This window comes from Rhizorhabdus argentea, from assembly GCF_037861105.1.
Taxonomy (GTDB): domain Bacteria; phylum Pseudomonadota; class Alphaproteobacteria; order Sphingomonadales; family Sphingomonadaceae; genus Rhizorhabdus; species Rhizorhabdus argentea.
The window spans coordinates 1-49,257 of record NZ_JBANFK010000026.1; the positions used below are offsets into that span (position 1 = coordinate 1).

Annotated in this window: 48 protein-coding genes, 1 tRNA gene and 1 pseudogene; 16 read left to right on the forward strand and 34 right to left on the reverse strand. The window is 60.8% G+C overall.

Annotated features, from left to right (window positions below; all coding sequences use genetic code 11):
• Positions 1–745: 745 nt before the first annotated feature.
• Entirely contained in the window at positions 746–1,000 is a 255-nt protein-coding gene (locus tag AAC645_RS17715) for a hypothetical protein (protein WP_340317910.1), read from the reverse strand.
• Between the two features lie 888 nt (positions 1,001–1,888).
• Between AAC645_RS17715 and AAC645_RS17720 the strand changes: the two genes are divergently transcribed.
• Positions 1,889–2,800: a hypothetical protein gene (locus AAC645_RS17720; protein ID WP_340317911.1), complete on the forward strand. Its 912-nt coding sequence runs from the start codon at positions 1,889–1,891 to the stop codon at positions 2,798–2,800.
• Between the two features lie 28 nt (positions 2,801–2,828).
• Here AAC645_RS17720 and AAC645_RS17725 read toward each other — a convergent pair whose 3' ends face one another.
• Together AAC645_RS17725 and AAC645_RS17730 are read right to left on the reverse strand one after the other, a co-directional pair.
• The gene (locus tag AAC645_RS17725) at positions 2,829–4,064 is read right to left on the reverse strand and encodes a glycosyltransferase (RefSeq protein WP_340317912.1); all 1,236 of its coding nucleotides are present in this window, start codon (positions 4,062–4,064) and stop codon (positions 2,829–2,831) included.
• 45 nt (positions 4,065–4,109) lie between these two features.
• Positions 4,110–4,562 carry a superinfection immunity protein gene (locus AAC645_RS17730; protein ID WP_340317913.1) on the reverse strand — a complete coding sequence of 151 codons (453 nt, stop codon included), beginning with the start codon at positions 4,560–4,562 and terminating at the stop codon, positions 4,110–4,112.
• 108 nt (positions 4,563–4,670) lie between these two features.
• Between AAC645_RS17730 and AAC645_RS17735 the strand changes: the two genes are divergently transcribed.
• Entirely contained in the window at positions 4,671–4,928 is a 258-nt protein-coding gene (locus AAC645_RS17735; RefSeq protein ID WP_340317914.1) for a helix-turn-helix domain-containing protein, read from the forward strand.
• A gap of 540 nt (positions 4,929–5,468) precedes the next feature.
• Here the strand turns inward: AAC645_RS17735 and AAC645_RS17740 are convergent.
• Genes AAC645_RS17740 through AAC645_RS17750 form a run of 3 tightly spaced genes read right to left on the reverse strand, consistent with a single transcriptional unit; the run spans position 5,469 to position 6,995 of the window.
• Positions 5,469–5,948 (reverse strand): hypothetical protein, encoded by a 480-nt coding sequence (locus AAC645_RS17740; protein ID WP_340317915.1) that lies wholly within the window; start codon positions 5,946–5,948, stop codon positions 5,469–5,471.
• 1 nt (position 5,949) lies between these two features.
• A complete protein-coding gene (locus AAC645_RS17745) occupies positions 5,950–6,429 on the reverse strand; it encodes a hypothetical protein (protein WP_340317916.1) in 480 nt (159 codons plus the stop codon).
• Positions 6,426–6,995 carry a recombinase family protein gene (locus AAC645_RS17750; protein ID WP_340317917.1) on the reverse strand — a complete coding sequence of 190 codons (570 nt, stop codon included), beginning with the start codon at positions 6,993–6,995 and terminating at the stop codon, positions 6,426–6,428. Before AAC645_RS17750 ends, AAC645_RS17745 begins: the two co-directional genes overlap by 4 nt.
• Positions 6,996–7,171: 176 nt before the next feature.
• Between AAC645_RS17750 and AAC645_RS17755 the strand changes: the two genes are divergently transcribed.
• The 3 genes from AAC645_RS17755 to AAC645_RS17765 all read left to right on the forward strand — a co-directional run bounded on the left by AAC645_RS17755 (position 7,172) and on the right by AAC645_RS17765 (position 11,073).
• A complete protein-coding gene (locus AAC645_RS17755; RefSeq protein ID WP_340317918.1) occupies positions 7,172–7,999 on the forward strand; it encodes a S1 family peptidase in 828 nt (275 codons plus the stop codon).
• A gap of 508 nt (positions 8,000–8,507) precedes the next feature.
• Positions 8,508–10,148, forward strand: a complete 1,641-nt coding sequence (locus AAC645_RS17760; RefSeq protein ID WP_340317919.1) for a tetratricopeptide repeat protein — start codon at positions 8,508–8,510, stop codon at positions 10,146–10,148.
• A gap of 217 nt (positions 10,149–10,365) precedes the next feature.
• Entirely contained in the window at positions 10,366–11,073 is a 708-nt protein-coding gene (locus AAC645_RS17765; RefSeq protein WP_340317920.1) for a hypothetical protein, read from the forward strand.
• 166 nt (positions 11,074–11,239) lie between these two features.
• Here AAC645_RS17765 and AAC645_RS17770 read toward each other — a convergent pair whose 3' ends face one another.
• The 3 genes and pseudogenes from AAC645_RS17770 to AAC645_RS17780 all read right to left on the reverse strand — a co-directional run bounded on the left by AAC645_RS17770 (position 11,240) and on the right by AAC645_RS17780 (position 14,127).
• The gene (locus tag AAC645_RS17770; RefSeq protein WP_340317921.1) at positions 11,240–12,883 is read right to left on the reverse strand and encodes a recombinase family protein; all 1,644 of its coding nucleotides are present in this window, start codon (positions 12,881–12,883) and stop codon (positions 11,240–11,242) included.
• A gap of 32 nt (positions 12,884–12,915) precedes the next feature.
• A pseudogene (locus AAC645_RS17775) lies at positions 12,916–13,560 on the reverse strand (magnesium chelatase domain-containing protein); the annotation flags it as partial.
• A 66-nt stretch (positions 13,561–13,626) separates the two neighbouring features.
• On the reverse strand, positions 13,627–14,127 hold the full coding sequence (locus tag AAC645_RS17780) for a DUF3251 domain-containing protein (RefSeq protein ID WP_340317922.1): 501 nt from the start codon (positions 14,125–14,127) through the stop codon (positions 13,627–13,629).
• Positions 14,128–14,497: 370 nt separating this feature from the next.
• Here AAC645_RS17780 and rpmH point away from each other — a divergent pair, with 370 nt between their 5' ends.
• From rpmH to AAC645_RS17810, 6 genes are all read left to right on the forward strand, one after another.
• Entirely contained in the window at positions 14,498–14,632 is a 135-nt protein-coding gene (gene rpmH / locus AAC645_RS17785; protein WP_127744382.1) for a 50S ribosomal protein L34, read from the forward strand.
• Positions 14,633–14,649: 17 nt separating this feature from the next.
• Positions 14,650–14,982 carry a ribonuclease P protein component gene (rnpA, locus tag AAC645_RS17790; protein ID WP_340317923.1) on the forward strand — a complete coding sequence of 111 codons (333 nt, stop codon included), beginning with the start codon at positions 14,650–14,652 and terminating at the stop codon, positions 14,980–14,982.
• The gene (gene yidD, locus AAC645_RS17795) at positions 14,979–15,191 is read left to right on the forward strand and encodes a membrane protein insertion efficiency factor YidD (protein ID WP_340317924.1); all 213 of its coding nucleotides are present in this window, start codon (positions 14,979–14,981) and stop codon (positions 15,189–15,191) included. Before rnpA ends, yidD begins: the two co-directional genes overlap by 4 nt.
• 27 nt (positions 15,192–15,218) lie before the next feature.
• Positions 15,219–16,949, forward strand: coding sequence for a membrane protein insertase YidC (yidC, locus tag AAC645_RS17800; RefSeq protein WP_340317925.1), 1,731 nt, complete (start codon positions 15,219–15,221; stop codon positions 16,947–16,949).
• Positions 16,946–17,620: a ribosome biogenesis GTP-binding protein YihA/YsxC gene (yihA, locus tag AAC645_RS17805; RefSeq protein WP_340317926.1), complete on the forward strand. Its 675-nt coding sequence runs from the start codon at positions 16,946–16,948 to the stop codon at positions 17,618–17,620. Before yidC ends, yihA begins: the two co-directional genes overlap by 4 nt.
• A gap of 67 nt (positions 17,621–17,687) precedes the next feature.
• Complete coding sequence (locus AAC645_RS17810) at positions 17,688–18,362, forward strand: glutathione S-transferase family protein (protein ID WP_340317927.1); 675 nt, start codon at positions 17,688–17,690, stop codon at positions 18,360–18,362.
• A gap of 7 nt (positions 18,363–18,369) precedes the next feature.
• Here the strand turns inward: AAC645_RS17810 and AAC645_RS17815 are convergent, their stop codons facing one another.
• Positions 18,370–18,819 carry a cupin domain-containing protein gene (locus tag AAC645_RS17815; RefSeq protein WP_340317928.1) on the reverse strand — a complete coding sequence of 150 codons (450 nt, stop codon included), beginning with the start codon at positions 18,817–18,819 and terminating at the stop codon, positions 18,370–18,372.
• Positions 18,820–18,870: 51 nt separating this feature from the next.
• Between AAC645_RS17815 and dapE the strand changes: the two genes are divergently transcribed.
• Positions 18,871–20,004, forward strand: a complete 1,134-nt coding sequence (dapE, locus tag AAC645_RS17820) for a succinyl-diaminopimelate desuccinylase (protein ID WP_340317929.1) — start codon at positions 18,871–18,873, stop codon at positions 20,002–20,004.
• A gap of 42 nt (positions 20,005–20,046) precedes the next feature.
• A tRNA-Leu gene (locus tag AAC645_RS17825) sits at positions 20,047–20,131 on the forward strand.
• Positions 20,132–20,175: 44 nt separating this feature from the next.
• Here the strand turns inward: AAC645_RS17825 and AAC645_RS17830 are convergent.
• Together AAC645_RS17830 and AAC645_RS17835 are read right to left on the reverse strand one after the other, a co-directional pair.
• Positions 20,176–20,667 carry a cupin domain-containing protein gene (locus AAC645_RS17830; protein WP_340317930.1) on the reverse strand — a complete coding sequence of 164 codons (492 nt, stop codon included), beginning with the start codon at positions 20,665–20,667 and terminating at the stop codon, positions 20,176–20,178.
• Between the two features lie 13 nt (positions 20,668–20,680).
• Positions 20,681–22,903, reverse strand: coding sequence for a TonB-dependent receptor (locus tag AAC645_RS17835; protein ID WP_340317931.1), 2,223 nt, complete (start codon positions 22,901–22,903; stop codon positions 20,681–20,683).
• Positions 22,904–22,933: 30 nt separating this feature from the next.
• On the opposite strand from AAC645_RS17835, the gene AAC645_RS17840 reads away from it, so the two are divergent.
• Positions 22,934–24,091 (forward strand): AraC family transcriptional regulator, encoded by a 1,158-nt coding sequence (locus AAC645_RS17840; protein WP_340317932.1) that lies wholly within the window; start codon positions 22,934–22,936, stop codon positions 24,089–24,091.
• 146 nt (positions 24,092–24,237) lie between these two features.
• On the opposite strand, the gene AAC645_RS17845 is transcribed toward AAC645_RS17840, so the two are convergent.
• From AAC645_RS17845 to AAC645_RS17910, 14 genes are all read right to left on the reverse strand, one after another.
• Positions 24,238–24,981 carry a glucose 1-dehydrogenase gene (locus AAC645_RS17845; RefSeq protein WP_340317933.1) on the reverse strand — a complete coding sequence of 248 codons (744 nt, stop codon included), beginning with the start codon at positions 24,979–24,981 and terminating at the stop codon, positions 24,238–24,240.
• A 159-nt stretch (positions 24,982–25,140) separates the two neighbouring features.
• Positions 25,141–25,653, reverse strand: coding sequence for an SRPBCC family protein (locus tag AAC645_RS17850; RefSeq protein ID WP_340317934.1), 513 nt, complete (start codon positions 25,651–25,653; stop codon positions 25,141–25,143).
• A gap of 25 nt (positions 25,654–25,678) precedes the next feature.
• A complete protein-coding gene (locus AAC645_RS17855) occupies positions 25,679–26,590 on the reverse strand; it encodes an LLM class flavin-dependent oxidoreductase (protein WP_340317935.1) in 912 nt (303 codons plus the stop codon).
• Between the two features lie 53 nt (positions 26,591–26,643).
• Entirely contained in the window at positions 26,644–27,126 is a 483-nt protein-coding gene (locus AAC645_RS17860; protein WP_340317936.1) for an SRPBCC family protein, read from the reverse strand.
• Between the two features lie 125 nt (positions 27,127–27,251).
• A complete protein-coding gene (locus AAC645_RS17865) occupies positions 27,252–27,647 on the reverse strand; it encodes a putative quinol monooxygenase (RefSeq protein WP_340317937.1) in 396 nt (131 codons plus the stop codon).
• Between the two features lie 119 nt (positions 27,648–27,766).
• Complete coding sequence (locus tag AAC645_RS17870) at positions 27,767–28,237, reverse strand: nuclear transport factor 2 family protein (RefSeq protein ID WP_340317938.1); 471 nt, start codon at positions 28,235–28,237, stop codon at positions 27,767–27,769.
• Positions 28,238–28,392: 155 nt separating this feature from the next.
• Positions 28,393–30,708, reverse strand: coding sequence for a 5-amino-6-(D-ribitylamino)uracil--L-tyrosine 4-hydroxyphenyl transferase CofH (cofH, locus tag AAC645_RS17875; protein WP_340317939.1), 2,316 nt, complete (start codon positions 30,706–30,708; stop codon positions 28,393–28,395).
• A gap of 28 nt (positions 30,709–30,736) precedes the next feature.
• Positions 30,737–31,390, reverse strand: a complete 654-nt coding sequence (npdG, locus tag AAC645_RS17880; RefSeq protein WP_340317956.1) for an NADPH-dependent F420 reductase — start codon at positions 31,388–31,390, stop codon at positions 30,737–30,739.
• A 152-nt stretch (positions 31,391–31,542) separates the two neighbouring features.
• Positions 31,543–31,857: a DUF1330 domain-containing protein gene (locus AAC645_RS17885; RefSeq protein WP_340317940.1), complete on the reverse strand. Its 315-nt coding sequence runs from the start codon at positions 31,855–31,857 to the stop codon at positions 31,543–31,545.
• 124 nt (positions 31,858–31,981) lie between these two features.
• Positions 31,982–32,404: an SRPBCC family protein gene (locus tag AAC645_RS17890; protein ID WP_340317941.1), complete on the reverse strand. Its 423-nt coding sequence runs from the start codon at positions 32,402–32,404 to the stop codon at positions 31,982–31,984.
• 27 nt (positions 32,405–32,431) lie between these two features.
• Positions 32,432–32,788 (reverse strand): Rieske (2Fe-2S) protein, encoded by a 357-nt coding sequence (locus AAC645_RS17895; protein ID WP_340317942.1) that lies wholly within the window; start codon positions 32,786–32,788, stop codon positions 32,432–32,434.
• Complete coding sequence (gene meaB, locus AAC645_RS17900; RefSeq protein ID WP_340317943.1) at positions 32,788–33,753, reverse strand: methylmalonyl Co-A mutase-associated GTPase MeaB; 966 nt, start codon at positions 33,751–33,753, stop codon at positions 32,788–32,790. The genes AAC645_RS17895 and meaB overlap by 1 nt, the downstream gene beginning before the upstream one ends.
• Complete coding sequence (locus AAC645_RS17905) at positions 33,750–34,193, reverse strand: cobalamin B12-binding domain-containing protein (protein ID WP_340317944.1); 444 nt, start codon at positions 34,191–34,193, stop codon at positions 33,750–33,752. Before AAC645_RS17905 ends, meaB begins: the two co-directional genes overlap by 4 nt.
• A complete protein-coding gene (locus AAC645_RS17910; RefSeq protein WP_340317945.1) occupies positions 34,183–35,838 on the reverse strand; it encodes a methylmalonyl-CoA mutase family protein in 1,656 nt (551 codons plus the stop codon). Before AAC645_RS17910 ends, AAC645_RS17905 begins: the two co-directional genes overlap by 11 nt.
• Positions 35,839–36,139: 301 nt before the next feature.
• On the opposite strand from AAC645_RS17910, the gene AAC645_RS17915 reads away from it, so the two are divergent.
• Complete coding sequence (locus AAC645_RS17915) at positions 36,140–36,847, forward strand: TetR/AcrR family transcriptional regulator (RefSeq protein WP_340317946.1); 708 nt, start codon at positions 36,140–36,142, stop codon at positions 36,845–36,847.
• A gap of 51 nt (positions 36,848–36,898) precedes the next feature.
• The gene (locus AAC645_RS17920) at positions 36,899–38,488 is read left to right on the forward strand and encodes a class I adenylate-forming enzyme family protein (RefSeq protein WP_340317947.1); all 1,590 of its coding nucleotides are present in this window, start codon (positions 36,899–36,901) and stop codon (positions 38,486–38,488) included.
• Positions 38,489–38,528: 40 nt separating this feature from the next.
• Here AAC645_RS17920 and AAC645_RS17925 read toward each other — a convergent pair whose 3' ends face one another.
• The 8 genes from AAC645_RS17925 to AAC645_RS17960 all read right to left on the reverse strand — a co-directional run bounded on the left by AAC645_RS17925 (position 38,529) and on the right by AAC645_RS17960 (position 49,077).
• Complete coding sequence (locus AAC645_RS17925) at positions 38,529–40,670, reverse strand: molybdopterin-containing oxidoreductase family protein (RefSeq protein ID WP_340317948.1); 2,142 nt, start codon at positions 40,668–40,670, stop codon at positions 38,529–38,531.
• Between the two features lie 152 nt (positions 40,671–40,822).
• Positions 40,823–42,202: an aromatic ring-hydroxylating oxygenase subunit alpha gene (locus AAC645_RS17930; RefSeq protein ID WP_340317949.1), complete on the reverse strand. Its 1,380-nt coding sequence runs from the start codon at positions 42,200–42,202 to the stop codon at positions 40,823–40,825.
• 246 nt (positions 42,203–42,448) lie between these two features.
• A complete protein-coding gene (locus tag AAC645_RS17935; RefSeq protein ID WP_340317950.1) occupies positions 42,449–44,749 on the reverse strand; it encodes an acyl-CoA dehydrogenase family protein in 2,301 nt (766 codons plus the stop codon).
• Positions 44,750–44,801: 52 nt separating this feature from the next.
• The gene (locus AAC645_RS17940) at positions 44,802–45,602 is read right to left on the reverse strand and encodes an enoyl-CoA hydratase/isomerase family protein (protein ID WP_340317951.1); all 801 of its coding nucleotides are present in this window, start codon (positions 45,600–45,602) and stop codon (positions 44,802–44,804) included.
• A gap of 38 nt (positions 45,603–45,640) precedes the next feature.
• On the reverse strand, positions 45,641–45,871 hold the full coding sequence (locus AAC645_RS17945; protein ID WP_340317952.1) for a lipoyl domain-containing protein: 231 nt from the start codon (positions 45,869–45,871) through the stop codon (positions 45,641–45,643).
• A gap of 27 nt (positions 45,872–45,898) precedes the next feature.
• Positions 45,899–46,882 carry an alpha-ketoacid dehydrogenase subunit beta gene (locus AAC645_RS17950; RefSeq protein WP_340317953.1) on the reverse strand — a complete coding sequence of 328 codons (984 nt, stop codon included), beginning with the start codon at positions 46,880–46,882 and terminating at the stop codon, positions 45,899–45,901.
• A 7-nt stretch (positions 46,883–46,889) separates the two neighbouring features.
• Positions 46,890–47,873, reverse strand: coding sequence for a thiamine pyrophosphate-dependent dehydrogenase E1 component subunit alpha (locus AAC645_RS17955; protein ID WP_340317954.1), 984 nt, complete (start codon positions 47,871–47,873; stop codon positions 46,890–46,892).
• A 22-nt stretch (positions 47,874–47,895) separates the two neighbouring features.
• Positions 47,896–49,077, reverse strand: coding sequence for an acyl-CoA dehydrogenase family protein (locus AAC645_RS17960; RefSeq protein ID WP_340317955.1), 1,182 nt, complete (start codon positions 49,075–49,077; stop codon positions 47,896–47,898).
• Between the last annotated feature and the right edge of the window lie 180 nt (positions 49,078–49,257).

A 49,257-nucleotide genomic window follows, 5' to 3' on the forward strand; every position in this document is an offset into this window, starting at 1 on the left:
GCTCGTCTCCGCATCGTCGCGAAGATTGAATCAGACCCTCAACACCACTTCAAGGCAGTTTTTCAACAGAATCGGGTGGAAAGCGGACATCACCAAATCGAGGCGTTTAAATCATCCCCGGCGTCATATCGAAGAGCGCTGATGCGTTTAAACGCAGCTTCCCAAGCTCGTATCTGAGCACGATCACCATCGTCGCGCGCCTTCCTGAGCCGTTCCAGTGCTTCCTTGTGTCGTATGCGTAACGCATCGATCATGTCACTATTTTCGGTCATTTCAACATTATTGAGCCCATACCGAATGTCCGCAAGTGGGTCGACTTCTGTCATTCGATCCGATTTGGACCGGTTGCTAAAAGGGGTGATTACCGGACCTTTCGCTTTCCGTATATGGTGCGGCGATGGACACACTTATCGTCTCGGTCGTGATCGCGGGCTTGTCATGGTCTGCACTTAGGGATGTTCGATCAGGAAAAGCGCGGTTTATGGCTAATGTTTACGCCGACAGACGGCGTTCGGCCTTTCCTTATTGGTGCGTGGTCGCCTTCCAAGTTCTCATGGCGATGATGTTGGCCACACTTTGGGTGTCTCTGCTGATCGAACCACAAAACTAAGCATGCCCCCGATCTGCGAACTGATCGGAGATGCCCACAACGGGGGGCATCGCTGTCGTCCGTTGAGGGTTGGTAGCGGCCGGGATACCGGGACGGATGGATTTGCGAGGGTCCGCTTTCGGATGGAAATGCATGTTAGCGGACGTTCCCGCTGTCCTCGCTGTGAGCGCCGACCCAATCGATCAAACCCCAGAATGCCGCCGCCCCAGCCAGCCCAAAGAGCCACAGCCGCTCGCTAGGAAGAAGAAGCCCAAGTAAGACCAACAGCGATACGGCGATGATGGCGAACCATGGAGAGCGAACGAACGACAGCATTCGGCCATCGTGCCATTGCGCGGTGATGTCCGCAACGGGCCCCTTCCCGCCGTTCTGTCCGATCTGGAGCTTCATGTCCGGGAATGAGCTGGGAACGATCCAGAGCTAACATCGTGGATTGCGTCGTATCCGAAACCGCCCGTAGATCGACTGCGCCTGAGCATCCGTCTCGCGAATAAGTCGTCCAATCTCCCTTAGCCTGCCCTTCCATTCGGCAACGCCCTTATTGGCGTTCCTAGACGAGATGGCCTTGCCTTCGGCTGTCTGGGGGCCAGTCGAGTGCGCCCACGGCTTAGTCTGCCGTATCCGCTCAGCCTGCTTCGCCCTACGCTCCGCCGTCCATGATGCCTTCGTTCCCATGACCGATCCTGTTCAGTTCGTTTCGCGATTTTTTGCCACTACGGCCACTGCCTTCATATCGTCGATCGCGGCCGGAACGTATACAGACATTCGCGAAGGCTTCATTTCAGGGGTAAAATGAGCATGAGCAGCAGTCCGCATCATATCCGCGTGAGACAAAGAGGCCGGTACGGTATTCGGGCGCTTGTGGCGGAGGAGCCGCCCGTCGCGGAGGAGATGATGCTCGACAAGCTCGTTCTGCGCATACCGGGCGTGATCCGCTGGCACGGGACCAAGGTGAGCCCGGAGCGCGCTGCGGCTCTCCTTCACGGTTATAGGGAACTGCTCGAAGCGCGCGCGGCCACACTCCTCGGCCGATGGACCGCACCGTCACAAGGCAAGGCCGGGTTCACATCCTCCTTGCAACCGGGTTGCACAACGATCTCGGGGGCTCGCCTCGCGATAAGGTGGGACGTTGACGAGGTCAGGTTCAGTCTTTCGCTGAAACTCAACCCCATTCGCACATTGGTGCATCTCTGGCCGAGGATAATGCCGTCCTACGATGCCGAGACCCAGCTTCGCGAGATGGAGCGAGACTATTTCTGGACCACCTCTGGGGCACCGATGAAGGCGGGCACGCTCGACGACAATGACAATGCGGTTGCGACACTTGATGGCATCCTCGCCGTGCTGGGCTCCAACTATCCCCAACGCTTCATCGAGACGTTCGAGGAGCAACTGCGTCATTGGTCGATTGAAGCTGTCGCGCCTGCCAGTTCGGGCTTTTCCCACGATCTATCCGAGCCGGACCCTTGCGCCTTATTCGGGGACCAAAGCGTGACGTTGAACTGGAGCCAACTCGTCGTCAGCAGCGCCGAACTCTTCTGCGAACGTCGGCATGCCGACGCTGTCGCGTTGATGCACCGCGTTGCCGCGCACGTTCATGCCGCACACGGCAATGCGGAGTGGCGAAGCTACGGGGTCGAGCAGGATTTCGGCGGCCGACTGGGCAAGTCCATGACGGTGGGGATCAGCCCGACCGAGGACATCCGGCAGATTTGTTATGCGAAAACCACAACTCGGGTCAGGGTTGAGATACGCTATCTACGCAAGGTGCGCGCGTCGCTGCGCATGGATGTCAAGCACCACGCTCGACCGCTGTTCGATCTGTTTGCCGCCCTACAGACGGATGCAGCCTTCCGGGTGGACTGGAAAACCTTTTGCAAGATGTGCGTCGAACCCCCGCATGCCATGCTCACCGAGGTCAGCCAGATGATGGCGCTGATCGCCGAGTGCGCGCGCGGAGCGGGCGTTTCCGCGAAGCCGGTGTTCACCGCGCTGCTAACCGCGCGAAGCATCGCGGAAGATGACAGCGGAGACTTCCCGCGCCGGTTGATGAAGCGCCTCGAAGCTGCCGGGCTGATCGACCGTCAAAGCCTAGTGCGTCGTGTTCGGCCGGGCGAGCGGCGGCGTCATCGCCTGACGCCGGTTTATTTCGAGATAGTAGGCCAGCTCCAACAGGCGTTCGAGCAGTGATGGCAATGACGGGCGACCGATAGACCGCTCACTCGGAAGCCAACGAGGGGCTCGATAGCGGAACCGGATGGCTGGCGAGATCAGGCCGCTCCGGAAGGCCCAACGCCTGCATCATAATGCCATGATGCAGATCGGCGGTGTGCTGCCAGTCATAGCGCCGGGAATGACGCCGGATCAGCGACCGATCCCACTGCCGAGCCATCGCCGCCCGGATGCCATCTGCGATGGCTGTGACAGACCTCTCCCGGAACAATAGGCCGATGCGAGGATCGGTGATCACCTCGGGCGAACCCCACACAGGTGTTGCCGCGACGGGCGTGCCGCATGCCAGAGCTTCCAGCAGCACGTTGGAGATGCCCTCATATTCCGAGCAGCTCACGAGCAGGTCCGAAGCCCCCAGCAAGGTCGCGAGGTGCGCTTGGTCGATCGAGCCGGTGAAGGTGACCCTCTCGGCTACGCCCAACTCGATTGCCAGCCTCCTCAGCCGATCATGTGAGGGGCCGTCGCCGACGATGATCAACTCGGCGTCGGCTATCTCAGAAATCGCGCTTATCGCGAGATGATGACCCTTATTCTCCACCAGATGCCCGACCGAGATGACGGCGAAACGGCTGATACCTAACGAGCGGCGCAGCGCGTCACGGTCTGGTGACGGCTTAAACACATCGCGGTCGACGCCATGCTCCACAACGGAGAGCTTGTCTGACGCGACGCCGCAGTCGACAAGCGCGTCAGCCAAGGCTTGGCATACGGCCGTCGTCGCCACCGCACGCCGAGCAGCCCACCGGATCATCGCGCCGGGGATGGACTGCCGCGCGATCTGACTGACATCCGTTCCGAGTGCGGTCAGCATCACCGGCTTGCGGAGCATAAGCCCCACGAGGCTGGCGGCGACCCCGTCCGGATAAAGATAGTAGGCGTCGATGATATCCGGATCGAACCCGGATCGCTTGATATGCCGGATCGTGCTGAGCGCGGCCATGGCGATGCTGAACGGGGTGAGCCACATGCTGACCTTCGGCACCATCAGGTAGCGCATGAACCGCGCTCTGATCTGGCCCGCGTGTTCCTCGCGCGGTGTCCGCGCCAGCTTGGCGTAGCTGCCGAATATCCGCGCCTTGAACGGAAACCACGGCACCGGGACGAGCACCCGTAGCTCCACGCCCGCAACCTGCGACAGGTGATGCAGCCGGTGCTTGAGGAACACCCCGTTTCCGGGCCGAGAGCTGCTGGGGAACAGGTTCGTGAAGGCGAGTATCTTCACCTCAGAGCCCCCGATGGTGGCGAGTGGTCACCGCGAATAGTCCTGTCAAATATAGTCAGGGACGAACTCCGGTGGCGGAGCGGATGGGCGGCCTTGCGTTATGTCCGCGACAGGCGGCAGCTCTGATCCGCAGTGTCGGCATTTGATCGCCGCCGCCTTTATGGTCTCTGCACAATAGGGGCACTGCCGGTCGCCATCCGGACGATCATCCGATCTAGGAAGAGCCGTGGCCTGAGCCGGTGCAGGGGAATAAGCCCACACGAGTGCCCCCACCCAACCGAGCATTGTCCATCCCAACAGGAAATTGAGGATGCCGATGCCGGTTACCGACCGATGCTCGCGCTGCATCGCGACCAGCAACGGAGAAAAATAAATCACGAGTGACGAGATAGCCAAGGCCGTGCCGAATAACGACACACCGGCTGGTCCTCCCAGCCCCAGTCCGGCGATACTGCCCACCCAAATCGCTATCAGCCTAAACCAGTAACTGACGCCCATCACTCACCCCCTTAAAAGCTCGCCGCCCCAGCGATTGGCTTAATCCTAAAATGGGATAACCGACGCCGCCGTTTAGCGAAAGCCCGTCTTCATCCGGAGCGGCACAGATTGGCGAAGTCCCAGCACACCGCAGAACACACCGTGCTGATGAATGTGCTGGTTAGAGCCCGCGAGAAATGCGGGTTCACTCAGACCCAACTGGCTAAGGCACTGGGCAAACATCAGTCGTTCATTGCGAAGATCGAGGTAGGGGAGCGCCGGTTGGACGTGCTGGAGTTCTGCGCGATATCGCGCGCGCTCGGCATTGAGCCCGTCGCCTTGATGGAGACGCTTCTCGCCGGTTTGCCGGAGCATTTCGACATCTAGCTGTCGCCACCCGGTTGCAAGCCATCGCTCGCAGAAACCCATGCCGGATTTACCGGCTGGCAAACGGGCAAGCGCAAGCCGTTGGGGCATGCTCGCCTGTATGGTCGTGACCGATCATGGTCTTGCCGCAGAACCAGCATAGATCGGCTGCGTCTCCGTCTCTCTCGCGGATCGCCTTGCGTACACGCTCCTGCCATGTGCTGGGTTTCTTCTTCTCGGTCAGCGGAGGGGGTGGCTGATCCGGTAAGGGCTTGCCAGTCCTATACAGGTTCCAGTGGTGGAACGTCGAACCCATGAAGGTTATCCGGCCGTCCCTTTTCTTATAAGCAACGTGGACACTGGTCTTCTTCTCGTCTGTGTCCTCGGTTGCCCTAGCCCGATACCGTATGGCCTCCCATTGGTTGGATGGGGGTTGGAGCTGTGCCCCGGATGTCTCTAACCATTCCTTGAAGGCGTTGAAGGTCTGGCGGAACTCCAGTGCTACCTTCTCTTGATAGTGGGATGTGTGCTCTACCTTCACCGGGTTGGCGTCGCGGGCGGCTACAAACCTTTACCCGGCAGTGGCAATCCATCCTTGTATGTTTCGCCGAACGGACGCCACTGGGAGGCAGGATCAAGCGACAGCAGCGTGAACCACTCCCCCGGCCGTGAGTGCCCCTCAAGAACGCCCTGCCAACGCATGGGCTGACGGAACCGCGCATGAAGGTCGGCATGGTGTCTCTTGCAGACCGGATAGATTTCGGCCGGACGGTCATAGCGTTCGAGGTGGCTGTAGATGAACCCGGAGCCGTTGAGCTGATCGGGGCGGCTGAAACCGCATATCGAGCACACCGTGGGCCGGATCAGCTCTCCGCTACGGAACATGGCGCGCTGGATCGGATTAACGGCGCACCGCGCATCCCATCCCCATCCGTTATATGGGGTTTCCCACGGGCGGGGCCGAGAAATCGACAGGCGCGGCGCACCGACATCAGCCGCGAAAAGGTCCGACTGCTCTCCGTCAGTTTCCCTATCGGTCATCTTATACGCCATTGCGGCGCGGGTCGAACGCTGACGGATCGGGTTGGCGAGCAAGGATAATTGCTTCCGCTCGCGTCAATTCTCTTGGGGCAATGAAGGCGTACCAGCCTTCGCCGCCCCGCTGTTCCACGAACTCTCTCCATCGGTCGGGGTGTCGGTAGCGACGATGGATTTTTCCATGGCATGAACGGCAAACTCGCTTGGCTGCCAGCGGCCGAAAATAGTTCTCGTTGTGATGACCGAGCGAGCCGGTAGCGCCACAGATCGAGCAAGCCTCCTCCGGTATGATCCACGTCTTCTCACAAGCAATCTGGAACTTCTGCGATCCCGCCCGGCGCTCCGCGCCGGTTGCTCCGTTATAGGACCCGAGGAGCGGCCATCGCGAGATTGGCAGTGCGTAGCCATCCGCTAGAAGCTGATCCACTCGACGTTCAATCTCTACATCTGGAAAGGGGTGATCGACAGCGGGGGCGATCATCATCGTTGTCCGGAGATGCAGCGATACACGCTGGCCCGAGATATCCCGACCTCACTGGCGATGACGCTCGCACCCTTGCCAGCGGCGCGAAGGGCCTTGACGGCGGCAACCTTGCCTTGGGGTAACGGCTGGCGGCCCTTATAGCGACCAAGGGCCTTTGCTCGGGCGATACCGCAGAGCTGGCGCGATTTCATCAAACTGCGCTCGAACTCTGCGATTGCGCCGAACATCGTCAAAAGCATCTTGCCGGTCGGCGACTTCGTACTCACTTCTGACCCGCCGAAGTCGAGCACCCTCAAGCCCACACCCTTCTTCTCCAGCATCTCGACGGTAGTGAGCAGATCGGCGGTGGAGCGGGCGAGCCGGTCGATCTTGGTGCAGATCAGCACGTCGCCTTCTCGAACGAAGTCGAGTGCCGCTGTGAGTTGCGGCCGATCAGCATTTGCTGCCGAGATGTGTTCCTTGAATAGCTTCTCGACGTTGCAACCCGTTGCAAGCAGCAGTCGCTCCTGCTCTTCTAGCCCGGCGATTTGGTCAGTCGTCGATGTTCTCGCATAGCCGACAAGCATATAATAATCCTTCCAGATCAATATCTTATATTAGAAGAATAGTGGAAATAGTCACGCGCGAAAATCGATTGAGGCGTTAGGAACAGTAAGAAGGAAAGCGCCATTTCAACAGATCGGTTATGACGATCCTCTCGTATAGCTTGCTTAAAAGAACCCGACCCAGTTAGGATTATGCCATGCGAAATGAGCAGCGAGTGACATCAGTCCGGAACGCCCGCCAAGATGGAATTGATGCTTGCAGTTCCGTGCCTCTATTTCTGACCCCCATGTTTGAGCAGAAGCCGCTCGGTTCTGCCACGGGCTTCCTTTGGACACTCCACGGTCGCCATTTTCTCATTACCAACTGGCATGTCGTCACCGGCCGAAATCATGAAACGGGGAAATGCCTATTGGACAATGCCGCGATCCCAGACCGGATCGTAGTGTCCTTTCCTCGTGACGAACGCCTCGCCCCCCCACTAGATGTCACGGTGTGGACGGTGGATAGAGACGGAAATCCGCGATGGACGGAACATCCCATCTACCGCCAGTCGGTCGATGTGGTGGCACTACCGATCGAACCGCCGCCAGATGGCGAAGGTAGCTACTTTCCGATGAACGGCATTCCGGAAATCGAGCTTGTTCAACGTATTGGTATGCGAGTGTTCATTCTTGGCTTCCCGTTCGGTAGACAGGGGTTGGGGATGCCCGTGTGGAAACAGGCAACTTTCGCAAGTGAGCCATTTTTAAGCCCCGAAATCCAACGCTATTTGATCGTGGACACTGCATCGCGACCGGGCATGTCCGGCTCGCCAGTGATCCAACGAGAGTATGGTGAGGTAAGAACTGACGAGGGCGTCATCGGACACGCGGTAGGGGGCTTGGGCGCGTGCCGCTTCGTTGGCGTTTATTCCGGAAGGTTCCACACGAACGATCCGAATGACGCCCAGCTTGGCCGCGTTTGGCCCCGTCAGCTCGTTTGGGATATTGTGGAACAAGCCTGTTTATGGACTGCCCCAACGTAGCGATCAGCGTCTCCCAAAGGTCAAGAACCAGAGAGACGATGTCTAATTGGGCGCGAACCGATCCTCATGAGACGCTTTGGTGGGCATTGCCGGTGTTCCCAATGAGGAAGCCTCATAGGAGCACCGCGCCGACCGTCATCTAGTCTGCGGGAGTATAATCTCTATAACATCCTCTACCTTGGGGGTATGCTGACGTGGATGTTCACAAGATTATTAGCTCGACGCACACCGTCATTCTGCTGATTGTAGCAGCGATTTCGGCAATCGGCTGGGTTGTCAAGCTAAGTTACGATGTAGCGCAACTACACGAAGATGTCCGCCTCATGAAGCAGCGACCACCTGTGGTGGTCTCTTCGAGAGACCCGCGCGAGCGTGCTTGCGCTCAGTTGGCGCTCGCAGCCGCAGCGCCGTCACCCGGCACGGGGGATGTGAGTAGAGCCATGATCGACATGGGGTGTCGTGACCTCAAATAATAGGAAGGAGCAGGGATGCGGGGGATATGGTAGAGATGGGTAACAAACCGATCCAACTGGTAGAGGCTGCGACGCCCACGGCTCCGGTCGAGTGGACGCATTTGGTCCTTGGCCTCGCGGTTCCAGTGGCTGTGATTGTTGTATCGCTGGCTGCCGTCATAACCCTCGCCATCATCTATTTCGGACGGCTGGAGTTTCGGATTGGCTTTGGCGAGAAATGGCATTTTAGCGCCAAGCGCCAAGGCGTCGCCGACCAACCGGGCGAATTAAACGCACCGCCGCCCGAACCGGCTGCCCACTTGCCCCCACCGGAAGCCGAAACCGGCGCAAACGCTTCACTCCCGGCCGAGGAAGAAACGCCTCCCAATCCCTCACTTGGCATAGAGTTTTTTACCGCGACCAACGTGCATGAGATTGACCAAGCCTACGCTGATTTCCGCCTCACTTTAACTGAGAAGGACTTCGAGTTCTGGGATGTTCATCATCAAAACCGACGAGGCAAGCGCGGAGCACATGACGAACGCGAAAACCTGCGCCGCCTTGCTGAACAGAACCCTACTTGGGTTTTACCGCACGCGAGCCTCATTGACTGGGCGGTAAGCGATGGAGACGCCGACGAAGCCGGACGCCTGTTAGCTGCCGGGCTTAGCCGCGCCCAATCCCCTCAGATCGACGCCGTGTTGACGGCCGGTCTCGCCATGCACTTTCGACTACATGGCGAGCAATCGGCACTAAACTTCTGCGTCGAGTGGCTCAAATCCAGCCTGCCCGATCGGGTTAAAGGTATAATGCTCTCGAACCTCGCGGAGTTATTGCAAGAAGCGGGTAAAGATGAAGGCTATCGAGTGGCGTCGGAAATGGCACTTCTAGCGCACCCGGTTCTCGATGGAAAAAGATTTCGACTGGCATATCATTATGGCGAGCACAGTTCGCGCTGGTCTGCTGCAGTTGCACACTACAAAAGGATCATACACACGGAGGATAGTGGATCGATTTCGGAAAACAATCTTGGAGTGCTATATAGGCACTTCGATAAAGAGCCGGAGATAGACGCTTTTGAGCGGGCTGTTGCGAGAGGCGACAACTTCGCCGTGGCCAATCTAGCGAAACTACTTACCGCTGCTGGTTTCGTCGCGGCGTCGGAGCGCCTCCTGAACACGCTTGACGACCCCAAGGATGCGGGCGAACTTTACGCAGCCGCTCGCAGCGAAAATCTGGCAGCGCGGCGCGCGACCGACGAAAAGCGCGAACAAATCGACGCCATCGCCGATGCCGATTTTGGTCTATACCGCAATGCAGTCTCGGCTGCGTTTCGGCGAATACGTTCGGGCGCAGAGCGAGCAACCGGAATGTACGCCTCTTCTGATACGGGAGCGCGCGTTTTGATACAGGATGGTGGCTCACTATGCACGATAATAAGGGATGGGCGGATATACAGTGGCACACTTAACGACCACCTATTCTGTAGAACGGGTAGGTTGATGCACAAGGGAGAGAGCTTGCTGGGATCGAGCTTTCTTCAAGTCACCTTGCTGGACCAAGCGGATGACAAAGTTGTCCTTGTGCAATGGCCAACACACGTAGGCCCAGAGGCGCGTCTCGCTATCGCTTCACTGGATTATATTTCGCCCCCTCAACTGGCAATCGAGCCCCCAAAGCCCGGGCCTCAATTCTAGATGGTCGCCGAGCGCATTGTCGGTTGGACCGTGAGCGATGGTCAGGCGCACTATTCCCTCTGCCTCAAGGGGTCATTGATATTCTTACGCGGTTGCCCGGCTCCTAAAAGCCTCGATGGAGGTCCGCCCGACCGTGGGGCATATAGCTGCTGTGGTATCGGCTATCGCGGGTTTAAGGGACGCGTTAGGCCGGCGTCGCTTTAAGCGGGGGAATACAATGGAAGCGGGTAGCGCGGCGGATTGGTTTGCAGGGGTTGCATCGGCAGCAGCCGTTGTCGTTGCTCTCGCTGGATATTGGTTTTCAGAATGGCAGCGACGGCGCGATCGACGTGACCGCGAACGCGATGCGGCGAACATGATTGGTGTGAAGCTCTTTCAGGCACTCAACCGGACGGATGACATCCGACGCCACCTTTGGGCCCCGTATAACGGTCCCGAATTAGGCGGAGATGACGGCCATCAACTGTGGAGGCACATTCAGCCGATGGTGGGGTTGCAGAACGACCCATCGGTTGCGCTCAGCGATGCCGAAATCAACCTGCTGATCCGCGCCGACGCGACCCAGTTTATGATGGACCTCATGCTGGTGATTTCCCGGTACCAAAGCATCAATTCCTCAATGAAGGAATATGCGCTCCGTTATGACGCAATCATGGCCCTCGCTCCGGTGCCGGTCGAAATGAACGGAGAGGTCATGATCCATCGGATGTCACGCGATCAGTATATGAAGCTCCAACCATACAGCAACGCGCTTGAGGGATTGATACAGGGCCTGCGGAGCATGTCAGCGGAGAACGTGACGAACGCGCAGGCTATCGCGGTGCAGTTTCAGCCGATCATGAAGAGGTACTTCAAGACTGCGAAGTTCCTCAGTCTAGGCGCGCCACCGGCACCAGCGCCCGCGCCCGCGCCAGTCGAAGCCTAATCGGTTGGCGCGAACTTGAAGAACAATAGCTGCAACCCGTTGCAAGCAGCCGCGCACCGCAGGACGGTTTACACCCTAGTGCAAGACTTTGGATATAACGGAGCGATTTCGGCCCAGTTTACAGAGGCATCGGCCGAAATCTGCCAAATCAGGGAGCTTGGGGGGCTCACGCTCGGAGCCATGACGCCCTCTTATGTTTCTTGTCTACACCTTGAAAGGGCGGTGACTGAATGACGGCGGCGCTAAGCGGGCCGACGATCTCGATCCGTTCACCGAGCTTATCGAACCGGAATACCGGCCTCAGTGTGGGAGCTACCAAGGTCACCTCCTCGGCGACGGGGTCGCAGAGGACTAGCGGACAAACCACTGCCAGAGCTTGCTTTACGGTTCCTCTCGCAATCAATCGCTCGCGTTCATCTTGGCTGTCGAGAGTAGCGCGGAACTTTCGCACCCGAGCAATATGCTCCGATCCGCTTAATTGTCCGGCTGCGTTGGCCAACCTGTCCACAACTGCACCATGCGCCGACTTCGCAACGGTTAAGTCCTCGCCAATGGCTTCGATTTGGCGTTCGATTTCCCGGCTTCCGTTCCGACTGTAAAGATCGATAAGGCGCGCTTCTCGTTCGCTCAACTCTGACAGTCGCGTTTCGATCTCGATCTTCTCAAGCTCAAGCGCCCGGACCTCGTCCGCTGCCTCAAAATGGTCTGGAGTAAGGACGATGTGCAGCACGCTATTCAACACGGCAGCTTCGAGCCGGGGATAATTGAAGTGCAAACGATGTGTGCAGCCTCTTCCGCGCAGAGCGCCATCACACACCAAATATCTCTCGTCCGGCTTGCCCTTGTTGCGAAACGTCATGACGGAGCCGCAGGCGGTGCAGCGCGCGATGCCAGAGAGCAGGTTCGATATTTGAGGTCCGCGCCTGCCGCCCCTCAGTGTTCGCGCCTTGCGAGACGCGCGAGCTTGGTTGAACTCGACCTCGTCAATGACCGCTGGGAAATAGCCTCGGATAGCGCGACCTTCCTCAACGCGTGTGCCATTCAACCTCCTTCGCGGTTGAAACTCCCCGATGGTGGACCGTGAGTTCAGGATTTTTTGTATGTAAGAGGCGTGCCATCCCGCACTGGACAACGCTCCTCTACCCCATGTGCCGATCCCTTCCCGATTAAGAGTGGCAGCAATGAGATGCTGACCAATGCCGCCGATTGATAGTTGAAATATCCGTCGAACGACGGCGGCGCGCTCGGGGATCAATGAGTAAGAGCCTTGGTCATTCACCATGATCCAAGCGGGACAGCGCCGCGTCATGGCCTTGCCGTCCCCCTCAGCCGCGCGCTCCCGCTTTCGCTTCCAAGCGGCGGCAAGGCGATGGGACTTTTTTTCGCTCTCCTCGTTCGCAAGCTGCGCCTTGACGATAAGCTCGATTAGGCTTGCGAAATCAATGGTCTCCGAGGTGTAGAGCCGCTCCCCGTCAACGGTCGCGATGGCGAGACCGGCGTCGGTCAATGTGGAGATCAGTGCGAACACAACCCTCGCATCCTGACGGCTAAGTCGGTCAAGCCTCTCGACCACCAGCACTGACCCGGCTCCAATGCGCCCCGCGATCACGTCCTGCTCGAATACCGAGAACTGGCTGCCTTCCGTTCGATTGCTGCCGCGATACGCTGAGCGGCCCTCGTCGATCATCTCGGCAACAGGTTGCCAACCCTTTCGCGCACAAAACGCGCGACAATCATCAAGCTGGCGAGCCAGCGATGAACCTTTGCTCTGTTCGAGCGTCGAAAACCGGGCGTAGATGTATGCCTTCACCGACCAATTCTAGCGGGCTATGCAATACTATACAACAGGAGCAGGTTATGGCCGCCGGCCGCAGCGATCTCCAGCGCGCGCTTGGCGGTTTCCTGGCCCTTCACCTGCTTGAGGTCGGCGAGGATGACGGGCGCGTCGGCAGTCCCCGGTTGCGGCGGCACGAGCGGCGCGCCGCCCTTGAAGTGGCCGATCAACGCGAGCAGATCGGGCGCGGCCACCACTTCGATCGAGCCAGCCCAGGCGGCTTCGGATCCCTGTGCAGAGGGGCAAACCAGCCCCAGATCGCGTTCCGACGCATGAAGGGCGGCGAGCAGCACGCCCGGCGCAGGAGCGACGCGGCCATCCAACCCGAGTTCGCCGACGACGACGTAGGAAGCCAGCGTCTCGGCATCGATCACGCCCATCGCGCCGAGCAGCCCCAGCGCAATGGGCAAATCGTAATGCGCGCCCTCCTTGGGCAGATCGGCGGGTGACAGGTTCACCGTGATCCGCTTGGGCGGCAGCGCGAGGCCGATGGCGGACAGCGCCGCCCGTACCCGCTCGCGGCTCTCGGCGACCGCCTTGTCCGGCAGCCCCACCACGACGAACGCCGGCATTCCGGGCGCGACCTGCACCTGCACTTCGACGGCGCGGGCCTCCAGCCCCAGAAATGCGACCGTCGCCACGTGCGCTACCATAGACCCGCCCCCGATGTTCCCGGGCTGTTCTATGGGCGGCGGTGAAGGATTGTCGAGGTTTTTCCGTTATTGGCTGAGCAGGTCGACCTGGCCGCTATCGAAGGCGGATAGCCTGACCCAGCCCAGCGTGGTCGGCGCGACGCCCGGCAGATCGACGCTATACTGATGCCAGCTGCCGGCCGGCAGCGGCTCCGGGGCGACGAAGTTCAGCGACTGCACCGTGCTGGGCGACATCGGCGAGCCCTTGGCGTCGCTCGAGCCCCACTCGACCTTCGCCTTCATGCCGCTGAGCCGTGCCGCCGTCGGATTGCCGAAATCGAGCACGATCCGCGAGCCGCCAGCATAGGGCTGGACATCGGCAAGCGCCACCGCCACCCGGCCGAAATCGGTGGCGAGCAGGCCATAGCCGGTCTGGCCGGGTTTGAGGGTGATCGCCTGGTGATCGCCGATCGATTGTTCGACCTTGGCGAGGCGATCCTCTATCGCCTTCAGCCGGTCGTCGGCCTTCGAATTGCAGGCGCTGAGCGCTGGCAGCAGCATGAACAGGCAGATGGCGGAACGACGCATCGGAGTCTCCAGGCAAAAACATGTCGCCGCTCCGAACGCATGCGAAACGAAAAAGAGCCATCCGCCGGAACGAAATTGGCAGAGCGGTGCGGACGTGCGCTCGATATGCGCATTCAACTCGTCATCCCGATGGACATCGGGACCCAGACCCGCGCCGAAGAAGCTATGCGCTGATAGGTCGGCATTCTTACCTCCCACTCAGTGTTTATGGGTCCCGATTTTCATCGGGATGACGAAGGGGGGACTTCACCCGATTGTCGTGCGCCGCGCAGATTGATTGACTCGGTCCCGCCTTTTGCCTAAGCGCGCTCCCGTTAGCGGCTGCCACATGTTCGGCGGCCCTTTTGTTTTGAATTTGAGGCGAGATACGATGAAGCGCACTTTCCAGCCGAGCAACCTGGTCCGCAAGCGGCGCCACGGTTTCCGTTCGCGCAGCGCCACCCCCGGTGGCCGCAAGGTGCTGGCCGCTCGCCGTGCGCGCGGCCGCAACAAGCTGTCCGCCTGAACGCGACTCCGTACGCGGTGCTTCGGCGCCGCGCGGATTTTTTGGCGGCGAATGGCGGCCGACGGGCGCCAATGCCCGGCTTCGTGCTGCTGGTAAGGCCGCGTGGCGATGACGATCCCGTCATGCGCCTGGGCATCACCGTGACCAAGAAGATCGGCAATGCGGTCGTCCGCAACCGCATCAAGCGGCGCTTCCGCGCGCTTGCCCGCGAGCTGCTGCCGATGGCCGGCATTGCCGGTGCCGATCATGTCCTGATCGGCCGCTCCGGCGGTCTCGATAATGATTTCGCCGATCTGCGTGCGCAGCTTCTGAAAGCGTTGGGGAAGATTTCTCCGAGGGCGCCGGCGTGATCGGACGGGTGATCATCCTGCTGGCGAAAGCCTGGCAGAAGGGCCCATCGCTGATCCTGCCGCCGACCTGTCGCTACGTGCCGAGCTGTTCGGCCTATACGATCGAGGCCGTCTCGCGCTATGGCGCGCTCAAAGGCGGATGGCTCGGGCTCCGCCGGATCTGCCGATGCCACCCTTGGGGTGGCTCCGGCTATGATCCGGTGCCCTGACCATCGACAGTTTTCCGGGAGTTTTTGGTGGATAACCAGCGCAACATGATCCTCGCGATCGTCCTGTCGGCGATCGTCCTGTTCGGATGGACCGCGCTCAGCGACCGGTATTTCCCGGTAGCCAAGCCCCCGGTCACCAAGATCGAAGGCGGCAAGGAGCAGGTGCTGCCCCAGCCCGGCGCCGGTCCCGTCGTCGAAACGGCGGGCGCGATTCGAGCGCGCGCGGTCGTGCTGCGCGAAACCCCGCGTGTTGCGATCGATACCCCGAAGATTGCCGGCTCGATCAACCTCAAGGGCGCCCGGATCGATGATCTGGTGCTCAAGGCCTACCGCGAGACGGTGGCGAAGAATGCACCGCCGATCCGGCTGCTGTCGCCCAACGGCACGCCGGGCTCCTATTATGCCGGCTTCGGCTGGACCGGTGACGGAGTCGACGCGCCCGGGCCGAACACCCTATGGACCGCCGCCGGCCAGAAGCTCACGCCCGCGACCCCCGTAACGCTGAGTTGGACGAACAGCCGGGGCCAGCGCTTCGAGACAGTGTTCGCGGTCGATGCGAATTACATGTTCACCGTCACGCAAAGGCTGATCAACAGCGGCGCCAGCGCTGTCGCCGCCCGCCCTTATGGGCTGGTGTCCCGAGAAGGAATCTCGCGCGATCCGTGGAGCTGGACCAATCGCGTCGGTGCGATCTCGAAGGCTAACGATCGCGCGGTGGACTTCGTGAAGGCGCAGGACCTCGATACGGCAGGAACCGCCGGGTCACGCTTCACCAGCACCGGCGGGTGGCTCGGCTTCAGCGACAAATATTGGCTGACGGCGATGGTGCCCGACCAGCGTTCGCCGGTGGAAGCTGGTTTCCTATCGCCGTCCCCGCATGTCTATCAGGCGGTCCTGACCGGGCGCCCGGTCGTCATCGCGCCCGGCAAGGCGGCCTCTGTCAGCCAGCATTTCTTCGCCGGCGCCAAGGAAGTGAAGCTACTCGACAACTACGAAGCGACGCTGGGCATCGAGCAGTTCGGCCGCGCGATCGACTGGGGCTGGTTCCGGGTGATCGAGAAGCCGATCTTCTGGGTGCTCGACCAGGTCTTCAAGCTGGTGGGCAACTTCGGCGTGGCGATCATCATCCTGACCTTCCTGGTGCGCGGGCTGATGTTCCCGATCGCGCAGAAGCAGTTCCGCTCGATGGCCGGCATGCGCCGCGTGCAGCCGAAGATGAAGGAGCTGCAGGAACGCTACAAGGACGACAAGCCGCGCCTCCAGCAGGAGATGCTGAAGCTCTACCAGGAGGAGAAGGTCAACCCGCTCGCGGGCTGCCTGCCGATCCTGGTGCAGATCCCGGTATTCTACGCGCTCTACAAGGTGCTGATGGTGACGATCGAGATGCGCCACCAGCCGTTCATCCTGTGGATCCGCGATCTGTCCGCGCCCGATCCCCTACACATCCTGAACCTGTTCGGCCTGCTCGACTTCACCCCACCGGCCTTCCTGGGCATCGGCGTGCTGGCGCTGCTGCTCGGCATTTCGATGTGGCTGCAGTTCCGGCTCAACCCGCAGCCGATGGAAGCCGCGCAGCAGCAGGTGATGTCGCTGATGCCGTGGATCATGATGTTCGTCATGGCGCCGTTTGCGGCTGGGCTGCTGGTCTACTGGATCACCTCGAACTTCCTGACGATCGCCCAGCAGACGTGGCTCTACAGCAAGCACCCGGTGATGAAACAGCCGGTCCCAGCCATCGCTTCGGCGAAGAAGAAATGAGCGATGGTCAACCGCCAGCCGATCCGGCGGAGGACCTGATCGAGCCCGCGCGCAAGCTGTTCGCGGGGCCGGTCACCTTCCTGAAATCGGCGCCCGATCTGAAGTTTCTGCCAGATGCGGACGCCCCCGAGGTCGCCTTTGCCGGACGCTCGAACGTCGGCAAGTCGTCGCTGCTCAACCGCCTGACCAACCGCAACAGCCTCGCGCGCACCTCCAACACGCCGGGCCGGACGCAGGAGCTCAATTTCTTCGACGTCGGCGCATCCGAGGAAGGCGCGGTGCCGGTGATGCGGCTGGTGGACATGCCCGGCTATGGCTTTGCCAAGGCGCCCAAGGACATGGTCCGCAAGTGGCGCTTCCTGGTGAACGACTATCTCCGCGGCCGGGTCGTGCTGAAGCGCGCGCTGGTGCTGATCGACAGCCGCCACGGCATCAAGGATGTCGACCGCGAGGTGATGACGATGCTGGACAAGGCGGCGGTCACCTACCATGTCGTGCTCACCAAGGCCGACAAGATCAAGGCGAGCGAACTCGCGGCGGTGACTGCGGCGACCGAGGCCGAGGCCCGCAAGCATGTCGCCGCCCATCCGCGCCTGCTGGTGACGTCGAGCGAGAAGGATTTCGGAATCGCCGAGCTCAGGGCTGCGATATTGGAAGCGATCTCTTCCTGATCGGGAGAGGCTGGGAAAATCGCCGCTCCTGCGTTAAACGCCACTCGATCCAACCGGGAGGCGCGCGATGACGCTCAAGCTGTACATCGGCAACAAGGTCTATTCGAGCTGGTCGCTGCGCGGCTGGCTGGCCGTGAAACAGTCAGGGCTGCCGTTCGAGGAAGAGGTCGTGCCGCTCTATGACGGCGACTGGGAGATGCGCCGGCAAGCGCCCGAGCTCACCGCCTCGAATGGCAAGGTTCCGGTGCTGTGGGACGGCGACGCCGCCGTCTGGGAAAGCCTCGCGATCATCGATTATCTCGCCGACAAGGTCGGTCGTGATCGCTTCTGGCCCGCTGCCGACAAGGCCCGCGCGCTCGCTCGCTCGATGGCGTCGGAAATGCATGCCGGCTACACCGCGCTTCGCTCGCAGCACACGATGAACATGCGCCATGTCTATCCGCCCGACCCGATGACCCCTGAGGTCGCGGCGGATGTGCAGCGCATCACCTCGCTCTGGGATCAGGCGCGGGAGCAGTTCGGGCAGGGCGGCGACTATCTGTTCGGCGCGTTCGGCGCGGTCGACATCATGTTCGCGCCCGTCGTCACCCGCTTCCGCACCTATTCTATCCCCCTACCAGCGCTAGCGTCGGACTATTGCGCGGCGGTCTGGGAGCATCCGTTCATGGTGGAGTGGAGCCAAGGCGCTGCGGGAGAGCATTGGGTGATCGACAAGTTCGAGCGGGCGGCGGAGAAGGCGTAAGGTGGCATCAAAACTCCGAGCCGTCTTTGCGCACTTGGCGGCCCTTGGTGGCGTCGAGATGCATGTCGATATCGGGATAATGGCAGTCGGTCGCTGAGGGGCGGCCGATTGCGATGAACACACAATCCGCGTCGCTCTCGTTGATCAGGTGATGGCCGTTGGCGTCCCCCTTGGGATAGGCAATGCAATCGCCCGGGCCGATCGGCGTTCGGCCCCTGTCATCGATCAGAACCGCCTGGCCGGCCAGCAACACGACGAACTCGTCCTCCCCCTCGTGCCAATGGCGCTGGCCCGACCACGCACCCGGCTTTAGCGTAACGTGGCTGACGCCGAAATCGCTCAGCCCCGCCACGGGGGCAAGGCGGCGATACCAGCGGTTCTGAACCACGCCGGCGTAGATCGAGGGGTAGCCGGTGGCGTTGGTCTGGGGGATCGCGTCGATATCGATCTTCGGCATCGGGGCTTCACGGCTCTTTGCATAACGGACGCGTGAGGCTAGGCGGACGACATGGTGAACGCAATCGACCCTGTCGCGCTGACCGAGCGCCTGATCGCCTGTCCCAGCATCACCCCGGCTGACGCCGGTGCGATGGCGGTGATCGCCGAGGCATTGGAGGCGATCGGCTTCACCGTTCATCGTTTCACGGCGGGCGAGGCACCCGACGGCCCGATCGAGAACCTGTTCGCCACCCGCGGGCAGGGTGCGCCGCACTTAGCCTTTGCGGGGCATAGCGATGTCGTGCCGCCGGGCGAGGGCTGGCACGGCGATCCCTTCGTGCCGGAAATCCGCGGTGATCTCCTCTACGGACGCGGCGCGGTCGATATGAAGGGGGCGATCGGGGCCTTCATCGCCGCCGCGGCGCGTCTCGTCGATCAGCCGGGCACGCTCAGCCTGATCATCACCGGCGACGAGGAGGGCCCGGCGACGCACGGCACCGTGGCGCTGATCGACTGGATGAACGCACGCGGCATCCGTCCCGACCTCTGCCTTGTCGGAGAGCCGACCTCGACGCACCGGCTAGGCGACATGATCAAGATCGGCCGGCGCGGATCGGTCAATATCTGGATCGAGAATGGCGGCGCGCAGGGCCATGTCGCCTATCCGCACCTCGCCGACAATCCGATCCCGGCGTTGGTGAAGGCGCTCGATGCGCTGGCCGGCCTGCACCTCGATGATGGCAACGCCTGGTTCCAGCCGTCCAATCTCGAGATCACCACAGTCGATGTCGGCAACGGCGCCACCAATGTGATCCCGGCGGTCGCGAAGGCGCGCATCAACATCCGCTTCAACGATGAACATAAGGGCGCGGCGCTGGTCGAGCTGGTGCGCTCGACCGTTGCGGCGCACGCCCCCGCCGCGACAATCAGCGCGGTGATCTCCGGCGAGAGCTTCATCACCCCACCCGGCGAATTCTCGACCCTGATCTCGAACGCCATCGTCGAGGCGACCGGGCTTACCCCGGAGCTGTCGACCACGGGCGGCACCTCCGATGCGCGCTTCCTGTCGCGGCTCTGCCCGGTGGTCGAGTTCGGCCTGTGCAATGCGACGATGCACAAGCTGGACGAGGCGGTGGCCATCGCCGATCTCCACGCGCTGGCCGACATCTACGAAGCGATCATTGGCTCGGCCCTGACGCGCTGAGCGGTTGCACGCGCCGAACGACGCGCTATAGCTCAGCGCCGTGCGGGCGTGGTGAAACTGGTAGACGCGCCGGACTCAAAATCCGGTCTCTTCGGAGGTGTCGGTTCGATTCCGACCGCCCGCACCACCACTATAGAGCAATGTGCGTTCTGGGACGCAGCCTGACCGGTATCAGTCCAGCAGCGACAGAAGGTCGATCTTTTCATAATCCTCGAGCGTTATCCGCTCACAGGCTTTGAAAAGCCGCGTTCTCAGCAAGGTCTTGCTTCCATCTTCGGCATGATTTTCAAGCAGGCGATCATTGCCGACGCCACCGATCAGCGTGGTCAACAATGTGGCCCCCTGCTCCTTCGTGATCGGCTGGTGCACCTCGACAGTCGTTTCGAACGCGATATCCCCCTTGCGAAAACAAAGGTCATCGTAAAACCACTCGCCCTCCTGCGTATAGGCGGTCGCCGTGCAGTGATGGCCGTGGACGGGAGTCGTCGTCCACGGCGGCATGCGATAGTTGAGGACGACTGTGTTGGTGGCCTCGTCGACGTGCAGCACGCGCCAGAACGTGCCCGGCGTGATGGCATAGGGGAGCCATGGCACCTCCTCGGAGGCTATACGCTGCACTCGATCCTCGTCGCTTCGGGCAGGGTTCGCTTCGATCGAGGTCATGGTTCTTTCCTCCTTAGAATGAATAGCCGACGGACAGGCCATAGCTGCGCGGCGCCCCAACCGAACCGGACACGCCAAAGGCCGAGGTGGGGAAATCCAGATAATATTTCTGGTTGGCTATGTTGGTGGCGAAAATCTTGACCTCGAAGCCTTCCGGTTCCTGACTCAGCGTAAGGCTGGCCGTGATGAGATGAACCGCCGGCTGTCGGCTCAGACCCAGCGGCCCGCCGCCGCCCGGCAGGAAGTCATAACGCGCAGTGTAGCGATCGGCTGCACTGATTGTGCCGCGCCAGCCTTCACCCAGTGGAAAGGCATAGTCGGCCGACAGCGAATAGGACAGGTCCGGCGCACGCGGCAGCGTGGTCCCGCTGAGATCGGCAACACCGCTGACAAGCCCCGGACCGCCGCTGGGAGCCGGGCATCCCGGATAGCCTGGCGAAGCAAAGGCGGCGGGGCAGAAGATCGCGGCCCGGCGATAATCCTTGAACTTAGCATGTTCGAGCAGCCCGCCGGCGCTGAGGGTGAGACCCGCAATCGGCCGCAGAACGCCACTCATTTCCATGCCATAGATCCGCGCCTTCGCGGCATTTTCCGCGCGCACCGAGCCGGTGGAGGCATCGACGAAGCTGACCTGGATATCCTTATAGTCGTAATAGAAGCCCGCGACAGCGATGCTGATGCCATTGTCGGCTGAGTGCGCCTTCAGTCCAGCCTCGTAGCTGGTCAGTTTTTCCGGCCGCAATGGGACGAGCGGAGCGAAGGCTGGGGTATTATAGCCACCGCTCTTCGCACCCTTGCTGTAGCTGAGATACGCGGTCGAGAGCCTCGTCTCGTGCGACAGGACGACGCGGGGGGTGAAATCACGGAAGGTCACGCTCTCCCCGAAGGCTGGCGTGGCGCCCAGGGCCGCGACTGCCTTGGCATCGCTGGTCGCGCGCAGCTTCTTGGTATCGATATTATAGCGCCCGCCGACCGTGAGTTTGAAATCGGAAGGCAATTGGAGATAGGCCTCGCCGTAAGGTGAAAACGACCGCAATTTGACCTTGGCATCGTTCTGGGCGCCAGCCAGCGGCCCGAATGCAGCGCCCATCAGCTGCACGAACAGTGTGTCCTTGTCCACTTCGCCGCTGACGCCGAACAGAAAGTTGAATGCGCCGCCCAGCTTTGTGCGGACATAGGCGTCCTGGGTAAAGGTGGTGCCGAACTCCTCCGCACGGGAATTGAACAGATCGCCCGAAGAAAAATCCTGATCCACGAAGATCTTATAATGAAAGTCGCGGATGCCGGTCACGCTGACGAGGTTGAAATCGTCGGTTTCGTAAGCGATGTTGAGTGTTCCGGCGAGGTATCGGATGCTAGTGTCGCGTGTCCTGTTCTGCGAAACCTGATAGAATTCTCCGGCCGGGCTGGGGGTTACGCCGAACACTGCGCACGCCGTGCATAATGGCGCTCCCGTCAGGAGACGACGGGCGATCGGGTCGCTCTGTTCGCGATGATATTCGACGCTTGCGACCACGGTGAGCCCCGAGCCCGGCGCATAGCGCAGCTTCCCGCGCACCGTTCCGCTGTCATGGCCCCCCAACCGGTCGCCAGTCGCGATATTGCGGATATAGCCGCCGAGATGGCTGTATTTCCCCGCGACGCGGAACGCCAGGTCGTCGGTGAGAGGCAGGTTGAGCATCCCCTCTCCCTCGAGCCGACCGTAATTGCCGATCGTCGCCCGCACGTTGCCGTGGAGGGCATCGACAGGATCGTTGGTGGTCAGCAGGATGACGCCGCCCGTCGCGTTCCGGCCGTAGAGCGAGCCTTGCGGACCATTGAGCACTTCGATCGACTGCAGATCGACGATGTCGACCGATGCGCCGACCTGGCGCTGGAGATAGACACCGTCCTGATAGGTTCCGATGCTGGATTCAAGACCGGCGTAAGCGGAGTTGGTGCCGATCCCGCGGATATAGACCTGCGCGGAGCCGCCGCTGTCGTTGTAGACGATCGAAGGCAGGCGCACCTGCGCGTCGCGCACACTTTGTACATTGAGCCTCGCGAGCTCGCCGCCGCCCAGCGTTACCGCGGCGACTGGCGCGCGATCGAGCCGTTCGCCGATCTTGCTTGCAGTTACGACGATGTAGTCCTCGCCCGGCAGGGAAACGGCGTTCGCGGCTGTCGCGGAGCCCGCTTCCGCAGCGGTTTGTGCCGCGGCTCCCGTCCCGAAGGCGACGAGGCCAACCGTTGTCAAAAATGACGCCGTAAGATAACGCACAACTTTATGACGACGCATGCCATCCTCCCTGATTTACGGTCTTCGCCGGGCGAACACCACTTAGAGGAAGGTCTTGGATCCGAGCAAACGGCAGTCCATCGCATTTCACGCCAGAAAGATCACAATGGACGACGGCACCGGGACGAATACTGTGATGGCGCTTCCGCTGTCGACCGTTCATTGCTGGAGAAGCCTGCAAAGCTGCGTGGCGACCTGATCTGCCTACAAGGATTGGGCATCGATCCAGAGGCAGTATTATGCGGCAGTGGGGTTTCCTTCGAGGATATACTTGCACAAAAGCCGCTCCCGATCGCGCTCATCGCTGAACTGCTCGATCGTCTGGCTGACGTCGCCCCCGTCGGTTTTGGCATCACTGCGGGCCTGTCGGTCCGTCTGCATGATCTGGGATTGCTAGGCTATCGGCTCAGCCAGTGCGACACGATCGGCGAGTTGCTCGAAGAATGGACGCGCTATTCGATCATCATCGGCTATCCGCTGGGCAGCTTCTTACGGACCGGCCGCAGCGGGTGGACCCTGACGTTCCATAGCCGCTACCCGCTATCGGATCGTGCTTATGCCTTGTGCATAGAATCAACGCTCGCGGGCTTCGCCCGATCGATTTTCAATATGACCGGGTACCGGCTTCAACTTCGCGAGATCGGCTTTCCATTTGCGCGACGTCACGACGAGTCGGCATATCGGGAGATCGATGCGCAGCGCATCTTGTTCGAGAAGTCCCACGCTTATGTATCCGGGGCGCTTGCGGATCTCTTGTGGCCGATGCCCGCCGCGGATGCCGAAGCACGCGCGGTGTGCGACGCCTTCTGTCGCGAAAGCCTGTCGCGTCTGCATATGGCCGAGCCTTTCGGCCGGCGGGTCCATGATGTCATCCGCATGGAGCAGACCACGAATGCGGAAACAGTGGCGCGGGCGCTCGGCGTAAGCGTCCGAAGCATGCAGCGCAGCCTCGCTGCCGAAGACACGAGCTTTCACGCACTGATCGAACAATATCGACACGACCGCGCCAAGGATATGATTCGACAGGGTTTCGCGGCAAAGGTCATCGCGCATGAACTCAACTACCAGAACGTAGCCAGCTATTATCGCGCTTTTAAACGATGGACGGGTAATCACCCCAACGGCTGGCTCGAAACGCAAGCTTGAACCGGAAAAGCCGCGAAGGCCTTCGCGGCGTGGCTTTTCGAATCGGGGGTTTTTACCGATTGCGAAAAACAGCGGCATGATAGCGGCGACCGCGCCCAGACCCACCACTTCGCGGCGATGTGAAGCCTGGCGATCAGGATATCATTTTACTGGCAACTTATCCCGCCATCGATCACGAATTCCGCTCCCGTGGCAAAACGGACTTCGTCGCTGGCCAGCATCACGATAACCGCGGCTATTTCATCACATTCACCCCAGCGTTGCGCCGGCGTTGCCGCGATAAAATCGTCGATGATCGAAGCCGACTCCTCCGTGGGGATCGCCATCGGAGTACGAATCATTCCCGGGTGTACGGAATTGACCCTGATGCCGTCGGGCGCAAGTTCGATGGCGGCCGCCTTGGTCATGCCGCGCACCGCGAATTTGGAAGCCGTATAGGGGAGAACATGGGCCGCGCCCATCAGCCCGGCGACCGACGACATATTGATGATCGCTCCTCCGCCAGCGCGCTTCATCGAAGGGATCACCGACTTCATGCCCAGATAGGTGCCGACCTGATTGACATCGATGACGCGCCGATAGTCCTTTTCTTCCATCGTCTCGATCGCGCCATAGGCGACGATGCCTGCATTGTTCACCAGAACGGAAACCGGGCCGAACGCATCTTCAGCCTGCCGCACGACATCCTTCCACTCGCCTTCCTTGGTCACGTCATGGCGTGCGAAGCGGGCATTGGGGCCGCAATCCCGCGCGACTGCCTGCCCCTCTTCTTCAAGGACGTCCGTCAGAAAGACCTTTGCGCCTTCCCGAACCAGCGCGCGTGCGAAACTGGCTCCCATGCCGCGAGCGCCGCCGGTGACGATGGCTATCTTTCCTTCAACGCGCGCCATTGCTTGCCCTCGTGCTCATGAAGTAGTGGAACAGAATAACGATAAGCCGGTATGGCCCCTGCTCCGGTCCACACCCGGACGGCCTGCCGCAAACCGGTCTTGATCATTCTACGCCATGACCGACTGTGCCGACTCTCGTCGGCATTTCTCCGCCGAGGCTCAGCCGTGCGCCGGCGCCAAGTGTAGGCCTTTAGCGAAATATCCGTTGAGGCCTTTGACGATGAGGTCGTACACCGATTCGACGGTGTCCTTGATCATCGCGGCGTCGGCGGGTTCGACGACATCGAAAGTCGAGGAAAGAAGCATGCGGGTGCGCCCGCCGGGCAGTTCATCCAGCGCCCATGTCGCGATATAATTGCGGACCCCTGCTATGAATCCATCGGTGGCAGTATAATAAAGCCTGTGAGCGACGGGGTCCTCAAGGAACAGGGTCTCTCGATTGACCAACGGCAGGCCGGCGCCTTCCGCATTGCTGCGCTCGAGCACCTTGGTGCGCGGCAGGGTGCCCTTTTCGCCCTCGAGGTAGAATTTTCCCACCTCCATCCCGTCGCGTTCGAGCTCGTTACCCCACCACTCCATGCTGCCCCAGTCGGTCAGCACATCCCACAGGGCTCCGGTTTCGGCTTCAACGATGCCCTCGCTACGGGCAAAAATTCGCTCAATCTTGGCCATCTTCGGCTCCTCGTCGAACTCGCCCTCAGTTGGCGGGGAAAATGCTCGCGCCCAGGCCTTCCAGGCCCTGCCAGTCGCCGGTTGCGACGATCGGATCGCCAGCAGCCTTCTGCGGCGCCGCCCGCAGGACGTTCAGCACCAGACGGCTCGCGCCGGCACGCTCGAACTCGCTCACCCGCTTCAATATGTCGGCGGGCGAACCCCAGGCGAGCACGGAATCGATCAATCGGTCGCTGCCGCCGCCTGCCGTGCATTCTTCCACATCAAAGCCTGCCTTCACGAACGCCGTCTGATAATAAGGCAAGGCGAGATACATGGCGAGATAGCTACGAGCGACCCGGCGGGCCTCTTCGGCGTCGGTGCTCAACACGCACGTTATCTCGGAGGTGATGTTGAGATCCGGGCCGACGCGCTCGCGAGCGTCGGCGATGATGGGGGACGGCATCATCCAGGTCACGATTCCTTGGGCCTGCTTCATCGCCAGCTTCTGCAAACCCGGCGCATGGGCCGCGATATAGACAGGCGCCGTTTCCGCGGGGCTCACCATACCCAGCTTGGTCTGGGCCATGCCTTCCAGATAGGAGGTCATCTTGGGCAAAGGCTGAACCCATTCGCCCCCTCGCTTGCCGATTACGATCGGGTTGGACGCGCCAAGCCCCATGATAAAGCGGCCCGGATAGAATTCCGACAGGGTCTGAAGCGTCTGGACTGCCCCAAAAGGATCACGTCCATATACCGTCGCCACGCCGGTCGCGACCTTCAGAGTCTTTGTATTGGCTAGAATGAAGGCGGTCGCGAGGAACGGGTCGCGGCCAAAGGCATCGAGCAGCCATACGCTTTCGAAGCCGAAGCGTTCGATATCGGTCACCAGCTTGGCCAGTTCATTGGCAGGCAGGAAATTGGTGGTGCGGTCAAGGGTAAGACCAATATCGATCATGGCGCTCTCTCAGTTGGGGATTGAAGTTGGCTTTCTGTGCCGCATGACTGAGGTCACGCCGCCTTCTTGTTAGCGAAATACCGACGGAATCCCTTCAGAACGGCGTCGGTGTAGGTTCGCTCGATGATCGAGCGCATCAAATCCATGTCCGCACCTTCGACGAGATCGAATTCCGACTTGAACGTCATTAACGTCTCGCCAGTCGGCAAGGGGTCGACCAGGGTCGTCGCCAGATAATTCCGGAACTCACTTCGCAATACCGCGCCGCCGGGATTGGGGCGAAAGATCATGTTATAATAGATGCGATGCGTCTCATCATCCTGCAGCAGCAGCGTTTCATCGACGGCGGAGCCGGTGACGTGATGTATCACCCGGGTCCGCGGCACCGCATCAGGGGCGCCGATCAGCTCAATGGTGGCTATCTCGGGACCGGGTCGGCCACCTTCCGAGGGCTTGATCCACCAGCGCTCGAAGGTGCCCCAATCGGTGAGCAACTCCCACACCTCCTCGACCGAGGCGTCGACGATGCCGCGCACTTCAGCATGTCCCCTCTGATATTTCCCCATCAACTATTTTCCTACCGACGTTTTAGTCCCGGATGCCCTGCGGTTGAGTCGATAGCATCAGGCGGCCGTACCGGCACGCCCGATGCTCGAAAGATTTAGAGAAACACCACGTCCAGCGTATGCGTCTTCATGTGAACCTGCGAACTACCCGCTGGATATTCATCGAACACCGAACGGTCCACGTTCATCCCGCTGAACTGCTCCATGATCATGGAGCCGGTACTGCATTCCAACATCCGTTGCTGCGTATCCTTGTACCAATCGGTCTGGCGCATCCTGTTCACGAACTCTTCCGACTTCCAGGACGCAATGGCCACCCATTCGTTAGGATCCCGACCCCACCCATGGAAGGCGAAATTGCATCCCTCCTCATACCAGGGCACAGCGTTCCGGGCCAGTTCATCGAGCGCCTCAAGAAATTCGGCCCGCTTCGCGGGATCGACCTTGAAGCGCGATACGAAACAATTAGCGTCGCGTTCCCACGTGCCCATGCGTTCACTCTCCTTATTCTGGGGACTTGGCGTACCCGCCCTTAAGACTAATCCACCTAGGATAACAGGTCTAAATTGCCGACACACCCCCTGATTGTCAAGTTGTATGTCCAACAGGATTAGGCGGCCGACGTGACGATTTCCGTGGCGAGGGCCGGGCGCAGAACCCTGGCCGTAAAGACCCAGTTATCGCCCGATTTGGCGTAATGATCCTCATAGATGACGTGATATCGTCCATGTTCGCCATTGTTCATCCTGGCTTCGACCAACCCGAACACCATACCGCTGGCCGTGCGGTCTGACACGTCGTGCAGAATGATATTCGTCATATGGTGAACGGCCTGTACGACGGTGGCGACCAGGCTCCGGCCGTAATCACGAATTTGGCCGGTGCCGACGTGCCGCCCGCTGCCGAACGCCGTCTCATCCAGAACTCCATCCGCAGCGAACAGATCGGACCACTGATCGACTTCGCGCTCATCGATGTGCATTGCATATCGATAGATAAGATCATGAATGGCCAATCGATCTTCGATGCGTCCGAATTGCTTTGTCATACCGGCATTTACCTCCATCCCGATGGGCCGCATGAAGCGGCGCGGTCGGCAAACTCCGATCTGCCGAACGCATCGAACTCACATTAGCATTTACCTGCAGGCCGGCGCGAACGGTCAAATGGGGCGGCGCTCTTGACTCGACTCCGCCTGCGAACTGGCTAACCTCGGACTGGATTCCTATGCGAACCTCAGGAGGGTGAGACGTTGGCGCCAACGGGCTGATATAATGTCGTTCTGCGAACGAGATCCCGTCCGGCCAATGCGGCGATTTCGTTGAGCGTATCTATCGACATTTCCTGTCCGTGCGCCGCTCCCGCAGCCCGGCTGATCGACTCATTCATAAGGATGCCGCCCAGATCATTGCATCCCGCACCAAGGCAAGCCGCCGCACCGGCGTGACCCATCTTCACCCAGGAAACCTGGATCGAATCGATTGCGCGATGCAACGCAATCCGTGCCACGGCATGGAGCAGCACCGTCTCGCGCCAGGTTGGCCCCTTGCGAGCGTGCCCGCGCATGTAAACCGGCGATTGCATGTGAACGAACGGCAGAGGCACGAATTCGGTAATCCCCCCCGTCTCGAGCTGAAGCGCCCGGATATCGGCAAGATGGCGCGCCTGGTGGATCGGCGCCTCCAGATGGCCGAACATCATCGTGGCGGTGGTTTTGAGGCCAACCTGGTGCGCCGTTCGGATGATGCCCAGCCACTCAGCCCGCGACAGCTTATCGGGGCAGATCTTCGCGCGCACTTCGTCGTCCAGGATTTCCGCAGCCGTCCCCGGCAGTGATCCCAGTCCCTCGTCCTTGAGCATCAGGAGATAGTCGGCGACCGCCATTCCGAGCGTGGATGCGCCCTGGGAAATTTCCAGCGGGGAAAAGGCATGGACATGCATAGCAGGCTGCGCCTGCTTCACCGCGCGCACGACGTCCCGATAGGTTTCTCCGGTATAGGACGGGTGTATACCACCCTGCAGGCAGATCTCGGTCGCGCCTCGCGCCCATGCCTCGCTCGCTCGTTCGCCGATTTCCGCCATCGACAAATTATAGGGCTTGTCGCGAAAGCCGCCCTTGGCCGAGGTTTTGGAGAATGCACAGAAGGTGCAGCTGAACGTGCAGATGTTGGTGTAATTGATGTTGCGGTTAACGACATAGGTTACGCTGTCGCCGCAGGTATCACGCCGCAGTTGATCGGCTGCGGCGACGATTTCTGCCGCCTCCGCGCCCCGCGCGGTCAACATCGTGGCGATCGCTCCGGGACTGAGGCTGTCGCCACGCACCGCACCCGCGAGCGCGAGATCGACGTCACGACGAACAAATCCCCCGGAGGCGCCTGTGCCGAGCGGGTGCAGCGCCGTCCCGGGGGCCGGCACATCCAGCCCCGGGCTCCAGTCCTGCGCCCGCGCCAAACCGTCGGCTTCCGACAGACGCACGACGGCCTTCCTCATCACCGGGTCCAGCCAACGATCGGGCTGCCCTGCGAAGGCCGGATAGATGGTTAGCCGCTCGATCAATGGCCGCCCCGCCGCCGCACATTCGCGCTCGAGCGCCTCGATCTCGGGCCACGGCGCTTCGGGGTTCACATGGTCGATCGTTATCGGAGAAATACCGCCAAAGTCGGACAATCCAGCCTGCACCATCGCTACCGTGCGGCCCGGGTTGAGGTTCGGCGGCGACTGCACCGCGACCGATGCCCCCAGAATGATGCGTGCCGCGGCGATCGTCCACAACAGATCCGCCTCGTCGGGTTCGGCCGCATTCTCCATCTTGGTGCCCGCCTTGGCGCGGAAATTCTGGACGATCACTTCCTGGATATGGCCATGCTGGCGGTGCAGATCCGCAATGGCGACCAATGCTTCCAATCGTTCGGCTCGCGTTTCGCCGATGCCGATCAATATGCCCGTCGTGAACGGTATCGACTGCCGGCCAGCTTCCGCGATCGAGGCCAGCCGCACCGCCGGGTCCTTGTCGGGCGATCCATGATGCGGCCCGCCCTTTTCGCACAGCCGCCGCGCAGTGCTTTCCAGCATCATGCCCATCGAGGCGGACACGGGACGCAGTTTTTCATAGTCCGCGCGGCTCAGCACGCCCGCATTGATATGCGGGAGCAGCCCGGTTTCCGCGACCACCTGCGCCGCGCTTTCCACGACATAATCAATGGTCGTCTCATGGCCAAGCGCCTGCAGTGCGGCCCGCGCTGCGGCATAGCGCAACTCCGGCTTGTCGCCCGTGGTGAACAACGCTTCCTTGCAACCCGCCGCGGCCCCCGCCCTGGCTATCGCCATGACCTGTTCGCCTGACAAATAAGCGGCGGACAGATGACGTGGTGCGGTGGCGAAGGTGCAATAATGGCACACATCGCGGCATAGTTGCGTCAGCGGAATGAAAACCTTCCGCGAATAGGTCAGGAACGGAACAGCCGCCTGGTCGCGCAGCGCGCCGGCCTCGGCAAGCAGCGTCGCCTGCGGCAGGGCCAGCAGTTCGGCGATCAAGGCAGCTGGGTTCATCCGATCCCTCTTGATGATGTGATCACGCTCAGGCTGACGGAACAAGCTCGCCGGTGATCTGTATACCGGCGCCGTCAACCTGATAGGTCTTGTTGATGAATATGAGCAGCGAAGTCATGGCTTCTGCGGCTGCGGAATTCGCCAGCGCGCCGCCATGGAGTCCGCGGACGCCTATTTCGTTGGCAAGGCCCACGACCACGGACCGTGCTTCCTTGTCGTCGCTGAACACGAGAATGTCGCATGCAACATCTACGTCCTTGGCAAGCTTGGCGGCCGCGACATTATGAAACCCGGACACCACGCGCACGCCATCGCCCAGAAGCTGTGCGGCCTTCAGAGCGGCTGAGCCTTCGGCGGGCAATTGAACGCGCATCACGCGGGGCGGCACGAGCGGCACCGTCGTATCGACGACGATCTTGCCGGCGGCATGGGGCCTGATCGCTTCAAGCGTAGCTTCTTGCGCCTCGAAAGGCACAGTGACGAACAGGATGTCGCCTGCGCGTGCCGCCTCGACATTGTCCATGCCGATGATGCCATGGCCAAGGTCGGCAGCCCGCTTCGATGCGCTCTCCGCCGTCCGCGAGCCGAGCAGGACTTCATGATTTGCCCGCGCCAGTCGCCAGGCCAATCCACTTCCCAGATTGCCAGTTCCGCCGATGACAGCAATTTTAGCCTTGGACATCATGCCCCTTTCGTCTTCTACCGCGTATAGGATCAGTCGATCTAGTATGCGCTGACTGTATCAGCGTCCAGCAATATCGCGCCGAGGCCGGCTATGGCTTTCCGCGCGGCGTGCCGGACAGATATCGCTGCAACGGAAAGCAACTCTTCCGGTCACGGGGTTTCGTGGAATTCCGAATGAATTGCCTCGAACGCGAGTATCTGGGTGTCGGCTTTGCCCATGCGCGAGTCGCGATAGGGGGCATAATCGGGAGAGGACAGGCTCGCGCGCAGATCGGCAAGGGTAGGATAGGAGAGGATTGCGATCTGGTCCGGCGCCGATCCTTCGCCCTCCTCTACGGATATCTGAGTTCCGATCGCGATATAGCGTCCCCCATGTTGGCGGACGATCGCTGGAACGTTGGCGACATAGTCGTTTAGCCAAGATCGGTCGTGGACCTTCAGCGTTACGATAACAAAGGCGGTCACAATTTGTCCTTCAGCCCTCGTTCGCGAACAGTGGGAGGAGAGAACGGAGAGGCCCATATCGAAGCGCCTGCAGAATGTCCGTGGCCGGTGGGCGCTGCCCCTGCTCCAGCGTCATGTCGCGCCTTCAGGATGGCAGTCCCAAGGCCGCGCGCAAATGGCCCAGGCGCACCGGGTAATAGGCTTGAAGACCCTGATTGACTTCATTTGCAGCCGGGTGATCCGCCTGCAGGCCCGACACCCAGTCGATGCGGGTGGCATCAGGAGACAAGGAGGTCAGCCGCATCGAGCCCTTCACACCGATCACTGCAGGGCGCGAGCTGTCGATGACGCGATACTCCAGCACATGATGGTCATGATCGAGCCGGTCGAGGCTTTCCGTCGCCCACCAATCGGCAAAATGAACGGTTCGAACAGCGCCTTCGCCCTGGCCGACGGTTTCACAGCGATCGACCAGGGGATGCCAGTTCTTCAAGCCGGAAAAATCGCTGATCATCGCCCATATCGTTGCGATCGGTAGCGGTATGTCCGCAGAGGTCGACACAGTCATTAATCCATCTCCGAATTGGCTTCGAGATTAGCAGGCCAGCGGCGGCCATCGATCCTCGCGACCCGCAGCGACATTCACTTCGACCCGTCCTTCGCGAACGCGCACCGGATACACCGGCAGCGTCCGCACCGCCGCGCCGCCAACCGCGCGCCCGTCATCGATGCAGAAGCGCGCGCCATGGCGGCGGCAGATCAGCTCTCGTCCAATGATGCGGCCATCGGCCAACGGAAAGTCGAGATGCGTGCACCGGTTGCGGACCGCGTGCACCTCCTTGCCAAGCATGAACAGCAGGATCGGTTGACCGTCGATCTCCACCACCTTGCGACCTGCGTCGGCGAGCTCCGACAACAGGCACGCCTCCACGAACAAGTCCTCGCCCTGCATCACCGCCGATCCTGGCTGTCTGCGAGTCGTGCCACCAGTCGATGCGCCGCCGCATGGGGATCCATGGTCCGGGAAACTGTACCGGCAATCAACGCATTGATGTCGGGGTCGTCCTGAATGCCGGATAGGTGGCGGCGCAACAGACCATGCGCCAGCGCCACAACACGCGCCTGCATGCGACGGATCGAACGCTCACGTCCCTGGTCGCTCGATCCGCGCCAGCAGTCAAAGAAATCGTCGACAGCGGCGATAAGCGTGCTGACACCTTCGCCCCGGTTCGCCTGAAGCGGGATTACCGGGGTGTTCCAACCCTCGATCGTGGGTTTTCGGTGCGCCACCATTTCGCGAAGGTTGCGGACCATCCGCTCCGCACCGGCGACGTCTACCTTGTTGACCACGAAGATGTCAGCGATTTCCAGCAAGCCAGCCTTGACCGATTGTATGCCATCGCCCCCCTCGGGCGTCTGGAGGACGATGACGACATCCGCCTGGGTCAGCACCTCAATCTCGCTCTGTCCGACGCCGACGGTCTCTACAACGATGATGTCGAAACCCAGGGCATCGATGATCGTGAGCGCATCGCCCGCAGCTTCCGCCAGGCCGCCCAGGGCACCACGCGCAGCCATCGAGCGGATCAGCACGTCGGGATCGCCAGCGTGGCGCCCCATCCGAACCCGATCGCCCAACACCGCGCCGCCGCTAAGAGGGCTTGACGGGTCCACCGCCAGCACCGCCACCCTTTTGCCGGCAGCCCGCCACATCGTTACGCAGCTATCAACAAGCGTGCTCTTGCCCGCGCCGGGAGGGCCGGTGACGCCAACGACGCGCGCATTCCCGCCGTTCAGATAGAGATGTTCCAGGATGGGGGAGACGCCAATGTCGCCCAGTTCGACGCGGGTAATCAAACGCGCGGCCGCCTGCCTGTCGCCTGCTATGATCCGGTGCGCCAGGGACGCTGCATTCATTGTTTCGCCCGGCCGCGATTCTTCACGAACGCAACGATCTCCTCGGTGGTCGATCCCGGACCGAACACCCCGGTTACACCCATTTCATCGAGCACCGGAACGTCATCCGGGTGGATGAGGCCGCCCAGCATGATCGGTATATCGCCGACATTTCGGGCCACCATCGCATCCAGCAGCATGCGGGTGTAGGTGAGATAGGCGGCGGAGGAGAAGCTGAGGCCGACGATGTCGGCATCTTCGTCGACAACGGCCTGCGCCATCCCCTCTATGGTGTTATGCTCGCCGATATAGATCACCTCGACGCCCGCATCGCGCAAGATCTGCGCGATGGTGCGGATGCCCTTGGAATGAACATCGGTGCCTACCATGCCCAGCAGGCAGCGCACCGGTCCAGCATGGCTGTCGGTGGTGGCGGTAGCGATATCCGGCTCAATGTTCATAGCGAATCGGCGCCTCCAACGCGCCAAAGGCATCATAGGGATACCCCATACCCAGCCGCAGCGTGCCCCATACCTCGCCGATCGAAGCGTCGGCCAGCAACGCGTCGATCATCGGGCCGGTGGTGTTGGTGCCGTTGCGGGCGCTGCTGTGCAGCACGCGCAGCGACGCTTCCCATCGGCTGCGGTCACGCTGTTGTTTCAGTTCGGAGAAACGCTGCATGTGCTTGCGCGTGTTGGTGGGGTCGAACGTAAAGCGGGGCGGCGGCGGTTCGCTTTCCGGAATGAACCGGTTCAGTCCGATCACGACGCGTTCCCCCTCGTCCAGCTCACGCTGTATGTTAAGGTTATGATCGTCCATTATGCGCTCGATATAGCCGCTCTTCACGGCTTCGAGCACACCGATGTCCAGGATCTTTTGCAAGATGTCTTTGGCTTGCGCTTCGACCTGGTCCGTCAGGGATTCGACATACCAGCTCCCCCCCAGCGGGTCGGCGACGCGGGCGGCACCGACTTCCTCGGCAAGGATCTGTTGCTGGCGTATCGCAAGATCGCGAGCATCGTGGGTCGGAACGCAGATCGGTTCGTCGAACGTGCAGGCTTCCAGCGACTGGACCCCTCCGCACAGGGCGGCGAAGCTCTGGATCGCGGTACGGGTGAGATTGTTGAGCGGCTGCTTGTAGACGAGCGATCGGCCGGAGGTGTGACAGGCGACGCGCAGCCGGAGCGCCCGGGTGTCGGTTGCGCCGAACCGCTCTTTCATCGTGTGTGCCCAGAAACGGCGCAGTGCCCGGAACTTGGCCACCTCCTCGAAGAAATCGGTGTCCGAAGTGGAAACCCATGCGATCGATGCCGCCGCCTGATCGACACTTATGCCCCGCTTGATCAGGTCTTCGATTGTCGCGATGACGATAGCCATGCCCACGCCGATTTCGCCCGCGGGCGTCAGCCCTCGCTCTCGCAGATCATAGGCCTGAGGCAGTCCCAAGGCCCAGCGCGGGCTTTGCTTGACGCAATATTCGACCTGATCGACGGTACTGCGATGTCCGAGATCGGCCGGAACGACATGCTGGCCCCAGCCGGCGAGAGTTTCCTGCAGCATGTCCGGCATGTTGGATCCCTGGAGCAGCTTCAGATCGCCGCCGCGACTGACGTGCGTGGCAGCGACCAGCGCATAGGCCGTGGTCGTCCAGTGCCAGGCGGTATCCACCTTCGCCAGATCGACGCCTGCCATGAGCCGGTCCATGTCCCGCATCGTCGGCAGTGAGCAGCCCTCCAGCCCGACTTCGGGGCCGACGGCCGGATGGTCGGGATCGATCGACTGATTGGTCGGTGGATCGCACACGACGTTTACGCCGGTACCACCCGACGCCAACACCATTTCCAGACCCTCGCGCGTATCCTCGGGCGCGCCATAGCCCACGATATTCCGCAGGGTCCACATGCGGGTCCGATACATCTGCGGAAACGCGCCGCGCGTATAGGGATATTGACCGGGATCACCCAGCTTTTCGCCGTACTCCGCGCGGGCATCTGCCGGCCGATAATAGGGATCGGTTTCGATGCCTCCTGCCGTTTTCGTCCGCGTCAGCTTGACCTCAAGGTTCGCAACGTCGACCAGCGAAGTTTCCGGCTTGCCAACCGTCATACCGACATCCTTACCCTATGTGTTTCTAAAACAGAGATTTGCCACGCCAAATCTTTTCACGTGACGCGAACCGCGCCAGACCACAGCAAACATTCGTCATCCGATTAGATCGTTGCCATCCGACCATATCGTAGATACGCTTTCCAACCCACCTGCGCGACCTGATTCTGCGCGGAAACGGTGATCCTTAGAGCCGTAAGAGTCTTGCAAATCTAGATCTACCGATCTAGCTTGATTACTAGCCGGGCATGTGTATGTCAACCTCGTGGGTTGGGCACATTGGTAATCTGAACGAATGAGAATGATCGACATCGAGGTTCCCGCCTCCATCAAGAGGAGACGCGGCAACGCACAGCCCCCCTCGAAACGAGCGGAGGAAATAGCGGAGCAGGCAATCTGTTTGTTCAATATCTTCGGCGCCTCGCGATTTTCGGTAAACCGTGTCGCTGAGGAGCTTGGGATTAGTCCCGGCAACCTCCACTATCATTTCCGAACGAACAGCGATCTTTTTCTCACCCTTTTTGGCCGCTTGGAAACCGAGATCCGCGTGGTTTTGACGCGCCCCAAGATGCCGATGACGTTTCAAGACCTCGTCGTGCATCAGATCGACGTTCAGCGCTGCCTTTGGCGGCACCGCTATTTTTTCAGGGATCTCGACTTCCTCATCCACATCGACGAGCAGATATTTCTGCGGTTCCTCGACCTGCAGGATTGGTCGATCCAGCAAATCGTCGATCACCAGGAACTGTACCGCAACAATTTCAATATGTTGCCGCTCAAACCACCCAATAACGAACTGGAAATCGCCCGCAATTGCTGGATGATGTGGACGAGCTGGGTTCGATGGGAAGCGATCGCGGGGGGCGAAAAGGAGCCGTCGGGCGAGGCCTTGAACCAGATCATTCATCGTCTGACCTGGTATCACTTCAGCCACCATCTTCCCTATATCGATCCTTTGACGGGTGTGGCGATCCAGCGCAAACTGATCGAAATATTGGGACCAAAATAACGCCGCCGCGGCCTGCATCGCAACCGAGAGCGCAAGAGGAATTGAGAGATTATGCCGGCAGCATATCGGCCAGGTGAGATCGACGGGGAGCTTGTCGACTGGAGCGTGGGAACGTTCCTCAGGAAAATGGCTGCGGAGATTCCGGATCACGTAGCGCTCAAGGGCGTGCGCGATCCACTCTCCGGCGTTCAAAAAAGCTGGACATATAGCAGCCTGCTGAACGACGCCGAGCGGGTCGCCGCCACTTTGCTGACCCATTTCAAACCCGGCGACCATGTGGCGCTCTGGTGTTCGAACCGGCCTGAATGGGCGCTCGTACAGTTCGGGATGGCTTTGTCGGGCCTTGTCCTCGTCGCGGTCAATCCCGCCAGCAGGGCGCATGAGCTGGAACATGCACTCTTGCAGTCCGACGCCGTCGGGATCGTTCTGGCGGAAACCTTCCGGGACACGAATGCGGTTGCCCTGCTAGAGGGGGTGCGGCCGAGACTACCGCTCCTGCGTCAGGCTTTTCTGATCGACGACCTGACCAACGCCGCCCCTGGCGGGGATCTGCCGGTTTTCCCTGTCGTAGATCCCGCATCTGCGGCGATGATCCAGTTTACCTCCGGCACCACCGGTCGAGCGAAAGCAGCGATGTTGTCGCATCGCGGACTTGTGAATATCGCCCAGTTCACCGCTACGCGCTTCGCCCTTCCCATGGGTTCGGTATGGTTGAATTGGTTGCCGATGTTTCACACCGGCGGCTCCGTCTTTGCGCTGATGGGCTGTATGTGGAACCACGGCACACTGGTCCTGATCAACGGCTTCGACCCGGTCGAGGTGATGCGGACCATAGCGGAAGAACGGCCGGCCTGGATGCCGCTGGTGCCCACGACCGCGATCGCGTTGCTCGATCACCCGGATCGGCCGAACTATGATCTGTCCAGCCTGGCGGTGCTAACGCAAGGCGGAACACCCGTCGCGGCGGAGCTTATAGACCGGCTCGAACGCGAACTGAACGTCGATCATGTCGTCGTCTTCGGGCAGACCGAAACAAGCTCCACGATCTGTCTGGGCGTGCGCGGCGACGACCGCTACCACAAGACCGAAACGGTCGGAAAGCCCATGCCGCATACCGAGATCCGGATCGTCGATCCGATCAGCAACGCCATGGTCGAATTTGGTGAGGTCGGCGAAATCCAGGTGCGCAGCTGCGCCGTCACGATGGGATATTATGGCCAACCGGACGAGACCGCCAAGGCGATCGATCCCGAGGGATGGTTGCACACCGGTGACCTGGGCACGATCGAGCCGGACGGCTACCTCAAGATTACCGGTCGCCTGAAGGATGTGATCATCCGCGGTGGCGAGAATATCTACCCGCGCGAAATAGAGGATCTATTGGTCCAGCATCCCGGCATCGCCGAAGCAGCGGTCTTCGGGATACCTCACGAACGTTGGGGCGAAACGCCTATCGTCGCACTCAGGTGCCGTGCGGGTTACGAGATCGATCATGGTGCTATCTGCGAATTTCTCGAGCCTATGCTTGCCCGCTACAAGATTCCCCAGGGCGTCTGGCATGTCGATGCCATGCCCGTCACATTGTCGGGCAAAATTCAGAAGTTCATGCTGCGCGACCAATATCTCGCGGCTTCGCGCTAATCGTCTCCCCCGGTTCGGACGCGCGCCTCGCCGCGGGCTCTTAAGCCCGTTCGTGACGTTGCGCCTGCACCGGGACGGCACTTAGACGAGGCATGAAATTGATCGTCTGGAGCTCGGTGCGCAATGATGGCAGCCGGCCGGAAAACGCATCCGGATCCTGATCGCCCGACACTTCGGGATTGCCCCAGCCGTGGCACATCGAGATGACGCCAGGTTGCAGTCCCGAGTCCTTGCGAACGCGCCCGATCACCACCGCGCCGCTTTGCGAGCGCAGCTTGATCTGACCGCCTTCGATCACGTCGAGCCGCGTCATGTCGGCTTCGTTCATGAATATCGGATTGGTCGGAAAGCGGCGGCGGGTCTGCGCGGCGGCGGTATAGGCGCTGTTCATGACTTCGATCAGTCGCCGCGAGATCAGCCGGAACGGATAACCCGCAACATCATCGTCACTACCCCGGACCGCGTAAATCTCGGCTTCGACATCCTGCGGACACAGGTCCAATCGGGAACCGTCATCCTCCATCTGCGCTGTCGCGACTGCTTCAGCCTCGTTGAAGAGGCGTCCATGCGGCATGTTCTTCAGATCGTCATAGCTGCCGCGTCCGGTGTCGGCCATCCAGCGGACGATGTCCTCCGTCGTCGTCTCGTCGCCCACCGTGCACGCCGGTCCGGGAATATCGCGATGCGCCACCCCGAAGAACGGACGCTTGATATGCAGCGTCTTGCCCATCCTGCGGGCGAGACCGTGGAAGAATTGCCAATCCTCGATCACCCCCTGGGGACGGGGAAGGATGGGCTCTGCCACCTGCGCAAAGGTGGCCGGCAGCATATAGTCCATCCCCACCGTCAGATCATGGTGCTCGTAGTGACCGCTGGTGGCTATCTGGTAGTGCGCCAGCCGTCCGGTAGCGGTCTCCCGCGTGTCGACGGAAACGACCAGTTCGAGTTCGCTCAGCAATGGTATTACCAGTTCGGGCTGCGGCAACGCCTTGACCAGGTTGCCCCCCACCTGAATAAGCGCCCGTATCTTGCCGGTAGCGTTCCCGCTTATTTCCGACGGCAGCAGCGCTGTTGGGAACTCGCCGCCGACCGGACCGGTATCGACGGTGCGCAATTTCGGGCCACGTTCCCAACTACGATCAGGCGGCAGCACGCTTTCGGTGACGGCGCCCCCACCATAATAGCCGACGTTGCGGATCATGTCCCCCGCGCGGCGGTACCCGCCGCAGATCGCCGTGAAGGCTTCGATCAGATGTTCGGCCAGATTGGAATCGGGCGCCATATTGGGCCCCGTCCCGCTGAGCGCCGATTTGCGGCGTGCACCCGTGAAAATACGCACGGCTTCTTCCAACAGCTCGACGCCCACGCCGGTTCGCGCCGCGACATAATCGGGTGTGAACTCGTCCACGGCCGCCCGCAGCCTGTCCAGCGAGGTTGTGAACCGCGCGCAGAACGCCTTGTCTTCCAGCCCGCGATCCAACACCATGCGGATCAGCCCGGCGAACAGCGCAGCGTCCTGCCCAGGATGCAGCTGCAAATGAAAGTCGGCGGTGCGTGCGGTCTCTGTCCGGCGTGGATCGACCACGATCATTTTCATTCCCGACCGCTGTGCATCGCGGGCATGCTTGATTGCGTTGGGAGAGGTCAGGCCATAGCTGGCATGCGAAGCAGCGGGATTGGAACCGACGACCATCACCGCGTCCACGTCGGGCGCTTTATGCTTTCCCGTCAGGAAGACACCCATGCGGCCGGCCGTCACCCACTTCGCAGATTGGTCCAGCGTCATGCTTGAAAAGATGTAGGGCGTTCCCAGCGCATCCGCCCAAGCCTTCGCTGCGGGAACGCTCGTTACGTTGCAGTTCGCGCCGGTGCCGTAATAGAGCGCGACCGATTCTACGCCATGCTCGGCGATGATGGCGCTCAGCTTCTGGTGGATTTCATCCATGGCCGCTTCGGCGGAAATTGGATCGAAGCCGCCTTGCCCATTGCGCCGCGAACTGTTGAGCATTCGATCTTCACCATTATGAAAATCGCGCGTCGCCATTCCCTTGATGCAGAAATAACCCTTGGAAATCGGATGCGCCCGATCTCCGCGGATATCCGTGATCCGGCCAGCTTCCTCCGTGACCTCGAGTCCGCACATCGCCGCGCAGTTCCGGCAATAGGTGATATGCGTCGCCATCCGTCTCTCCTTCACACCAGTTGCGCATCGGCACCCGGCAGGCGGCTGCCGGTCACGGCGCAGCAGTGACCGGCGGGTGGCAGCACGCTGTTCAGCGCAATCGGCGGCTCCTTCCTGCTCAGGAGCCGCGCGTCAAAGCCGGGCGACGCACCTCAGGCCTTAGGCGTACGTCCGAGATATTTGTCGATCTCAGCCAGGTAGTGCCGGATGCGGATTTCCGATTCAGACAGTCTCGAGCCCTTGAACGACGCGGACTCGATGCCTTTCTGTACTTCTGGCACCCGGATAGCGTCCTGGGCGAGCACGTTGCCGAACTCGCTCAGATCCTTCGGCACGAAGCGAGCGGGACGCTGATCGCCCTTCCAGCCCTTGGGACCGAAATTGAACTCGTTGAGATCGAAAACGGGCGTTTCATCGTCGCTGACCGGCAAACACAGCGTAATCGCATTGTAATGGCTCTTGCTCGGGTCAGTAGCGTGCGGCCGGAAAATCTGAATCAGCAGGCTGTCCGCAAAGACATTCAGCGTGACATTGGGGAATATGAAATAGTTCCAGTCATCCGTGATCTGAGGATCGCTCAGTTTCTCGAAGAACTCATATCCGTGCTTCTTTCCCCACTTACGCTTGGTATCGGCAAGCGCTCTCTTATATTGGCTACCGCTCAGATGCTTGTAGTCATCGGGATTGCCGCCATAGATCGTTACGAGGCTTTTCAGACCCTCGTTTACAACCTCGCGGTCTGGCAGCTTGCTGTTCGCGCTTCCCACCTCGATGATCATGCGGCTAATGCCGTTGTCATAGAGATCATATTGGCAGTCCCGCGTTGCCGTGAGCGGCAGAAGCTCGGGATGGACATCATCGGCATGGTAGAACTCGATGAAAGCTTCCAGCGCCGTCTTCCAGTTCGCATCCCAGGTGACCGCCAGGTCCCGGAATACCCGGAACTTGCTGAAGTCATAATTGGCGCAATGTTCCGGAATGACGTCAAGATGCTCCAGCAGCGACAGACGCGGCTGCGGATCGGGGTTGACGAAGATCAGGCTGTTCCAGACGCTGACACTCACCTTGGTCAGGCAGGGCCGGTCAGCCAGAACCTCGGGGCGGAAGATTTCCTCATCCCGGACCAGCGTATTGCGGCCTTCGATCGAAAACTTCCAGCCGTGGAAATCGCACTGGAACCCTTCTGAGGGCTCGGTCGCGCCAAAATCGGTGTGGACAAGGCGGTTGCCGCGATGCGGGCAGACATTGTAATATGCCTTGACGTCGTTCTCGCCCTTGCCGGTGCGCACGACAATGAAGGATTCCTTGCCCAGTTCATAGCGGAGGAAATCGCCGACCTCCGGGATATCCTGGAGCAGACCCGCCAGGGCCCATGTCTTCATCCACAGGCCGCTCCATTCCAGATCGGCCTCTTCCCTGGAATAATAACGGCGCTTGTCCGGCGGTGACGTTCCGAGATCGACATACGGCGCCTTCGCCCCTTGGGGTCCGGCTTCGTCATCGGGGTAATTGATAAAATACGGGGCGTCCATATCCCGACCTCTCCATCTAGACCGATCAAACTAATGCATGGGCGAGTTCGGCTTTTTTTTCAACCGGTGATTCTCGCTTGGCCGCGCGCTGCAGCGGGAACGAGGATGGCGGAAAGCCGATGACCGTTGGCAACTCCGCCTGCCACGCATCTGCACCAAAGCACAGGACAGGCGCCTGCCGATATGATCTCGTCTTCCTATCCGTAACCGTCGCTGCATCCAGCGTAGCCCGCCGATCGTCCATGCTCAACGCAAAATGGTGCCCGCGATGATATTCCGCTGGATTTCGTTGGTTCCACCGAAGATCGACCAGCAGCGGCCATAAAGATATTGATGCGCCATCGCGCTCGCACTTTGGGCGGGCGTCGGTTTCGAAGCCCCGGGGAGATGCAGGTCGCGCGGGTCATGCACCGCTCCCAGCGGCCCCTCTATCGCCAGCGCAACCTCGCTCAGCCGTTGCAATATCTCGGTGCCCCGTATCTTCAGGATCGACGCTTCCGGACCGGTCTTGGCCTCGCCCGCCGCCCAATAGCCGACATAATGTTCTTCCATCGCCAGCAACGCAGCCAATTCCGTCTCCACCGACACCAGCATGTCCGCTATCAGGGTCCGGCGAGCTCCGGTCAGCTCGCCATTGGCGCACGCGGCTTCGAACATGCCCCGGATATGGACGAGCAGGCGCATTTTCGGACCGGTATCGGCGATGGCCACCCGCTCGTTGGAGAGCAGGAATTTGGCGATCGTCCACCCCTGCCCTTCTTCGCCCACCAGATTTTCGGCGGGAACGCGTACATTATCCAGGAAGACCTGATTGGTATGGTGCTGCCCGTCGATGGTTACGATCGGCCTGATCTCGATGCCCGGCGACGTCATGTCTATGAGCAGGAAGCTTATGCCGGCCTGCGCCTTCACGTCCTTGTTGGTCCTGACCAGACAATGCATCCAGTCGGCCCAATGCGCTTCCGTCGTCCACATCTTGGTTCCGTTGACGACATAGTGGTCGCCATCCCGAACCGCGGTCGTCTTCAGCGAAGCCAGGTCCGAACCGCTATTGGGTTCGGAATAACCCTGGCACCACCACACGTCGTTGGACAGGATGCCCGGAAGGTGCCGCTCCTGCTGCGCCTTGTTTCCGAAACTGTAGATGACCGGACCGACCATCGATACGCCATAGGGAATGATCATCGGCGCGTTGTTGAGGGCCGATTCCTGCAGCATGGTCAGCTGGCGACGAATATCCCAGTCATTGCCGCCGAATTCGCTGGGCCAATTGGCAGCGAACCAACCCTTTTCCCGCAAAATCTTCTGCCAGCGCACATAGTCGTCTTTAACGATCTCGAGGCTCTCGCGTCCCTTGCCCGCAATATCGTCAGGAAGGCTGGCCTGGACGAAGTCACGTACATCTCGACGGAATCGGGCCAGCGCTTCATCGTCGTCAGCGACCGTTGCTATCGGACTCCCGACGTCGTCGACGAAGCTCCGAAGGACGCTGCTGCCGGCAAGCTCTCCCCGGATGGCAGCAAGGCGCCGGAAATAGTGACTGATATCGAGTTCGTCGCTGACACCCATACCGCCGTGAAGCTGGACCGATTCATGGGCGATGCGGCGGCCCGCATCGTCAGCCATGGCCTTGAGCGCGGCGGCCTTGGACAAAGCGGCAGAAGCCGTCGCATCGATCTCGTCGACAACATGGCCGGCGAATATGCGGACTTCTTCGGCCGCGATGTGCATATCGGCGGCGCGATGCTGTAGCGCCTGGAAGGTTGAAAGCGCCACGCCGAACTGCTTGCGCGTGACGAGATAGGCAAATGTCCGGCTGTTCACGGCCGCCGCGACGCCCGCGATTTCGGCCGACAGACCGGCCAGGTAGAGCGCCAGCAAGACGTTCAATTCCGCTGCGGCATCATCAAGAACCAGCTGAGCCGGCGCATCGTTCAGCACGACGTCCGCCGCGGAAGACGCATCGATCAGACGTAGCGGATTCAAGGTGACGCCGGTGCTGCGAGCCTCGACAAGGAACAGGGCAGGCTTTCCGTCCAGCTGTGCCGTCACAAGCAGGTGATCGACCAGGTCGGCATGGCGGATGACGGCCTTGGTTCCGGAAAGGCGGTAGGCGTCGCCCTGCCGAACCGCATGGGTCTGTCGAGCCGCAAAGGGATCGGCGCCTTCCTGATGTGCGAAGGCGAAACTCATCTCGCCTGATACCAGCGACGCAGTCAGCTTCTCCTCGACCGGGCAGCCGCGTGCATTGGCCAAGGCAAACGCCTTCGCCACGAGCGCCGTGTGGAGCAACGGTTCCACGACCAGCCATTCGCCCGCCAGCGCCATCAGCACGCCGACATCGCGCGTGCTGCCGCCGAAGCCGCCCAATTCCTCCGGCGCCAGCGCTCCGATCAGGCCCTGTTCGGTGAGATGCGGCCACAGATGCATACGAGCGGGTTGATCGCCCGACAGCCGATGCCGCCGGGCCTCCATCTCATTTTCCTTGGCCAGAAGGCGCCCCGCCATCTCGGCCATCATCTGCTGCGTATCGGATTTGACTAGCATCGCTATAAGAGCCTGAATGTTCTGGGAGATGTGGCGGAGCGGCGGAGCGCAGTTACCGGCCGGTGAAGACCGGTTTGCGTTTTTCGACGAACGCGGTCACGCCCTCGCGATAATCGCTGCTATGCTTGCACAGCCCTTCATAGGCGATCATCGCTTCATAAACCGTCGCAGCCATCTGTCGGAGCGGAATGTTGGTGGTGATCTTGCTGTAACGGATCGCCGTCTGGGCACCGGTGGCGAGACGCGCAGCATATCCAGCGACGAAGGCGTCCAGCTCCTCGGCCGGCTTGACCATGCTGATCAGCCCGATCCGCTCCGCCTCGGTGGCATCGAGCGCGTCGCCGGTCAGCAGATAATGTTTGGCTTTGGCATAGCCGATCAGTTGCGGCCAGATCAGCGAGCCGCCGTCACCGGTCGACAGGCCAAGCCGGCAATGCGGATCGGCGAAGCGCACGCCCGCGCCAGCGATCACGATATCGCACAGCAGTGCGATCGACGCACCGAAGCCGATCGCGTCGCCGTTCACCTTTGCGATGACGGGCTTGGGGCACTCCAGCAATCCGCCAACGATTCTGCGCATGACATGGCTTTCCGCGACGAAGGGGGGCAGGCCGTCACGCAGTTCGTCGGCGAGCCACTGCAGGTCACCGCCGGCGCAAAATACCCGGCCCACGCCGGTCAGGACGACAACGTCGCTGTCGGGGTCGAACGCGGCTTCATGAAAGACGCGGGCCATCTCGTTATGCAGCTGTTCCGTAACGACATTTAGCCGCTCCGGCAGGTTGATCGCGATAGTCAGGACGCGACCGACATAATCGAATTTCAACGTCTGATAGAGCGATTGATCCATCATGTCGGTCTCTCCGTAAACTATAGTAGCTGGCTAGTTGTTCAGACGATCTCGGCCAGCACCGTCCCGACTTCATAGGTCTCGCCCGCAGGCTTGAGAATCTTGAGCGTCCCGGATGCGGGTGCATCGACCTCCTGCGTGGATTTGTCGCTTTCGAGCGCATAAAGTGGCTGACCCGCAACCGCCTGCCCGCCATCTTCGACCAGCCACTCGGCCAGATTGCCCTCATTCATCGAGAAGCCGAGTTTGGGCAGGATGATTTCAACGGCCATGATGCTGTTCCCTTCCAGTCAGTGATATCATGCGAAGATTGCCTCAACCGCAGCGGCAATGGTCTGCGGGCTGGGCGCAAAGCCCGTCTCCAAAGGCTTGCTGAAGGGCACTGCGCAAAATGCGCCGCCCAGGCGCTGCGGGGCCGCCTTCAACTGGCCGAAGAGTTCTTCGTTGACCACAGCGACGATTTCCGCACCGATGCCGAACTCCTTGACCGCCTCATGCACTACCAGCAGCCTACCGGTCTTGCGAACGGATTCGATGACAGTCTCACGGTCCCAGGGTGCGATCGTGCGAAGGTCGATCAGCTCGACCGAGATGCCCTTGTCCGCCATCTGATTGGCGACCTGCGCGGCATATCCGACCATCAGCGAGTGCGAAACGATCGTGATATCGCTGCCCTCGCGGACCAGCCGTGCTTTGCCGAGCGGATATTTCTGGAAGGTGACCTGGCCCGGGGTCCAGTAACTCGGAATATTCTCGATGAACAGAACCGGGTCATCGTCCTCGATCGCGGACCGCATCAGCCCATAGGCATCGTCCGCGTTCGAAGGCGCAACGACCTTGATGCCGGCGGTATGCGCGAACCATGCTTCCAGATAGTCGCTATGCTGCCCGCCGGTCGAGAAGCCCGTGCCTGTCATGGTGCGTACGACGATCGGAACATTCGTCTGTCCGCCGGACATGAACCGCAGCTTGGCCGCGTGGTTGACCATCATGTCCATCGCGACAGTGATGAAGTTCATCATCATCACTTCGGCAACCGGCCGATAGCCGGCGATCGCGGCGCCGATCGCCGAGCCGACGATCGCCTGCTCCGAAATCGGGGTCGATCGGACCCGCTCTTCGCCATATTTGGTGGAAAGCCCCTTGGTCGCGCCCATCACCCCGCCCTCTTCGGGATCGGCGACGTCCTCACCCAGCACCAGCACCTTGGGATCGCTTTCCATCGCATCGTGGATGGCACGGTTGATCGCTTCGACGATCGTCATTTTCACAGGTTCGGTCATGGCATCCTCACGCGATTTCATGCGCGAACACGTCGCGCTTCAATTCATCCAATCCCGGGAAATCCGCCTCGAATGCGGCCTTGGCCGCCGCATCGATAGTGGCCAGGATAGCGGCTTCCATGTCCTTGAGCGCGCCTTCATCGGCGATGCCCTGGTCGATCAGGCGCTGACGAAGCCTCGGAACCGGATCGTTCGCTTTCGCTTCGGCATATTCCGCCTTGTCCATATAGTGGCCGGCGTCGCCGATGAGGTGGCCGTTGAAACGATAGGTCATCGCCTCGATCAACGTCGGCCCCTCGCCCGCGCGCGCACGCTCGACCGCGAGCTTCGCCGCGCCGTAAATTTCGTCCGGATCGTTTCCGTCGACCGTCACGCCCAGCATGCCGTAGCCGGCCGCCCGCTTCGATAAGCGGTCGACCTTGGTCGATCGCTTCATCGTGGTGTGCTCGCCATAGCGGTTGTTCTGGCACATGAAGATGACCGGCAGGTCATATAGCGCAGCCATGTTCAGGCTCTCGTGGAAGGCGCCGATATTTGCGGCGCCGTCTCCGAAATTCGCAACGGACACCTGGCCGCGGCCGTTAAGCTTTGCAGCCCAGCCAAGACCGGTCGCAATCGGCATCGAACTGCCGACGATGCCCGTCGTAACCATGCAGCCTTTTTTGGGGTAGGTAAGGTGCATCGGCCCGCCCTTGCCCTTGCATGATCCGGTTATGCGCCCGGCCAGTTCCGCCCACAGCGAGTCGAGCGGAAAGCCCTTGGCCACCATATCGTGGGTCCCGCGATAGATGGTGCAGATATAATCATCGTCGGTCAGGCTGAGCGACAGGGACGACGGGATGATCTCCTGCCCCCGCGCGCTATAATAGGGCGTGACGAGCTTGCCGGCCATCATCTCCTTGATGACACGCTCGTCGTTCAGCTTGATCGTCGCGGCAGTGCGATAGATTTCGAGGAGTTGCCGCTCGCTCGGCTTGGGATAGTTCGACATAGCGATTCTTACCTTTGACCGTTCAGTGACTGCGAAACAGATCGCGCGCAATGATCTGCTTCATGACTTCGCTGGCTCCGCCGGCGATGCGCGATATACGGGCGTCTATAAAGGCTTGGGAAATGGGATATTCGGTCATGTAGCCATAGCCGCCGAAGAATTGTAGGCATTGGTCGACAAGACGCCCGTTGAGCTCTGTGATCAACAGCTTGATCTTGGATGCGTCGACCGTCGTGAGCGTTCCCTTCATGAAGCGGTTGATGCCCCAATCGACCATGATCCGGCCTTGCGACACTTCGGCGGCCAGTTGCGCCAGGACGAACTGCGTATTCTGGAAATCGGCGAGCTTCTGGTCGAACAGTTCACGCTCCTGCACATATTCGACCGTCCAGCGGAGCGCCGCTTCGCTGGCCGCCATGCCCTTGACCGCGACCGACAGGCGTTCCTGCGCCAGCTTGGTCATCAACATGCTGAAGCCTGCGCCCTCCTCGCCGAGCCTGCTCGATAGGGGTGCGCGCACATCGCTGAAAAACAGCTCCGAGGTGTCCTGGGCCTTGAGGCCGATCTTGTCGAGGTTGCGGCCCCGCTCGAAGCCCGGTTGGTCGGCGTCCACGGCGATCAAGCTGACGCCCTTCGCGCCGGCGGCCGGATCGGTCTTGCACGCCACGACCAGAACGTCGCAGTGCTGGCCGTTGGAAATATAGGTTTTCTGACCGTTGATGACATATTCGTCGCCGCGGCGCTCGGCGCGTGTCCGGATCGCCTTGGCATCGCTGCCCGCACCCGGTTCGGTCATGCCCAGAGCGCCGATCTTCTCCCCCGTGACCATGCGGGGCAGCCATTGCTGCTTGGTTTCTTCGGTGCCCCAGGCAAGAATATAGGGCGCCACCATTTCACTGTGGACCATGAATCCCGGCCCAGTGACATTGGCGCGGGTGATTTCTTCGATCATCACCACGCTGTAGAGATAATCGGCACCGATGCCGCCATATTCCTCGGGCACGGATGGACACAGCATCCCGATCTCACCGGCCTTCAACCAGACGTCGCGCGGAACGATGCCGGCTTTTTCCCATTCATGATGATGGGGCTGCAATTCGGTCTCGACGAAGCGCCGCACGCTATCGCGGAACGCGTCATGCTCGTTTTCGAAGATGTCACGGTCGACCAGGCTTCCGCTCGCATGCGCGATGTTAATTCCCATCGGATGCCTCGGTCGGATAGCGGAACACCGGCCCAGCCATTAGCTCATCAGTCCTATGATAGAGATTGCGGCGATGCCCTGGTAGGGGACGCCGCCGAGATTGTGGGTGAGCCCGATGGAGGGGCTCGCCAGTTGCCGTGCGTCGGCGCGTCCGAGCAGTTGGCTATAGACCTCATAGGC

Excerpts from the sequence above, each read along its gene's own strand:
- AAC645_RS17715 (WP_340317910.1), bottom strand. The coding sequence starts at position 1,000 with ATGAAGCTCCAGATCGGACAGAACGGCGGGAAGGGGCCCGTTGCGGAC.
- AAC645_RS17720 (WP_340317911.1), top strand. The coding sequence starts at position 1,889 with ATGAAGGCGGGCACGCTCGACGACAATGACAATGCGGTTGCGACACTT.
- AAC645_RS17730 (WP_340317913.1), bottom strand. The coding sequence starts at position 4,562 with ATGGGCGTCAGTTACTGGTTTAGGCTGATAGCGATTTGGGTGGGCAGT.
- AAC645_RS17740 (WP_340317915.1), bottom strand. The coding sequence starts at position 5,948 with ATGACCGATAGGGAAACTGACGGAGAGCAGTCGGACCTTTTCGCGGCT.
- AAC645_RS17745 (WP_340317916.1), bottom strand. The coding sequence starts at position 6,429 with ATGATGATCGCCCCCGCTGTCGATCACCCCTTTCCAGATGTAGAGATT.
- AAC645_RS17750 (WP_340317917.1), bottom strand. The coding sequence starts at position 6,995 with ATGCTTGTCGGCTATGCGAGAACATCGACGACTGACCAAATCGCCGGG.
- AAC645_RS17755 (WP_340317918.1), top strand. The coding sequence starts at position 7,172 with ATGCGAAATGAGCAGCGAGTGACATCAGTCCGGAACGCCCGCCAAGAT.
- AAC645_RS17760 (WP_340317919.1), top strand. The coding sequence starts at position 8,508 with ATGGGTAACAAACCGATCCAACTGGTAGAGGCTGCGACGCCCACGGCT.
- AAC645_RS17765 (WP_340317920.1), top strand. The coding sequence starts at position 10,366 with ATGGAAGCGGGTAGCGCGGCGGATTGGTTTGCAGGGGTTGCATCGGCA.
- AAC645_RS17780 (WP_340317922.1), bottom strand. The coding sequence starts at position 14,127 with ATGCGTCGTTCCGCCATCTGCCTGTTCATGCTGCTGCCAGCGCTCAGC.
- rpmH (WP_127744382.1), top strand. The coding sequence starts at position 14,498 with ATGAAGCGCACTTTCCAGCCGAGCAACCTGGTCCGCAAGCGGCGCCAC.
- yihA (WP_340317926.1), top strand. The coding sequence starts at position 16,946 with ATGAGCGATGGTCAACCGCCAGCCGATCCGGCGGAGGACCTGATCGAG.
- AAC645_RS17810 (WP_340317927.1), top strand. The coding sequence starts at position 17,688 with ATGACGCTCAAGCTGTACATCGGCAACAAGGTCTATTCGAGCTGGTCG.
- AAC645_RS17815 (WP_340317928.1), bottom strand. The coding sequence starts at position 18,819 with ATGCCGAAGATCGATATCGACGCGATCCCCCAGACCAACGCCACCGGC.
- dapE (WP_340317929.1), top strand. The coding sequence starts at position 18,871 with ATGGTGAACGCAATCGACCCTGTCGCGCTGACCGAGCGCCTGATCGCC.
- AAC645_RS17830 (WP_340317930.1), bottom strand. The coding sequence starts at position 20,667 with ATGACCTCGATCGAAGCGAACCCTGCCCGAAGCGACGAGGATCGAGTG.
- AAC645_RS17840 (WP_340317932.1), top strand. The coding sequence starts at position 22,934 with ATGACGACGCATGCCATCCTCCCTGATTTACGGTCTTCGCCGGGCGAA.
- AAC645_RS17845 (WP_340317933.1), bottom strand. The coding sequence starts at position 24,981 with ATGGCGCGCGTTGAAGGAAAGATAGCCATCGTCACCGGCGGCGCTCGC.
- AAC645_RS17850 (WP_340317934.1), bottom strand. The coding sequence starts at position 25,653 with ATGGCCAAGATTGAGCGAATTTTTGCCCGTAGCGAGGGCATCGTTGAA.
- AAC645_RS17855 (WP_340317935.1), bottom strand. The coding sequence starts at position 26,590 with ATGATCGATATTGGTCTTACCCTTGACCGCACCACCAATTTCCTGCCT.
- AAC645_RS17865 (WP_340317937.1), bottom strand. The coding sequence starts at position 27,647 with ATGGGCACGTGGGAACGCGACGCTAATTGTTTCGTATCGCGCTTCAAG.
- AAC645_RS17870 (WP_340317938.1), bottom strand. The coding sequence starts at position 28,237 with ATGCGGCCCATCGGGATGGAGGTAAATGCCGGTATGACAAAGCAATTC.
- cofH (WP_340317939.1), bottom strand. The coding sequence starts at position 30,708 with ATGAACCCAGCTGCCTTGATCGCCGAACTGCTGGCCCTGCCGCAGGCG.
- npdG (WP_340317956.1), bottom strand. The coding sequence starts at position 31,390 with ATGTCCAAGGCTAAAATTGCTGTCATCGGCGGAACTGGCAATCTGGGA.
- AAC645_RS17890 (WP_340317941.1), bottom strand. The coding sequence starts at position 32,404 with ATGACTGTGTCGACCTCTGCGGACATACCGCTACCGATCGCAACGATA.
- AAC645_RS17895 (WP_340317942.1), bottom strand. The coding sequence starts at position 32,788 with ATGCAGGGCGAGGACTTGTTCGTGGAGGCGTGCCTGTTGTCGGAGCTC.
- meaB (WP_340317943.1), bottom strand. The coding sequence starts at position 33,753 with ATGAATGCAGCGTCCCTGGCGCACCGGATCATAGCAGGCGACAGGCAG.
- AAC645_RS17905 (WP_340317944.1), bottom strand. The coding sequence starts at position 34,193 with ATGAACATTGAGCCGGATATCGCTACCGCCACCACCGACAGCCATGCT.
- AAC645_RS17910 (WP_340317945.1), bottom strand. The coding sequence starts at position 35,838 with ATGACGGTTGGCAAGCCGGAAACTTCGCTGGTCGACGTTGCGAACCTT.
- AAC645_RS17915 (WP_340317946.1), top strand. The coding sequence starts at position 36,140 with ATGATCGACATCGAGGTTCCCGCCTCCATCAAGAGGAGACGCGGCAAC.
- AAC645_RS17920 (WP_340317947.1), top strand. The coding sequence starts at position 36,899 with ATGCCGGCAGCATATCGGCCAGGTGAGATCGACGGGGAGCTTGTCGAC.
- AAC645_RS17925 (WP_340317948.1), bottom strand. The coding sequence starts at position 40,670 with ATGGCGACGCATATCACCTATTGCCGGAACTGCGCGGCGATGTGCGGA.
- AAC645_RS17930 (WP_340317949.1), bottom strand. The coding sequence starts at position 42,202 with ATGGACGCCCCGTATTTTATCAATTACCCCGATGACGAAGCCGGACCC.
- AAC645_RS17935 (WP_340317950.1), bottom strand. The coding sequence starts at position 44,749 with ATGCTAGTCAAATCCGATACGCAGCAGATGATGGCCGAGATGGCGGGG.
- AAC645_RS17940 (WP_340317951.1), bottom strand. The coding sequence starts at position 45,602 with ATGATGGATCAATCGCTCTATCAGACGTTGAAATTCGATTATGTCGGT.
- AAC645_RS17945 (WP_340317952.1), bottom strand. The coding sequence starts at position 45,871 with ATGGCCGTTGAAATCATCCTGCCCAAACTCGGCTTCTCGATGAATGAG.
- AAC645_RS17950 (WP_340317953.1), bottom strand. The coding sequence starts at position 46,882 with ATGACCGAACCTGTGAAAATGACGATCGTCGAAGCGATCAACCGTGCC.
- AAC645_RS17955 (WP_340317954.1), bottom strand. The coding sequence starts at position 47,873 with ATGTCGAACTATCCCAAGCCGAGCGAGCGGCAACTCCTCGAAATCTAT.
- AAC645_RS17960 (WP_340317955.1), bottom strand. The coding sequence starts at position 49,077 with ATGGGAATTAACATCGCGCATGCGAGCGGAAGCCTGGTCGACCGTGAC.